Annotated in this window: 59 protein-coding genes and 1 riboswitch (2 of these 60 only partly in view); of the genes, 27 read left to right on the top strand and 32 right to left on the bottom strand. The window is 73.5% G+C overall.

Annotated elements, in window-relative coordinates:
• On the bottom strand, window positions 1-242 hold the 5' portion of the coding sequence (gene hemW / locus JOF41_RS02215; RefSeq protein WP_209615738.1) for a radical SAM family heme chaperone HemW. The gene continues 973 nt to the left of window position 1, outside the view; only the first 242 of its 1,215 coding nucleotides appear in the window; its start codon is at window positions 240-242; its stop codon lies beyond the left edge, outside the window.
• A gap of 291 nt (window positions 243-533) precedes the next feature.
• On the opposite strand from hemW, the gene JOF41_RS02210 reads away from it, so the two are divergent.
• The 11 genes from JOF41_RS02210 to JOF41_RS02160 all read left to right on the top strand — a co-directional run bounded on the left by JOF41_RS02210 (window position 534) and on the right by JOF41_RS02160 (window position 10,325).
• Entirely contained in the window at window positions 534-2,216 is a 1,683-nt protein-coding gene (locus tag JOF41_RS02210; RefSeq protein ID WP_189222066.1) for a nitrite/sulfite reductase, read from the top strand.
• Complete coding sequence (locus JOF41_RS02205; RefSeq protein ID WP_189222067.1) at window positions 2,213-2,371, top strand: Insertion element protein; 159 nt, start codon at window positions 2,213-2,215, stop codon at window positions 2,369-2,371. Before JOF41_RS02210 ends, JOF41_RS02205 begins: the two co-directional genes overlap by 4 nt.
• Window positions 2,368-3,069, top strand: a complete 702-nt coding sequence (locus tag JOF41_RS02200; protein ID WP_189222068.1) for a phosphoadenylyl-sulfate reductase — start codon at window positions 2,368-2,370, stop codon at window positions 3,067-3,069. The genes JOF41_RS02205 and JOF41_RS02200 overlap by 4 nt, the downstream gene beginning before the upstream one ends.
• On the top strand, window positions 3,066-3,965 hold the full coding sequence (gene cysD / locus JOF41_RS02195; RefSeq protein WP_189222069.1) for a sulfate adenylyltransferase subunit CysD: 900 nt from the start codon (window positions 3,066-3,068) through the stop codon (window positions 3,963-3,965). Before JOF41_RS02200 ends, cysD begins: the two co-directional genes overlap by 4 nt.
• Window positions 3,966-5,285 carry a sulfate adenylyltransferase subunit 1 gene (locus JOF41_RS02190; protein ID WP_209615736.1) on the top strand — a complete coding sequence of 440 codons (1,320 nt, stop codon included), beginning with the start codon at window positions 3,966-3,968 and terminating at the stop codon, window positions 5,283-5,285. It begins immediately after the preceding gene.
• 11 nt (window positions 5,286-5,296) lie between these two features.
• Complete coding sequence (locus JOF41_RS02185) at window positions 5,297-6,367, top strand: ABC transporter substrate-binding protein (protein WP_189222071.1); 1,071 nt, start codon at window positions 5,297-5,299, stop codon at window positions 6,365-6,367.
• Between the two features lie 55 nt (window positions 6,368-6,422).
• Window positions 6,423-7,223, top strand: a complete 801-nt coding sequence (locus JOF41_RS02180; RefSeq protein WP_209615734.1) for an ABC transporter ATP-binding protein — start codon at window positions 6,423-6,425, stop codon at window positions 7,221-7,223.
• Window positions 7,210-8,094, top strand: a complete 885-nt coding sequence (locus JOF41_RS02175; RefSeq protein WP_189222073.1) for an ABC transporter permease — start codon at window positions 7,210-7,212, stop codon at window positions 8,092-8,094. Before JOF41_RS02180 ends, JOF41_RS02175 begins: the two co-directional genes overlap by 14 nt.
• Entirely contained in the window at window positions 8,091-8,825 is a 735-nt protein-coding gene (locus JOF41_RS02170; protein ID WP_209615732.1) for a sirohydrochlorin chelatase, read from the top strand. Before JOF41_RS02175 ends, JOF41_RS02170 begins: the two co-directional genes overlap by 4 nt.
• A gap of 61 nt (window positions 8,826-8,886) precedes the next feature.
• Complete coding sequence (locus JOF41_RS02165; protein ID WP_209615729.1) at window positions 8,887-9,396, top strand: hypothetical protein; 510 nt, start codon at window positions 8,887-8,889, stop codon at window positions 9,394-9,396.
• Between the two features lie 155 nt (window positions 9,397-9,551).
• A complete protein-coding gene (locus JOF41_RS02160; protein ID WP_209615726.1) occupies window positions 9,552-10,325 on the top strand; it encodes an enoyl-CoA hydratase-related protein in 774 nt (257 codons plus the stop codon).
• Between the two features lie 13 nt (window positions 10,326-10,338).
• Here the strand turns inward: JOF41_RS02160 and JOF41_RS02155 are convergent, their stop codons facing one another.
• Genes JOF41_RS02155 through JOF41_RS02145 form a run of 3 tightly spaced genes read right to left on the bottom strand, consistent with a single transcriptional unit; the run spans window position 10,339 to window position 11,312 of the window.
• Window positions 10,339-10,596 (bottom strand): barstar family protein, encoded by a 258-nt coding sequence (locus JOF41_RS02155; RefSeq protein WP_229795280.1) that lies wholly within the window; start codon window positions 10,594-10,596, stop codon window positions 10,339-10,341.
• An 11-nt stretch (window positions 10,597-10,607) separates the two neighbouring features.
• The gene (locus JOF41_RS02150) at window positions 10,608-11,051 is read right to left on the bottom strand and encodes a guanyl-specific ribonuclease (RefSeq protein WP_189222078.1); all 444 of its coding nucleotides are present in this window, start codon (window positions 11,049-11,051) and stop codon (window positions 10,608-10,610) included.
• 9 nt (window positions 11,052-11,060) lie between these two features.
• Window positions 11,061-11,312, bottom strand: coding sequence for a hypothetical protein (locus JOF41_RS02145; protein WP_189222079.1), 252 nt, complete (start codon window positions 11,310-11,312; stop codon window positions 11,061-11,063).
• A 67-nt stretch (window positions 11,313-11,379) separates the two neighbouring features.
• Here JOF41_RS02145 and JOF41_RS02140 point away from each other — a divergent pair, with 67 nt between their 5' ends.
• Window positions 11,380-12,345, top strand: a complete 966-nt coding sequence (locus tag JOF41_RS02140; RefSeq protein WP_189222080.1) for a zinc-binding dehydrogenase — start codon at window positions 11,380-11,382, stop codon at window positions 12,343-12,345.
• A 111-nt stretch (window positions 12,346-12,456) separates the two neighbouring features.
• Complete coding sequence (locus tag JOF41_RS02135; RefSeq protein WP_209615724.1) at window positions 12,457-13,905, top strand: amino acid permease; 1,449 nt, start codon at window positions 12,457-12,459, stop codon at window positions 13,903-13,905.
• Here the strand turns inward: JOF41_RS02135 and JOF41_RS02130 are convergent.
• On the bottom strand, window positions 13,894-15,522 hold the full coding sequence (locus JOF41_RS02130; protein ID WP_189222082.1) for a DUF885 domain-containing protein: 1,629 nt from the start codon (window positions 15,520-15,522) through the stop codon (window positions 13,894-13,896). The genes JOF41_RS02135 and JOF41_RS02130 overlap by 12 nt on opposite strands.
• Window positions 15,523-15,550: 28 nt before the next feature.
• A complete protein-coding gene (locus JOF41_RS02125; protein WP_189222083.1) occupies window positions 15,551-16,588 on the bottom strand; it encodes an NAD(P)H-dependent flavin oxidoreductase in 1,038 nt (345 codons plus the stop codon).
• A 67-nt stretch (window positions 16,589-16,655) separates the two neighbouring features.
• Here JOF41_RS02125 and JOF41_RS02120 point away from each other — a divergent pair, with 67 nt between their 5' ends.
• Window positions 16,656-17,087 (top strand): HD domain-containing protein, encoded by a 432-nt coding sequence (locus JOF41_RS02120; RefSeq protein ID WP_189222084.1) that lies wholly within the window; start codon window positions 16,656-16,658, stop codon window positions 17,085-17,087.
• Window positions 17,088-17,186: 99 nt separating this feature from the next.
• Complete coding sequence (locus JOF41_RS02115) at window positions 17,187-17,408, top strand: hypothetical protein (RefSeq protein ID WP_189222085.1); 222 nt, start codon at window positions 17,187-17,189, stop codon at window positions 17,406-17,408.
• Window positions 17,409-17,465: 57 nt separating this feature from the next.
• Here JOF41_RS02115 and JOF41_RS02110 read toward each other — a convergent pair whose 3' ends face one another.
• On the bottom strand, window positions 17,466-17,981 hold the full coding sequence (locus JOF41_RS02110) for a winged helix-turn-helix transcriptional regulator (protein ID WP_209615721.1): 516 nt from the start codon (window positions 17,979-17,981) through the stop codon (window positions 17,466-17,468).
• 49 nt (window positions 17,982-18,030) lie between these two features.
• Between JOF41_RS02110 and JOF41_RS02105 the strand changes: the two genes are divergently transcribed.
• Window positions 18,031-18,876: a ketopantoate reductase family protein gene (locus JOF41_RS02105; protein WP_209615718.1), complete on the top strand. Its 846-nt coding sequence runs from the start codon at window positions 18,031-18,033 to the stop codon at window positions 18,874-18,876.
• Between the two features lies 1 nt (window position 18,877).
• Here the strand turns inward: JOF41_RS02105 and lepA are convergent, their stop codons facing one another.
• Entirely contained in the window at window positions 18,878-20,722 is a 1,845-nt protein-coding gene (gene lepA, locus JOF41_RS02100) for a translation elongation factor 4 (protein ID WP_209615715.1), read from the bottom strand.
• Between the two features lie 90 nt (window positions 20,723-20,812).
• Between lepA and JOF41_RS02095 the strand changes: the two genes are divergently transcribed.
• The gene (locus tag JOF41_RS02095; protein ID WP_189222087.1) at window positions 20,813-21,250 is read left to right on the top strand and encodes a type II toxin-antitoxin system PemK/MazF family toxin; all 438 of its coding nucleotides are present in this window, start codon (window positions 20,813-20,815) and stop codon (window positions 21,248-21,250) included.
• Window positions 21,251-21,316: 66 nt separating this feature from the next.
• Window positions 21,317-21,907 carry a class I SAM-dependent methyltransferase gene (locus JOF41_RS02090; protein WP_209615712.1) on the top strand — a complete coding sequence of 197 codons (591 nt, stop codon included), beginning with the start codon at window positions 21,317-21,319 and terminating at the stop codon, window positions 21,905-21,907.
• A gap of 22 nt (window positions 21,908-21,929) precedes the next feature.
• Here the strand turns inward: JOF41_RS02090 and JOF41_RS02085 are convergent, their stop codons facing one another.
• A complete protein-coding gene (locus JOF41_RS02085; RefSeq protein ID WP_189222091.1) occupies window positions 21,930-22,391 on the bottom strand; it encodes a GNAT family N-acetyltransferase in 462 nt (153 codons plus the stop codon).
• A gap of 121 nt (window positions 22,392-22,512) precedes the next feature.
• Here JOF41_RS02085 and JOF41_RS02080 point away from each other — a divergent pair, with 121 nt between their 5' ends.
• From JOF41_RS02080 to JOF41_RS02070, 3 genes are read left to right on the top strand one after another with little or no spacing between them, the layout of a single operon-like run.
• Window positions 22,513-23,439, top strand: a complete 927-nt coding sequence (locus JOF41_RS02080; RefSeq protein ID WP_209615709.1) for an SPFH domain-containing protein — start codon at window positions 22,513-22,515, stop codon at window positions 23,437-23,439.
• Between the two features lies 1 nt (window position 23,440).
• Window positions 23,441-23,758, top strand: a complete 318-nt coding sequence (locus JOF41_RS38490) for a type II toxin-antitoxin system antitoxin (RefSeq protein ID WP_244992877.1) — start codon at window positions 23,441-23,443, stop codon at window positions 23,756-23,758.
• Window positions 23,755-24,534: a VOC family protein gene (locus JOF41_RS02070; protein ID WP_209615706.1), complete on the top strand. Its 780-nt coding sequence runs from the start codon at window positions 23,755-23,757 to the stop codon at window positions 24,532-24,534. Before JOF41_RS38490 ends, JOF41_RS02070 begins: the two co-directional genes overlap by 4 nt.
• On the opposite strand, the gene JOF41_RS02065 is transcribed toward JOF41_RS02070, so the two are convergent.
• Window positions 24,503-25,303, bottom strand: coding sequence for a sulfite exporter TauE/SafE family protein (locus JOF41_RS02065; RefSeq protein WP_209615702.1), 801 nt, complete (start codon window positions 25,301-25,303; stop codon window positions 24,503-24,505). The genes JOF41_RS02070 and JOF41_RS02065 overlap by 32 nt on opposite strands.
• A 139-nt stretch (window positions 25,304-25,442) precedes the next feature.
• Here JOF41_RS02065 and JOF41_RS02060 point away from each other — a divergent pair, with 139 nt between their 5' ends.
• Together JOF41_RS02060 and rpsT are read left to right on the top strand one after the other, a co-directional pair.
• Window positions 25,443-27,725 (top strand): glycoside hydrolase family 3 N-terminal domain-containing protein, encoded by a 2,283-nt coding sequence (locus tag JOF41_RS02060; protein WP_209615699.1) that lies wholly within the window; start codon window positions 25,443-25,445, stop codon window positions 27,723-27,725.
• Between the two features lie 126 nt (window positions 27,726-27,851).
• The gene (gene rpsT / locus JOF41_RS02055) at window positions 27,852-28,112 is read left to right on the top strand and encodes a 30S ribosomal protein S20 (RefSeq protein ID WP_189222096.1); all 261 of its coding nucleotides are present in this window, start codon (window positions 27,852-27,854) and stop codon (window positions 28,110-28,112) included.
• 471 nt (window positions 28,113-28,583) lie between these two features.
• On the opposite strand, the gene holA is transcribed toward rpsT, so the two are convergent.
• Window positions 28,584-29,564, bottom strand: a complete 981-nt coding sequence (holA, locus tag JOF41_RS02050; protein WP_307867179.1) for a DNA polymerase III subunit delta — start codon at window positions 29,562-29,564, stop codon at window positions 28,584-28,586.
• A gap of 85 nt (window positions 29,565-29,649) precedes the next feature.
• A riboswitch (SAM riboswitch) is annotated at window positions 29,650-29,765 on the top strand.
• 10 nt (window positions 29,766-29,775) lie between these two features.
• Between holA and thrC the strand changes: the two genes are divergently transcribed.
• A complete protein-coding gene (thrC, locus tag JOF41_RS02045; RefSeq protein ID WP_209615693.1) occupies window positions 29,776-31,038 on the top strand; it encodes a threonine synthase in 1,263 nt (420 codons plus the stop codon).
• Window positions 31,039-31,104: 66 nt separating this feature from the next.
• On the opposite strand, the gene JOF41_RS02040 is transcribed toward thrC, so the two are convergent.
• The 12 genes from JOF41_RS02040 to JOF41_RS01985 all read right to left on the bottom strand — a co-directional run bounded on the left by JOF41_RS02040 (window position 31,105) and on the right by JOF41_RS01985 (window position 41,445).
• Window positions 31,105-31,560 (bottom strand): hypothetical protein, encoded by a 456-nt coding sequence (locus tag JOF41_RS02040; RefSeq protein WP_229795153.1) that lies wholly within the window; start codon window positions 31,558-31,560, stop codon window positions 31,105-31,107.
• 14 nt (window positions 31,561-31,574) lie between these two features.
• Window positions 31,575-33,866, bottom strand: a complete 2,292-nt coding sequence (locus tag JOF41_RS02035) for a DNA internalization-related competence protein ComEC/Rec2 (protein ID WP_209615690.1) — start codon at window positions 33,864-33,866, stop codon at window positions 31,575-31,577.
• 42 nt (window positions 33,867-33,908) lie between these two features.
• Window positions 33,909-34,637, bottom strand: coding sequence for a ComEA family DNA-binding protein (locus JOF41_RS02030; protein WP_244989488.1), 729 nt, complete (start codon window positions 34,635-34,637; stop codon window positions 33,909-33,911).
• Between the two features lie 117 nt (window positions 34,638-34,754).
• A complete protein-coding gene (locus tag JOF41_RS02025) occupies window positions 34,755-35,609 on the bottom strand; it encodes a DegV family protein (protein WP_209615687.1) in 855 nt (284 codons plus the stop codon).
• 11 nt (window positions 35,610-35,620) lie between these two features.
• Complete coding sequence (gene octT, locus JOF41_RS02020) at window positions 35,621-36,352, bottom strand: diglucosylglycerate octanoyltransferase (protein ID WP_189222101.1); 732 nt, start codon at window positions 36,350-36,352, stop codon at window positions 35,621-35,623.
• Window positions 36,349-36,963: a histidine phosphatase family protein gene (locus tag JOF41_RS02015; RefSeq protein ID WP_189222102.1), complete on the bottom strand. Its 615-nt coding sequence runs from the start codon at window positions 36,961-36,963 to the stop codon at window positions 36,349-36,351. The genes octT and JOF41_RS02015 overlap by 4 nt, the downstream gene beginning before the upstream one ends.
• Entirely contained in the window at window positions 36,960-37,346 is a 387-nt protein-coding gene (rsfS, locus tag JOF41_RS02010; RefSeq protein ID WP_189222103.1) for a ribosome silencing factor, read from the bottom strand. Before rsfS ends, JOF41_RS02015 begins: the two co-directional genes overlap by 4 nt.
• Window positions 37,347-37,417: 71 nt before the next feature.
• Window positions 37,418-38,011 (bottom strand): nicotinate-nucleotide adenylyltransferase, encoded by a 594-nt coding sequence (nadD, locus tag JOF41_RS02005; RefSeq protein WP_189222104.1) that lies wholly within the window; start codon window positions 38,009-38,011, stop codon window positions 37,418-37,420.
• 100 nt (window positions 38,012-38,111) lie between these two features.
• Complete coding sequence (locus JOF41_RS02000) at window positions 38,112-38,333, bottom strand: ferredoxin (RefSeq protein ID WP_189222105.1); 222 nt, start codon at window positions 38,331-38,333, stop codon at window positions 38,112-38,114.
• Between the two features lie 5 nt (window positions 38,334-38,338).
• A complete protein-coding gene (locus JOF41_RS01995; RefSeq protein ID WP_209615684.1) occupies window positions 38,339-39,523 on the bottom strand; it encodes a cytochrome P450 in 1,185 nt (394 codons plus the stop codon).
• A 57-nt stretch (window positions 39,524-39,580) separates the two neighbouring features.
• On the bottom strand, window positions 39,581-40,141 hold the full coding sequence (locus tag JOF41_RS01990) for a TetR/AcrR family transcriptional regulator (protein ID WP_189222106.1): 561 nt from the start codon (window positions 40,139-40,141) through the stop codon (window positions 39,581-39,583).
• Window positions 40,138-41,445 (bottom strand): glutamate-5-semialdehyde dehydrogenase, encoded by a 1,308-nt coding sequence (locus tag JOF41_RS01985; RefSeq protein ID WP_189222107.1) that lies wholly within the window; start codon window positions 41,443-41,445, stop codon window positions 40,138-40,140. Before JOF41_RS01985 ends, JOF41_RS01990 begins: the two co-directional genes overlap by 4 nt.
• 49 nt (window positions 41,446-41,494) lie before the next feature.
• Here JOF41_RS01985 and JOF41_RS01980 point away from each other — a divergent pair, with 49 nt between their 5' ends.
• Window positions 41,495-43,582: a RecQ family ATP-dependent DNA helicase gene (locus JOF41_RS01980; protein ID WP_209615682.1), complete on the top strand. Its 2,088-nt coding sequence runs from the start codon at window positions 41,495-41,497 to the stop codon at window positions 43,580-43,582.
• Window positions 43,583-43,595: 13 nt separating this feature from the next.
• Entirely contained in the window at window positions 43,596-44,129 is a 534-nt protein-coding gene (locus JOF41_RS01975) for a GNAT family N-acetyltransferase (RefSeq protein ID WP_189222108.1), read from the top strand.
• Window positions 44,130-44,167: 38 nt separating this feature from the next.
• Here the strand turns inward: JOF41_RS01975 and proB are convergent, their stop codons facing one another.
• From proB to JOF41_RS01945, 6 genes are all read right to left on the bottom strand, one after another.
• Window positions 44,168-45,298 (bottom strand): glutamate 5-kinase, encoded by a 1,131-nt coding sequence (proB, locus tag JOF41_RS01970; RefSeq protein ID WP_189222109.1) that lies wholly within the window; start codon window positions 45,296-45,298, stop codon window positions 44,168-44,170.
• Complete coding sequence (obgE, locus tag JOF41_RS01965; protein ID WP_189222110.1) at window positions 45,295-46,758, bottom strand: GTPase ObgE; 1,464 nt, start codon at window positions 46,756-46,758, stop codon at window positions 45,295-45,297. The genes proB and obgE overlap by 4 nt, the downstream gene beginning before the upstream one ends.
• A 98-nt stretch (window positions 46,759-46,856) precedes the next feature.
• On the bottom strand, window positions 46,857-47,117 hold the full coding sequence (gene rpmA, locus JOF41_RS01960) for a 50S ribosomal protein L27 (protein ID WP_189222111.1): 261 nt from the start codon (window positions 47,115-47,117) through the stop codon (window positions 46,857-46,859).
• Between the two features lie 14 nt (window positions 47,118-47,131).
• Window positions 47,132-47,446, bottom strand: a complete 315-nt coding sequence (rplU, locus tag JOF41_RS01955; RefSeq protein WP_189222112.1) for a 50S ribosomal protein L21 — start codon at window positions 47,444-47,446, stop codon at window positions 47,132-47,134.
• 227 nt (window positions 47,447-47,673) lie between these two features.
• Window positions 47,674-50,478, bottom strand: a complete 2,805-nt coding sequence (locus JOF41_RS01950; RefSeq protein WP_209615679.1) for a translation initiation factor IF-2 N-terminal domain-containing protein — start codon at window positions 50,476-50,478, stop codon at window positions 47,674-47,676.
• Window positions 50,479-50,610: 132 nt separating this feature from the next.
• Entirely contained in the window at window positions 50,611-51,402 is a 792-nt protein-coding gene (locus JOF41_RS01945; protein ID WP_189222114.1) for a TIGR03936 family radical SAM-associated protein, read from the bottom strand.
• A gap of 236 nt (window positions 51,403-51,638) precedes the next feature.
• Here JOF41_RS01945 and JOF41_RS01940 point away from each other — a divergent pair, with 236 nt between their 5' ends.
• Window positions 51,639-53,111 (top strand): S8 family peptidase, encoded by a 1,473-nt coding sequence (locus tag JOF41_RS01940; RefSeq protein WP_189222115.1) that lies wholly within the window; start codon window positions 51,639-51,641, stop codon window positions 53,109-53,111.
• A gap of 90 nt (window positions 53,112-53,201) precedes the next feature.
• On the opposite strand, the gene JOF41_RS01935 is transcribed toward JOF41_RS01940, so the two are convergent.
• The 3 genes from JOF41_RS01935 to JOF41_RS01925 form a co-directional block, all read right to left on the bottom strand.
• The gene (locus JOF41_RS01935) at window positions 53,202-53,483 is read right to left on the bottom strand and encodes a sigma factor-like helix-turn-helix DNA-binding protein (RefSeq protein WP_229795160.1); all 282 of its coding nucleotides are present in this window, start codon (window positions 53,481-53,483) and stop codon (window positions 53,202-53,204) included.
• 243 nt (window positions 53,484-53,726) lie between these two features.
• Window positions 53,727-55,691 carry a TIGR03960 family B12-binding radical SAM protein gene (locus tag JOF41_RS01930; protein WP_189222116.1) on the bottom strand — a complete coding sequence of 655 codons (1,965 nt, stop codon included), beginning with the start codon at window positions 55,689-55,691 and terminating at the stop codon, window positions 53,727-53,729.
• 33 nt (window positions 55,692-55,724) lie between these two features.
• Window positions 55,725-56,210: the 3' portion of an ABC transporter permease gene (locus tag JOF41_RS01925; RefSeq protein WP_189222117.1), read on the bottom strand. Its footprint extends 321 nt past the window's final position; only the last 486 of its 807 coding nucleotides appear in the window; the start codon falls outside the window, past its right edge — the gene reads right to left on this strand; the stop codon is at window positions 55,725-55,727.

Genomic DNA, 56,210 nt, shown 5'->3' with positions numbered 1-56,210 from the left:
CCCAGCACCCGCGCGGCCAGGTCCAGCTCGCGCCGCAGACCTTCCAGCCAGGACTGCGGCGAGGCGGAAGTGCCCAGCTCACCGGCGGTGTAGGTGTTGAAGTCGCAGTAGCCGCAGCGGGTCGCGCAGAACGGCACGTGCACGTAGACGCCGAACGGGCGCGCGCCCAGACCGGTCAGCGCGGCCGGGGGCAGCGAGCCGTCGGGGGGCGCGGGATCACCCGCGGGCAGAGCGGAGGGCATGGCCGCCATTGTCCCATCTACCAGGCGCGGCGAGTCCGTCCCACCATTCGGATGGCGGTGGACCACGCAGTGGGCGCGTGGCACGCTGACTGGCATGACGTCGAACGGAGTGCGCCTGGTGGTCCGCCGCCACGTGGACTTCCGGCGCGTCTCCAGCGCGATGTGCCGCCGCTCGGCATAACCCGCGCCACCTTCTGTTCCCGTCGGCGCCGGGTGCGCTGACGAGACCCCACCACGGTTCCACCGGGACTCGCACGCGCGCCGGCGCCCCGAAATCCCGGAGGACGACACATGGTCCCCCCGACGACGACGCCCCAGCGCGCCAGGCAGCGCCGAGGCGAGGGGCAGTGGGCGCTGGGCTACCGCGAGCCGCTCAACCCCAACGAGCGGAGCAAGAAGGACGACAACCCGCTCAACGTCCGGGCGCGGATCGAGAACATCTACGCCCGCGGCGGCTTCGACTCCATCGACCCGGCCGACCTGCGCGGCCGTTTCCGCTGGTACGGCCTCTACACCCAGCGCAAGCCCGGTATCGACGGCGGCCGCACGGCCACGTTGGAGCCGGAGGAGCTCGACGACGAGTACTTCATGCTGCGGGTGCGCATCGACGGCGGCGGGCTGACCACCGCCCAGCTGGCGCTGATCGGCGAGCTGTCCCAGACCTACGCGCGCGACACCGCCGACATCACCGACCGGCAGAACATCCAGTACCACTGGATCCGCATCGAGGACGTGCCGACGATCTGGCAGCGGCTGGAGGCGGCGGGGCTGACCACGATGGAGGCGTGCGGCGACAGCCCGCGCGTCATCCTCGGCTCGCCGGTGGCGGGCATCGCCGAGGACGAGGTGCTCGACGGCACCCCGGCCATCGACGAGATCCTGCGCCGCTACATCGGCGACCCCCGCTTCGCCAACCTGCCGCGCAAGTTCAAGACCGCGATCTCCGGGCTGCCCGACGTGGCGCACGAGGTGCACGACGTGGCCTTCGTCGGCGTGGTGCACCCCGAGCACGGCCCCGGCTTCGACCTGTGGGTCGGCGGCGGCCTGTCCACCAACCCGATGATCGGCAAGCGGCTGGGCGCGTGGGTGCCGCTGGACGAGGTGCCCGACGTGTGGGAGGGCGTGATCAGCGTCTTCCGCGACTACGGCTACCGCCGCCTGCGCAACCGGGCGCGGCTGAAGTTCCTGGTGGCCGACTGGGGCGCGGAGAAGTTCCGCGAGGTGCTGGAGACCGAGTACCTCAAGCGCCCGCTGGTCGACGGCCCCGCGCCGGAGGTGCCCGACGTGCCGCGCGACCACATCGGCGTGCACCGCCAGAAGGACGGCCTGCACTACGTGGGCGCGGCGCCCGTCGCGGGCCGGGTGTCGGGTTCGACGCTGGTCGAGGTGGCCAAGGCCGCCGAGCGGGCGGGGTCGGGGCGGGTCCGGCTGACCCCGCAGCAGAAGCTGGTCGTGCTCGACGTGCCCGAGGCCGAGGTTCCCGCCTTGCAGGCGGACCTGGCCGAGCTGGGTCTGCAGACCGAGCCCTCGCCGTGGCGGCGCGGGGTGATGGCCTGCACCGGCATCGAGTTCTGCAAGCTGGCCATCGTCGAGACCAAGGCCCGCGCGGTGGAGCTGGTCGCCGCGCTGGAGGCCAGGCTGGCCGACGTGGTGGCCGGGGTCACCGCGCCGATCTCGGTGCACATCAACGGCTGCCCCAACTCCTGCGCCCGCATCCAGACCGCGGACATCGGGCTCAAGGGGCAGATCGTCACCGACGCCGAGGGCAGGCAGGTCGAGGGGTTCCAGGTGCACCTGGGCGGCGGGCTGGGCCTGGACGCCGGGTTCGGCCGCAAGCTGCGCGGCCACAAGGTCACCGCGGCCGAGCTGCCCGACTACGTGGAGCGCGTGGTGCGCAACTTCCTGGCCCAGCGCGAACCGGACGAGCGCTTCGCGCGGTGGGTGGCCCGAGCGGAAGAGGGTGCGTTGCGGTGAGCGAGCGGGCGACCCCGTTCTACTGCCCGTACTGCGGCGACGAGGACCTGCGTCCTCAGGAGGAGCCCGGCCACGCCTGGCTGTGCGCCTCCTGCCGCCGGGTGTTCAGCGTCAAGTTCGTGGGTCTCAACCTTCCCCAGGAGGTGCAGCGATGACCGCCCCGACGAGGGCCGACGAGCTCAGGGTGATCGCGGAGGCCGCGTCGGCCGAACTGGCCGAGGCCACCGCGCTGGAAGCGCTGGAGTGGACCGCGCGCACGTTCGGCGAGAGCTGGATCGTCGCGTCGAACATGCAGGACGCCGTGCTGATCGACCTGGCCACCAAGGTCAAGCCGGACGTGGACGTGCTGTTCCTGGAGACCGGCTACCACTTCGCCGAGACCATCGGCACCCGTGACGCGGTGGACCTGGTCTACCCCGAGGTGCGCATCGTCAACGCCGCGGCCGAGCGGTCGGTGGCCGAGCAGGAGGCCGAGTTCGGGCTGCTGCACCGGACCGACCCCAACCGCTGCTGCCAGCTGCGCAAGGTGATCCCGCTGCGGCGCACGCTGTCCGACTACGACGCCTGGGTCACCGGCGTGCGGCGCACGGACGCGCCGACGCGGGCAGGCACCCCGATCGTGCAGTGGGACGAGCGCAACGGGCTGGTGAAGGTCAACCCGATCGCGGCGTGGACCGACGACGAGTTCAACGCCTACATCGCCGAGCACGGAATCCTGGAGAACCCCCTGGTGCAGGCGGGTTATCCCTCGATCGGCTGCGCGCCGTGCACCGCCAAGCCGCTGCCGGGCGCCGACCCGCGCAGCGGCCGGTGGGCAGGCCTGGCCAAGACCGAATGCGGGTTGCACGGATGACCACCGCACTGGACACCCTGGACCGCCTGGAATCCGAGGCGATCCACATCTTCCGCGAGGTGGCGGGCGAGTTCGACCGGCCGGTGATCCTGTTCTCCGGCGGCAAGGACTCCACGCTGCTGGTGCACCTGGCGATCAAGGCGTTCTGGCCCGCGCCGGTGCCCTTCCCGCTGCTGCACGTGGACACCGGGCACAACTTCGACGAGGTCATCGAGTTCCGCGACCGGGTGGTGGCCCGGCACGGGCTGCGCCTGGAGGTGGCCCGCGTGCAGGACTACCTCGACGACGGCAGGCTCACCGAGCGGCCCGACGGCACGCGCAACCCGCTGCAGACCGTGCCGCTGCTGGACGCGATCACCGAGCACCGGTTCGACGCGGTCTTCGGCGGCGGCCGCCGCGACGAGGAGCGGGCGCGGGCCAAGGAGCGGATCTTCAGCCTGCGCAACGCCTTCGGCCAGTGGGAGCCGCGCAGGCAGCGCCCGGAGCTGTGGAACCTCTACAACGGCAGGCACCGCGCGGGCGAGCACGTGCGGGTGTTCCCGCTGTCGAACTGGACCGAGCTGGACGTGTGGCGCTACATCGCCCGCGAGCGCATCGAGCTGCCCTCGATCTACTACGCCCACCGGCGCGAGGTCTACCTGCGCGACGGCATGTGGCTGGCCGAGGGCCCGTGGGGCGGGCCGCGCGAGGGCGAGGCGCTGGTGGAGAAGACGGTGCGCTACCGCACCGTGGGCGACGGCTCGTGCACCGGCGCGGTGGAGTCCGACGCCGCGGACATCGAGGCCGTCATCGCCGAGGTCTCGGCGTCGCGGCTGACCGAGCGCGGCGCCACGCGCGCCGACGACCGGCTGTCCGAGGCCGCCATGGAGGACCGCAAGCGGGAGGGCTACTTCTAGATGAGCGACCTGTTGAGGCTGGCCACCGCGGGCAGCGTGGACGACGGCAAGTCCACGCTGGTCGGGCGGTTGCTCTACGACACCAAGTCGGTGCTGGCCGACACCCTGGACGCGGTGCACCGGGCCAGCGCCGACCGCGGCCTGACCACCCCGGACCTGTCGCTGCTGGTGGACGGGCTGCGCTCGGAGCGCGAGCAGGGCATCACCATCGACGTGGCCTACCGCTACTTCGCCACGCCGCGCCGCTCCTTCGTGCTCGCCGATACGCCGGGCCACGTGCAGTACACCCGCAACACGGTCACCGGTGCGTCCACCGCGCAGCTGGGCGTGCTGCTGGTCGACGCGCGCAAGGGCGTGGTCGAGCAGACCCGCAGGCACGCCGCGGTGCTGGCGCTGCTGGGCGTGCCGCGGCTGGTGCTGGCGGTGAACAAGATCGACCTGGTCGACTACGACCAGGTCACCTTCTCCCGCATCGCCAAGGAGTTCACCGCGCACGCCACCGCGCTGGGCTTCCCCGAGGACGCCGTGCTGGAGATCCCGGTCTCCGCGCTGGCGGGCGACAACGTGGTGGAGCGCTCGGCCAACACCCCCTGGTACTCCGGCCCGACGCTGCTGGAGCACCTGGAGACCGTGCCGGTCGAGCCGGACCCGCACGACGCGCCGTTCCGCTTCCCGGTGCAGTACGTGATCCGTCCGCGCACGCCCGAGCACCCGGACTACCGGGGCTACGCGGGCCAGGTCGCCTCCGGCACCGTGCGGGTGGGCGACGAGATCGCCGTGCTGCCCGGCGGGCTGCGCAGCACCGTGGAGCGGATCGACACCGCCGACGGCCCGCTGGCCGAGGCCGTCGCGGGCCAGTCGGTGACCCTGCTGCTGGCGCACGAGCTGGACATCTCCCGCGGCGACCTGATCGCCACCTCGGCCAACCCGCCGCGGGTGACCGACGAGTTCGACGCCACCGTGTGCTGGCTGTCGGACAAGCCGCTGCGGCCGGGCGCGCGGGTGCTGGTCAAGCACGGCACGCGCACCGTCCAGGCCATCGTCACCCAGCTGCGCACCCGCTTCGACGAGCAGCGGCTGGCCAGCACCGAGAACCCGGAGTCGTTGCGGCTCAACGAGATCGGCCAGGTCGCGGTGCGCACCGCCGAACCGGTCCCGGTGGACGACTACACCCGCGACCGGCGCACCGGCGCGTTCCTGGTCATCGACGCCGCCGACGGCGGCACGCTCGCGGCGGGCCTGGTCGGCGCGCCGCTGCCCGAGCTGGACGGGGCGGCCGACGACACCGACAGCCACGCCCTGGTCTCCCCCGGCCCCTGAAAGAGGTCACCTTGATCACCAGACGTCGCCTCCTCGCCGCCTCCCTGGTCGCGCTGGCCGCACTGTCCGGGTGCTCCCGCATCGATCGCGGGGAGGACGCCGCGGGCGCGCGGGACCAGGGCGCCGCCGCCGAGCTGCGGCTGGGGTACTTCCCCAACGTCACCCACGCCTCCGCGCTGATCGGCGTGGACAAGGGCTTCTTCGCCGAGGAGCTGGGCGGGACCAAGCTGACCACGCAGACGTTCAACGCGGGCCCCGACGCGGTCAACGCGCTGCTGGGCGGGTCGCTGGACGCGACGTTCATCGGCTCCGGCCCGGCGATCAACGCCTACGCCAAGTCCGGCGGCGAGGCCGTGCGGCTGGTGGCGGGCGCCACCTCCGGCGGCGCGCAGCTGGTGGTCAAGCCGGAGATCACCGCGCCCGCCGACCTCAAGGGCAAGGTCGTCACCACCCCGCAGCTGGGCAACACCCAGGACGTGGCGCTGAAGAAGTGGCTGGCCGACCAGCAGCTCACCGCGGGCGAGGGCGCGGACGCGGTGACCGTCACCAACATCGAGAACTCGCAGAGCCTGGACCTGTTCCGCAGGGGCGACGTGCACGGCGCGTGGGCGCCCGAGCCGTGGTCCTCCCGGCTGGTGGTCGACGCGGGGGCCAAGGTGCTGGTGGACGAGAAGTCGCTGTGGGAGGGCGGCAGGTTCCCGACCACCGTGCTGCTGGTGCGCACCGAGTTCCTGCGGCAGCACCCGCAGACCGTGGAAGCCCTGCTGCGCGGGCACGTCGCCGCGATCGACTACGCGGGGACCAACGCCGAGGAGGCCAAGCGGGTGGTCAACACCGCGCTGGAGAAGCTGACCGGCAAGGCGCTGGGCGCGGCGGTGCTCGACCGCGCCTTCGGCAACATCGAGCTGACCGCGGACCCGCAGGCCGCCAGCTTCCCCCGGCTGGCGCAGGACGCGGTGACCGCGGGCGTGTCCGGCAAGGCCGCCGACGTGGCCGGGCTCGCGGACTTCACGCTGCTCAACAAGGTGCTGGCGGCGGCGGGCAAGCCCGCCGTGGACACCGCCGGACTGGACAAGAAGTAACTCGGGTCCAAGTGACTCAGGCCCAAGTGACTCGGCGCAGGAAGGCAGGCACACCATGACCGCCACGCTCGACACCCCGACCGCCCAGTCCGACACCGCGGCCGCGGTGACCCTGTCGGGGGTGCGCAAGAGCTTCGGCCACGGCGCGCACGCGGTGACCGCGCTCGACGGCGTCGACCTGCGGGTCGCCCCCGGCGAGTTCGTGTGCCTGCTGGGCGCGTCCGGCTGCGGCAAGAGCACCCTGCTCAACCTCGTCGCGGGCCTGGACCAGCCCACCGCGGGCAGCATCGAGCTGACCACCTCGCGCCCGGCGGTGATGTTCCAGGAGGCCGCGCTGATGCCGTGGCTGACCGCCGCGCGCAACGTGGAGCTGCCGCTGCGGCTGGCCGGGCTCAAGCGCGGCCCGCGCCGGGCCAAGGCCAGCGAGCTGCTGTCGCTGGTGCGGCTGGCCGAGGCGGGCGGCAAGCGCCCGCACGAGCTGTCCGGCGGGATGCGCCAGCGGGTGGCGCTGGCCCGCGCCCTGGCCTCCACCCTGGGCAGCGCCGAGGACGGCACGCCCGGCCTGCTGCTGATGGACGAGCCGTTCGCCGCGCTGGACGCGATCACCCGCGACGTGCTGCAGGCCGAACTGGTCCGGGTGTGGCGGGAGACCTCCACGGCGATCCTGTTCGTCACCCACGACGTGCGCGAGGCGGTGCGGTTGGGGCAGCGCGTGGTGCTGCTGTCCTCACGACCGGGCCGCGTGGTGCGCGAGTGGTCCACCGCGGGCGTCACCGGGGCAGCCGACGAGGCCGAGCTGATCTCCGACGTGACGGCCCACCTGCGCGAGGTGATCAGCGGTCATGCCGCAGCCTGACACCGTGGACAACGACCTCGCCGCGGTCGGGGCGGGGCTGGACGCGCTGGACGCGCCGCCGGGCGAGCAGCGCGCGTCGCCGGGCAAGCGGTTCCTGCGCACCGCGCTGCCGCCGATCATCGCGTTCGCGCTGCTGATCGGCGTGTGGCAGGCGCTGTGGGCGCTGGCGTTCTGGCCGGAGTACCAGCTGCCCGCGCCCGCCGCGGTGTGGGCGGCGGTGACCGAGGCGGTGCGCAGCGGCCGGGCGTTCGAGGTGCTGTGGACCTCGGTGCACCGGGCGGTGCTCGGCTTCCTGACCGCGGTGGTGATCGCCACCCCGCTAGGGCTGCTGATCGCCAAGGTGCGGGTGGTCCGCGCGGCCATCGGGTCGCTGCTGACCGGCCTGCAGTCGCTGCCGTCGGTGGCCTGGGTGCCCGCGGGCATCCTGTGGTTCGGCGCCACCCCCGCCACGATCTACTTCGTGGTGCTGATGGGCTCGGTGCCCTCGATCGCCAACGGCCTGGTCTCGGGCGTGGACCAGATCCCGCCGCTGCTGCCGAGGGTGGGCCAGGCGCTGGGCGCGGGCAAGCTCGCGGCGGCCAGGCACATCCTGCTGCCCGCCGCGCTGCCGGGCTACCTGGCGGGGCTGAAGCAGGGGTGGGCGTTCTCGTGGCGCTCGCTGATGGCCGCGGAGATCATCGCCACCTCGCCGCAGCTGGGCGAGGGCCTGGGCCAGTACCTGCACAACGGCGCGTCGCTCAACGACATCTCGATGGTGATCGCGGCGATCTTCCTGATCCTGCTGGTGGGCGTGGGCATCGAGCTGCTGGTGTTCCGGCCGCTGGAGCGGGCCGTGCTGCGGGCGCGCGGGCTGACCGGGGCGCTGCAGTGACCGCCCTGGTGGCCGTGGCGCACGGCAGCCGCGACCCGCGTTCGGCGGCGACGGTGCACGAGCTGCTCGACGTGGTGCGGGCGCTGCGGCCCGCGCTGGACGTGCGCGGGTCGTTCCTGGACCTGTCCGCGCCCCGGCTGGGTGACGTGCTGCGGGCGGTGCGCGGCGACGGGCACCGGTCGGCGGTGGTGGTGCCGCTGCTGCTGGGTGAGGCGTACCACGCGCGGGTGGACGTGCCGGGCGCGGTGGCCGAGGCCCGGCTGCCCGCGCTGGAGGTGACCATCGCCGACGTGCTCGGGCCGGACCCCCGGCTGGAGTCGGCGGCGCTGCGGCGGCTGGCCGCGCGGGGCGTCCGGTTCGGGGACCGCGACCTGGGCGTGGTGCTGGCCGGGGCGGGGTCCTCGCACGCACCGGCCAACGCCGCGGTGGCCGCCATCGCGGCGCGCTGGACGGCCGGGTCGGGGTGGGCCGGGGTGGAACCCGCGTTCGCCGCGTCGGCCGCGCCGGACGTGCCCTCGGCGGTGGCGCGGCTGCGGGAGCGGGGGGCACGGCGGATCGCGGTCGCCTCGTGGTTCTTGGCGCCGGGGCGGCTGCCGGACCGGGTCGCCGCGCTGGCCGGGCCGGAGGCGGTGGTGGCCGAGCCGCTGGGGGCCGACCCGGAGGTGGCGGAGCTGGTGCTGCACCGGTACGCGGCGGCGCTGACCGGGGAGCGGCACACCAGGTCGGCTTGACGGTGAGTGCACGACCGGTTACGAGCAGTGCAGGCGCAGGTGCGATCCTTTGTGGATGCACATGTTCGTCGACGAGTCCGAGCGCAACGGCTACCGCCTGGTGGGCACCTTGTTGGAGCCTTTCGCACTGCATTCCACGAGGACGTTGATGCGCGGACTCCTGCTGCCGGGCGAACGCCGGGTGCACTTCAAATCCGAAAAGGATTCACGACGTAAGGTCGTGGTTTCCCAACTGGTGCGAGCGGGTTTCCGCGTTCGCCTGTACACGCGACCGGGGCGGGGTGAGGCGGTGCGCGCGGAGGTGCTGGAACACCTGGTCACCGATGCCATCGCGCTGGGCGTGACCCGCTTGGTGCTGGACTCGCGAGATGTCGCGAGCAACAAGCGGGACCGGGTGGCGATCGCCAATCGGACCAAGGCCAGGGAAGCCGGACTGGTCTACGAGCACATCCAGGCTTCCGCCGAACCCGCCTTGTGGATCAGCGACGCGGTGGCCTGGTGCCACGGAGCGGGAAGCGATTGGCGGCGACGGGTGAACCCGCTCATCGCGGAAGTGGTTGAAGTCGGCTGAGAAAGCGCGAAGCCCAGGCAGCAACCGTCCGGAAGCGCACCTGGGCTCACTTCCTCCCCCTACTGGGGAAGGCTGACACGAGCTTACCCCATGATCCGCCTCGAAGGGGATGCACGGGCGGGTGAACTGATCGTGCGCCTCGTAGAGTGCGGCCCATGGCAGACGAGCTGGTCCACTACGAGGTGCGGCGCGGCGTCGCGACGATCACGCTGGACTCCCCGCACAACCGCAACGCCCTGTCCGCGCGGCTGCGCCGGGAGCTGACCTCCTGCCTGCGGACCGCGATCGACGACGACGCCGTGCGCGTGGTCGTGCTGACCCACACCGGGCCGGTGTTCTGCTCCGGCATGGACCTCAAGGAGGCCGCGGGCGCGGACGCCGAGCGGCAGGGCGTCAACGAGTTCCCGGCCATCCTGGAGCGGCTGTGGACCAGCCCGAAGCCGGTGGTGGCGAAGCTGGCGGGCCCTGCCCGCGCGGGCGGCGTGGGACTGGTGGCCGCGTGCGACATCGCGGTGGCCGCCGACACGGCCACCTTCGCGTTCAGCGAGGTGCGCATCGGCGTGGTGCCCGCGATCATCTCGGTGACCGTGCTGCCCCGCCTGCTGCCCCGCGCCGCGCACGAGCTGTTCCTCACCGGCGAGACCTTCGCCGCCGACCGCGCCGCGGCCATCGGCCTGATCAACTCCGCGGTGCCCGCCGACCGGCTCGACGCCGAGGTCGACCGGTACACCGGCATGCTCGCGCTGGGCGCGCCCGGCGCGCTGGCGGCGACCAAGCGGATGCTCCAGCAGCCCCGGCCCGCCGAGCTGGGCCCGGCCTTCGCCGACATGCTGGAGCTGTCGGCCAGGCACTTCGGCGGCCCCGAGGGGCAGGAGGGCATCGCGGCCTTCGTCGCCAAGCGCAAGCCCTCATGGGTGCCCGCGGACTGATCCGGGCGAGAGGTCAGCGGTCGGCCACGGTCAGCGTGCGCTTGGCCGCCACCTCGGCGAGGCGGTGCCGGGCCTCCTCCAGCACCGCCCGCACGGCCGGGTCGCCGCCCCGCTCCCAGACCAGCACGTGCTCGCCCTCGGGCAGCCAGGACAGGTCGGTCAGGCAGTCGTAGAGCGCGTCCAGGTTGTGCCCGTACCAGTCGGGGAACTCCAGCGCCTCCCCGATCGCGGCCAGCGCCTCGGCCCGGCCCAGCGCGCCCCGCCGCACCACGTGCCGGTGGATCACCGCGTCACGTCCACGACGACGAACGACTCGTAGTGGTCACCGGTGTAGTACACCTCGTCCCGCTCGCCGGTGACCAGCCGCCGCGCTCCCCGGTCGGGGCTGCCGGGCGTGGGCACGGTGTACTCGCGGTAGTACTCACCCGACTTGGCGGGCAGCCGCCGCTCCCGGTTGTGGAACCGCGCGCCGTCGTGCTCCGGGTGCGGGAACGGGCCGCCCCGGCCGATCAGCTGCCAGGTCCGCGCGGCCTCGGCGGGCAGCCGCGACAGCGGCTCGACCGGCAGCCCGGAGTCGGCGCCGGGCACCCCGGATGCCGGGGCGGAAGTGGCGGGGGCGGAGGTCGGGGCGGTGCTGCCGCCGCCCACGTCCCTGGCGAAGTACCCGACCACGACCAGGGCGATCAGGCCGACGAGGGCGACGGTGAGGCGGCGAGCGGGAGTCACCCGGTCAGCCTACGAACGGCTCCCGGCGTCGGCCTGGCGGGGCTCCCGCACGTCCTCCGGCGAGGCGCCCACCGGCGGCTCGGCCTGCGGGTCGCCGCTGATCCGCGCCGAAGCGTCGTCGACCACCCGGTCGATGAACCGCGCCACGCCCAGGCACGCGGGCAGCAGCACGGCCATGACCAGCGCGAACTGGAAGGGGAACGCGAGCTGGGCGAGCCACAGCTCCACCCCGTCCCACCACTGCGCGATCCCGTCCAGCACACCCCGAGCCTAGTCCCGTGGCGCGGCTCACCGCGCGAGGCCGCCCGGCACCGGTAGGTTCGGCCGCATGTTCGCCGTCTACGCAGCCGAGCCGAGCCCGCAGGACCCACTGGCAGCACTGCGCGTGGGTGAGCGCCCCGACCCGGAGGTCCCCGAGGGCTGGGTGCGGGTCCGGATCAGCGCGGCCAGCCTGAACATGCACGACCTGTGGACGCTGCGCGGGGTGGGCATCAAGGCCGAGCGGTTCCCGATGATCCTGGGCTGCGACGGCGCGGGCGTGCTCGACGACGGCACCGAGGTGGTGCTGCACTCGGTCATCGGCGACCCGGCGTGGACCGGCGACGAGACCCTGGACCCCAAGCGCACCCTGCTGACCGAGAAGTACCAGGGCACCTTCGCCGACTACGCGGTCGTGCCCGCGCGCAACGCGCTGCCCAAGCCCGCGGGCCTGAGCTTCGCCGAGGCCGCGTGCATGGGCACCGCCTGGCTGACCGCGTACCGGATGCTGTTCGTGAAGTCGGGGCTGCGCCCTGGGCAGACGATGCTGGTGCAGGGCGCCTCCGGCGGGGTGGCCACGGCGCTGGTGCAGCTGGGCCGGGCGGCGGGTTTCCGGGTGTGGGCCACCGGCCGCACCGAGCGGAAGCGGGCGCTGGCCGAGTCGCTGGGCGCGCACGCGACCTTCGAGTCCGGCGCGCGGCTGCCCGAGCGGGTGGACGCGGTGTTCGAGACGGTCGGCAAGGCCACCTGGTCGCACTCGATGAAGTCGCTCAAGCCCGGCGGCGTCGTGGTGATCTCCGGGGCGACCAGCGGCGACGCCACCGCCGCCGAGCTGCAGCGGCTGTTCTTCCTGCAGCTGCGCGTGGTCGGCTCCACCATGGGCACCCGCGAGGAGCTGGCGGACCTGCTGTCCTTCTGCGACCTCAACGGGCTGCGCCCGAGGATCGGCCGCGAGCTGCCGCTGGAGCGGGCCGAGGAGGGCCTGCGGGCCATGCTGGACGGCGACACCGCGGGGAAGATCGTCTTCACCCGCTGATCTTCGGCTGATCGGACAACGAACGCCCCGCCGGGTGGTCCAACCGCACAAACACGGTGAGAATCCGCACGCGTACGGTTCGCCGCACACCACTTCACCGAGGAGCGGGCTATGACCTCCGTGCAGGGCGGCTTCGGCCGGGGCAGTGGCGTGTTCCGCCGCAAGCCCATCGAGCAGATCGGCGACGAGGCCGCGGGTTCCGAGTCGCTGAGCAGGACGCTGGGGCTGTGGCAGCTGACGGCCATCGGCATCGGCGGCATCATCGGCGCGGGCATCTTCTCCCTCGCGGGCGCGGTGGCCAACAAGACCGCCGGGCCCGCGGTGCTCATCTCGTTCCTGGTCGCGGGCATCGCCAGCGCCGCCGCGGCCTTCTCCTACGCCGAGTTCGCGGGCCTGATCCCCAAGGCGGGCAGCGCCTACACCTACGGCTACGCGGTGCTCGGCGAGATCGTCGGCTGGTTCATCGGCTGGGACCTGCTGCTGGAGTACACCGCCATCGTGGCCGTGGTGGCCATCGGCATCAGCGGCTACTTCAACGAGCTGCTCGACCTGCTCGGGCTGCACCTGCCCACCTGGATGATGGGCGCCCCCGGCACCGAACCGGACGGGGTCGCCTCGGGCAGCTACAAGGTCGACCTGTTCGCCGCGCTGCTGTGCCTGCTGATCGCGTTCGTGCTCAACACGGGCATGAAGAACGCCGCCCGCTTCGAGACCACGCTGGTCTACCTGAAGGTCGCCGTGGTGCTCCTGGTGATCGTGGTCGGCGCGTTCCACATCAACACCGACAACTACGACCCGTTCTTCCCCTTCGGCGTCTCGGGCGCGCTCACCGGCGCGGCCACGGTCTTCTTCGCCGTCTTCGGCTACGACGCGATGAGCACCGCGGCCGAGGAGTCCAAGGACTCCCAGCGGCACATGCCCAAGGCGATCATCTACTCGCTGGCCATCTCCATGGTGCTGTACGTGCTGGCCTGCCTGGTGCTCACCGGCATGGTCAACTACACCGACGTGGACAGCGAGAGCGCCTTCGCCTCCGCGTTCGCCGACGTCGGCCTGCCCGCGCTGGGCATCGTCATCTCCGTGGGCGCCATCCTGGGCATCACCACCGTGCTGTTCACCTTCCTCATGGGCGCCGCGCGGGTCGGCTACTCGATGAGCCGCGACGGGCTGCTGCCGCGCTGGTTCGCCAGGACCCACCCGGTCAAGCACGTGCCCACCCGCACCACGTGGGCGCTGGGCGTGGCGTCGGCGGTCATCGCGGGCTTCCTGCCCATCGCCGAGGCGGCCGAGCTGACCAACATCGGCATCCTGCTGGCGTTCGTGGTGGTCTGCGTCGCGGTGATCGTGCTGCGCTACCGCAGGCCCGACCTGCCGCGCACCTTCAAGACGCCGGGCATGCCGGTGGTGCCGGTCATCGGCGTGGTGTTCTCGCTGTGGCTGATCACCTTCCTCGCGCCGGAGACGTGGCTGCGGTTCGCGGTCTGGTTCGCCATCGGCCTGGTGGTCTACTTCGCCTACGGCAAGCGGCACTCGCTGCTGGAGCGGTCGTCACGGGACTGACCGGCACCACTGGTCGACCACGTCGGCCAGCACGCCCAGCGGCAGCGGGCCGCCGCCGAGCACCACGTCGTGGAAGGCCCTGATGTCGAAGCGGTCGCCCAGCCGCCGCTGGGCGTCCCCGCGCAGGCGCTGCAGCTCCAGCCGCCCCACCATGTACGACAGCGCCTGCGCGGGGGCTTCGATGTAGCGGTCCACTTCGGACCGGATGTCCACCTCCGGCATCACCGCGTTGGCGCGCAGGTACTCCACGGCCCGCTGCCGCGACCAGCCCAGCGCGTGCAGCCCGGTGTCCACCACCAGCCGGGCCGCGCGCAGCGAGTCCGCCGACAGCATCCCCAGCCGCGCCACGTCGTCGCTGTACAGGCCCATCTCGTCGGCCAGCCGCTCGGCGTAGAGCGCCCAGCCCTCCAGGTAGGCCTCGAAGGCCGCGAACCGGCGCAGCAGCGGCAGCTCGGTGAGCTGCTGGGCCAGCGAGATCTGGAAGTGGTGGCCGGGCACGCCCTCGTGGAACGCGGTCGCCTCGGCGCTGAACCGGTCGCGCAGCTCGGCCTGGTGGGTGTTGACGAAGTAGGTGCCCGGCCGGCTGCCGTCCAGCGCCGGGTCGACGTAGTAGGCCAGCGGGGCGTTGGGCGCGTCGTCCTCGGGCACCGCCGCCACCGCGCAGCGGGCGCCGGGCACCCGGCCGAACCAGTCCACCGCCACCAGCTCGGCGCGCGCGATGGCCCGCTCGGCCAGCGCCAGCATCTCCGCCGCGTCCGCCCAGCGCAGCGCCGGGTCGGCCAGCAGCCGCGCCCGCACCCGCGCCGCGGGCACCGGGCCGAACACCCGCGCCCCGATCTGCTCGTACTCCCGGTCCAGCGCGGCGAGCAGCTCCAGCCCGGTGCGGTGCAGCTGCTCGGGGGTGTGCTCGGTGGTGGTGCGCACGCGGACCAGCTCGGCGTAGCGCTCGCGGCCGTCGGGCAGCCAGCACAGGCCCGGCTGGTCCTCGCCCCGGCCGCGCGGCGCGATCTCGGTGACCAGCAGCTCGCGGTAGCGGGCGAACGCGGGCCGCACCGCGCCCGCCAGCAGCTCGTCCCGCTCGCGCGCCGAGCCCTCGTCCAGCTCCGGCTTGCGCAGCGGGTCGCCACCGGGGTCGGCGAGGTAGCGGTCCAAGCGGGCGACGGCGGCGGCGACCAGGTGCGCCAGCGGCCGCCGGTCGGACGCGCGCTGCCTGCGGCCCAGCGCGTCCAGGTAGTCCGGGATCGCGGCCAGCCTGGTCAGGTAGTCGCGCCTGGCCCGCTCGTGCCGCGGCCGCACCAGCGACATGCCCGTTAACAGCAGCGGCACCGGCGCGTTGAGGCCCTCGGCGTAGGTGTGCTCGATCAGCCGCGCGTCCAGCTCGCCCACCACGCCGCGCGCCTGCTGCGCCACCACGGCGCGGGTGACCGGGTCGTCGTCACCCGCCTCGGCGAGCCGGGCCAGTTCCAGGGCCCTGCGCCTGCTCGACGCCGCCGCTTCGGCGCCGGGGTCGGGCAGGCGGTCGTCCCAGCCGGGCACGCCGATCAGCGTGGCCATGATCGGGTTGTCGTCCAGCACCAGCGTGAACAGGTCGTCGGCGAGCTCGCGCGCTGTGGTCATCCCGACATTCTGACCACAGGAACCGTTGCTACAGCGGTGAAATCCGCGTGATTGCATCGGAAACGGCTTGGCGCGCCTCAAGGTGCAGCCGTTGTACGACTTCTGCGGCGGGCGCCGGGCGGGCCAGGGAGTAGGTCTGCCCGGCCCACAGCGACATCAGCTCGGGGTCGCCGGTGGCCCGCACGGGCTTGGTGAGGTGGTGCACCTCCGGGTAGGCGGCGGGCGCCTGCCCGGTGTGCCTGGTCAGGAACCGGTTCACCAGCCCGCGCGCGGGACGGCCGCTGAAGGCCCTGGTCAGCGCGGTGGGGCGGGTGCCGTCGACGAGGGCCCTGCGGTGCGGCGGGGAGGTGCCCGCCTCCGGGCAGAGCAGGAAGGCGGTGCCCAGCTGGGCGGCCACCGCGCCCGCGGTGACCACCGCGGCCACGTCCGCGCCGTGCACCAGGCCACCGGCCGCCACCAGCGGCAGGTCCACCGCGGCGCGGACCAGGCGCAGCGCGGCGAGCACGCCGAGCAGCTCGCCGCCGCCGGGCGAGACGCCGTCGTCGGCCAGCGTGCCTCGGTGCCCGCCCGCGTCCGCGCCCTGCACGCACAGCACGTCCGCGCCGATCCGCGCGGCCTGCGCGGCCTCGGCGGCGGTGGTGACCGTGACCACGACCAGGGAGCCCGCCGCCTTGAGCCTGGCCACCTCCCGCACCAGCGGCAGGCCGAAGGTGAACGAGACCACCGGGACGCGCAGCGCGGTCACCAGCTCCAGCTTGGCCGGGTACTCGTCGTCGTCCCAGTGCGGCGTGCCCGGTTCGGTGCCCGCAGTCTCGCGCACCCGCTCGCGGTAGCCGCTCAGGTCCGCGCCCGACGCGGTGCCGGGCACGAACAGGTTGACCCCGAAGGGCCCGGAGGTCAACGCGGTGGTGGCGGCGATCTGGTCGGCGAGCGCCTCGGCGGTGAGCAGGCCGCCCGCCAGGAAGCCGAACGCGCCCGCGCGGGTGACCTCCGCGACCAGTTCCGGGGTGGACGCGCCGCCCGCCATCGGCGCGGCGATGACCGGCACCCTCAGTTGGTCCAGCATGGCCAGACGATAACCGGAACCGGGCGGTCCCGCCCCCACCCGCGCAGCGGGTGTGACCATGGTCGGCATGGCTTTCACCGTGGCGGACGCGGTCCGCATCGCCCGAGCGGCGCACGAGGGACAGGTGGACAAGTCCGGACGCCCCTACATCGGCCACCCGCTGCGCGTGATGGAGCGGGTGACCGGCGACCACGCCCGGATGGCCGCCGTGCTGCACGACGTCGTGGAGGACACCGGGGTCAGCGCCGCCGACCTGCTCGCCGCGGGCTGCCCGAGGCCGGTGGTCGACACCGTCGTGGCGCTGACCCACCTGCCCGGCGAGTCGCAGGAGGACTACCTGTCCCGCGTGGCCGCCGACCCGGTGGCCGTCGTGGTGAAGCGCGCGGACATCGCCGACAACACCTCCCCGGAGCGCATGGCGCGGCTCGACGCGGCGACTCGGACACGCCTGCGCGACAAGTACGCACGTGCGCTTCAACTGCTCGACACCTGCTCGTGACCTTTGCGGCGGAAGTCACGTCCGAGATCGCCACCCAAGCCCCTGAAGTGCGGCATCATGGAGGTGAACCGATCCAGATAGATCGACCCGAAAGGCGACATGACCACGGCTCTCAAGACCGTTCGCACGTACTTCGCCACGCGACGGGCACTCCGCAGGCGTCACGCGGAGCTGGCCCGCGAGCTGGCCGCCTACGACACCCCCAGCGCCCGGATGGACCTGGAAGCCATCCTCGCCCGCCACTCGGCGCACGAGGCGCGGGAGCTCGAAGCGATCCTCCGCCGCCAGGCTCAGGACCGGCTGATCCGCGACCACAGCTGATCGCCGCACTTGTGAGGGCCTTCAGGACAGGGACGTCCTGAGGGCCCTTTCGCATGTTCAGGCGGGGGCGGGCGGCAGCCGGTCCCGCTTGGCGGGGTGCGCCCGCTCCGTGGCCGCGTAGCGGAACTCGTCCGGGGTGATCGGCTTGCCGGTGCGGCGGTCGACCAGCACCGGGTCGGCCACCTGCCCGGTGGCCGCGTCCACCAGCCGCACGGCGCCCTGACGGTCCGCGTGCCGCCGCCCCCAGGCGGCCATGGCCTCCACCACCGGTTGCAGGTCGCGCCCCCGGTCGGTCAGCACGTACTCGTCGCGCGGTGGGCGCTCCTGGTAGCGGCGGCGGACCAGCAGGCCCGCGTCGACCAGCTCGGTGAGCCTGCGGGTCAGCGAGTTCGGGGAGATGCCCAGGCTGCGCTGGAACTCGTCGAAGCGGGTCAGCCCGTGCAGGGCATCGCGCACCACCAGCAGGCTCCACCACTCGCCGACCTGGTCCAGCGCCTGCGCGGTGGGGCAGTCCATGTCCCCGAAGCTCTTGTGCCGCACGGCGAACCCCTCGACTTCCGTTGTGGAAGCCACTGTACCGCGCTAAGGTCACTTCCACAGTGGAAGCGACTGGGAGGCGACTGTGGCGAAGATCGGCGTGCTCGGACCGGGCGGAGTCGGCGGGGTGCTGGCGGCACGGCTGGGCACCGCGGGCCACGAGGTGACCGTGGTGGCCACCGACCGCACGGCGGCCGAGATCACCGCGCGCGGGCTGGTGCTCCGCGCGCCCGACGGCGAGTCGGTGACCCGGCCCTCGGCGCGGCCCTGGTTGGCCGAGCCGGTGGACGTGCTGTTCGTGGCGGTCAAGGCGACCGACCTGCTGCCCGCGCTGCAGCGGGTGCCCGCCGCGGTGCTCGGCGGCGCGACGCTGGTGCCGCTGCTCAACGGCGTGGACCACCCGAAGCTGTTGCGCGCCCTCTACCCGGCGGCGCGGGTGGTCGCGGCCAGCATCGCGGTGGAGGCCGTGCGGCACCGGCCGGGCGTGGTCGAGCAGCTGTCCGGGATGGCCGACATCGGGGTGGCCGACCCCGATGTCGCCCGCCTGCTGCGGGCCGCCGGGCTCACCGTGGCCGAGCACCCGGACGAGGTGACCGTGCTGTGGCGCAAGCTGACCTTCCTCGCCCCGCTGGCCCTGGCCACCACCAGCGCGAACGCGCCCATCGGCGAGGTCAGGGAGAGCGGCGCGCTGCGCGCCCTGGTCGACGAGACGGCGGCAGCCGCCGCGACGCGGTCCGTCGTGGTGGACGCGGACGCCGTGGAAGCCCGGCTGCACGCCATGCCGGACACCATGCAGTCGTCGATGCTGCGGGACTTCCGCTCCGGCCGCCCGCTGGAGCTGGACGCGATCGCCGGACCGGTGCTGCGCGCGCTCGGCGTCGACAAGGCCACCGCCACCGCCGCCGCCGTGCGCGCGATCCTCGACGCCTGAACTACTTCTTGCCCTTGTCCTTGCCGGAGTCCTCGGTCGACAGCGCGGCGACGAAGGCCTCCTGGGGCACCTCGACGCGCCCCACCATCTTCATCCGCTTCTTGCCTTCCTTCTGCTTCTCCAGCAGCTTGCGCTTGCGGGTGATGTCACCGCCGTAGCACTTGGCCAGCACGTCCTTGCGGATCGCGCGGATCGTCTCGCGGGCGATGACCCGCGAGCCGATCGCGGCCTGGATGGGCACCTCGAACTGCTGCCGGGGGATCAGCTCGCGCAGCTTGGTGGCCATCTTCGTGCCGTAGCCGTAGGCGTGGTCCTTGTGCACGATGGCGCTGAAGGCGTCCACCGCCTCGCCCTGCAGCAGGATGTCGACCTTGACCAGCTCCGCGCTCTGCTCGCCCGCCTCCTCGTAGTCCAGCGAGGCGTAGCCGCGGGTGCGGGACTTCAGCGCGTCGAAGAAGTCGAAGATGATCTCGCCCAGCGGCATCGTGTAGCGCAGCTCGACCCGGTCCTCGGAGAGGTAGTCCATGCCGCCGAGCTGGCCGCGCTTGGACTGGCACAGCTCCATGATCGCGCCGATGTAGTCGCTGGGCGCGATGATGGTGCACTTGGTGACCGGCTCGTAGACCTCGGCCCGCTTGCCCTCCGGCCAGTCCGACGGGTTGGTCACCACGTGCTCGGAGCCGTCCTCCATGACCACCCGGTAGACCACGTTCGGCGCGGTGGAGATCAGGTCAAGGCCGAACTCGCGCTCCAGCCGGTCGCGGGTGATCTCCAGGTGCAGCAGGCCCAGGAAGCCGCAGCGGAAGCCGAAGCCCAGCGCCGCGGAGGTCTCCGGCTCGAAGGTCAGCGCGGCGTCGTTGAGCTGCAGCTTCTCCAGCGCCTCGCGCAGCTCGGGGTAGTCCGAGCCGTCCACCGGGTACAGGCCCGAGTAGACCATCGGCTTGGGCTCGCGGTAGCCGGCCAGCGGCTCGGTCGCGCCCTTGCGCTCCGCGGTCACCGTGTCGCCGACCTTGGACTGGCGGACGTCCTTCACGCCGGTGATCAGGTAGCCCACCTCGCCGACGCCCAGGCCCGCGCTGGGCTTGGGCTCCGGGGAGATGATGCCCACCTCCAGCAGCTCGTGGGTGGCGTTGGTGGACATCATCCGGATGCGCTCGCGCGGGGTGATCCGGCCGTCCACCACGCGGATGTAGGTGACCACGCCGCGGTAGGTGTCGTAGACCGAGTCGAAGATCATCGCGCGGGCGGGCGCGTCGGCCTGCCCGACCGGCGCGGGCACCCGCCGCACCACCTCGTCCAGCAGCGCCTCCACGCCCAGACCGGTCTTGGCGGAGACCCGCAGCACCTCCTCCGGTTCGCACCCGACGATGTGCGCCAGCTCCTTGGCGTACTTGTCCGGGTCGGCGGCGGGCAGGTCGATCTTGTTGAGCACCGGGATGATGGTGAGGTCGTTCTCCATCGCCAGGTACAGGTTGGCCAGCGTCTGCGCCTCGATCCCCTGCGCCGCGTCGACCAGCAGGATCGTGCCCTCGCACGCCTCCAGCGCGCGGGAGACCTCGTAGGTGAAGTCGACGTGGCCCGGCGTGTCGATCATGTGCAGCACGTGGTCCTGCCCGTCCAGCTGCCAGGGCAGGCGCACGTTCTGCGCCTTGATCGTGATGCCGCGCTCGCGCTCGATGTCCATGCGGTCGAGGTACTGCGCGCGCATGGCCCGTGCCTCGACCACGCCGGTGAGCTGCAGCATCCGGTCGGCCAGGGTCGACTTGCCGTGGTCGATGTGCGCGATGATGCAGAAGTTCCGGATCAGCTCCGGAGGCGTGAACGTCTGGTCGGCGAACGTGCTCACTCAGGTTCCTCGCACAAGAAGGACGGGGGATCGCCTCATCATCTCACGTCGCGCGGGGTGGAGGTCCCGCGTGGCCCTTAAGCTGCGCGGGTGCACGCCAACGGTGAGGACCCCCGCCCCGCGAAGGGCGCGGTCCGCGAGATCCACTCGGCCGCCGCCGCGGCGACCCTGGAGTACTCCCCCGACCTGGACGGCCTGGCCGATCCTGGCGAGGTCGTGTGGGCGTGGGTGCCCTACGAGGAGGACCCGAGCCGGGGCAAGGACCGCCCCCTGCTGGTGGTCGGCAGGCGCCGCCGGGCGCTGCTGGCCCTCATGCTGACCAGCAGGGCGCCCGACCGGTGGGAGGCGGGCGACAGCCTGGACCTGGGCGTGGGCCGGTGGGACCGCGACGGCAGGCGCTCCTACCTGCGGCTGGACCGGGTGTTCGAACTGGCCGAGGACGACATCCGGCGGGAGGGCTCGGTGCTGGAGCCGGAGCGGTTCTCGCTGGTGGTGGACGCGCTGCGGGAGCGCCACGGCTGGCGCTGAGCGGTCGGGGGAGATCTCCGGGGCATCCCCGATGCGGCGCGCGGCCCGCGGTGGTGCCCTGGAGCCATGACGAGCAAGCTGGGCAGGGCGTTGGACCTGGCGTTCGGGCACCCCCGCGGCAAGGTGGGCGAGCTGGGCGGCCGGGTCATGGCCAAGGTGAACGCGAAGGTCGAGCAGCACGTCGTGGATGTGCTGCGACCGACCCCGCAGGAGGTCGTCCTGGTGGTCGGCCCCGGTCCCGGCGTGGGACTGCGGCTGGTGGGCGAGCGCGCGCTCAAGGCGATCGGCGTGGACCCCTCGCAGGTGATGCTGACCGAGGCCGGGCAGCGCTGCGCCGACCTGGTGGCCTCGGGCCGGGTGGAGCTGCGCGAGGGCACCGCCGCGCGCACCGGGCAGGCCGAGGACTCGGTGGACGCGGTGGTGTCGGTGGACAACCTCCAGCTGTGGGACAACCGGCCCGCCTCGTTCCACGAGCTGCGGCGGGTGCTGCGGCCGGGCGGGCGGCTGCTGGTGTCGGTGCAGCGCTGGCAGCTCGACGTGTCCGAGTACGCCCTGATCCAGGAGGCGGAGCAGGCCGGGTTCGGCGACGTGCGGACCTCGCTGCAGCAGCACGGCGGTCTGACCCCGCCCTCGGTGCAGCTGTTCGGCACGGCCTGATCGCAGCGGGCGCGCCTGCCCGTCACAACGCGAGCGCCATGCGCACGTGCACCGGCTCGCCGTCGGAGAGGCCGACCTCGCGCCAGCCGCGCCGCCGGTAGAACTCGCGGGCGCGGGTGTTGGGCTCGAACACGTCCAGGTGCGCCGTGCTCACCCCGCGCCCGCGCCACGCCTCGACGCACGCGCGGTGCAGCGCGTCGCCGACGCCGTGCTCCCAGCGCGCCGGGTCGACCTGGAGCTGCAGCAGCTCCCCGGCGTCCGTGGCCAGGGCGAAGCCCGCGATCCGGCCGTCCAGCTCCGCGCACAGCCAGATCAGGTCGGCACCGGCGAAGGTGTAGCCCCTGGACCGCGCCGCGGCCTCCCACTCCGCCAGCTCCGACTCCGGCAGGTGGCCCTCGTAGTAGCTGCGCCGGGCGCGGACGTGCACCTCGACGACCTCCGGCGAGTCGGCCGCCGTGGGCGGCCTGATGTCGATGTTCCCCATTACCCGTGGACGCGCGAGGGCGGTCGGCGTTGCCTCGTGCGGCTTGCCCCGACGCCTAGCAAAGTGATATCACTTTGCTAGGCGGCCACGGCGGCCGCCGGGACTTCGACAGGGGTGGGACATGAGCGCGACGACGACCGAGGCCGTTGTGCGGATGCCGTCTCCCGCGGTGCGGGAGCGCGAGGCGACCGGGTTGCCGGGGGTCACCGGCTTCCTGATCGGGATCGGGGTGATCGCCCTGGGCGTGGCGGCGCTCCTGCTCGCCCTGCTCCCCGAGCCCTCCGACCCGTCGGTGCCGCTGCTCGTGGTCAGCGCGCTGCTGCTGGCCGCGGGCTCGGTCTGGCTGGGCGGGCTGTTCACCGTCGCGCCCGGTGAAGCGCGGGTGCTGCAGTTCCTCGGCCGCTACACCGGCACGGTGCGCCAGGACGGCCTGCGCTGGGCCAACCCGTTCACCACCAAGGACAAGGTCTCCACGCGCATCCGCAACCACGAGACCGCCACGCTGAAGGTCAACGACGCCGACGGCAACCCGATCGAGATCGCCGCGGTCGTGGTGTGGCAGGTGGACGACACCGCGCGGGCCAAGTTCGAGGTGGACGACTTCGTGCGGTTCGTGGGCATCCAGACCGAGACCGCGGTGCGGCACATCGCCACCAGCTACCCGTACGACAACCACGACGAGGCGGGCCTGTCGCTGCGCGAGAACGCCGACGAGATCACCGAGACGCTGTCGATCGAGATCGCCGCGCGGGTGCAGTCGGCCGGGGTGAGGGTGATCGAATCGCGGCTGACCCACCTGGCCTACGCTCCGGAGATCGCGCAGGCGATGCTCCAGCGGCAGCAGGCGGGCGCCATGGTCGCGGCCCGGCAGCGGATCGTGGAGGGCGCGGTCGGCATGGTGGAGCTGGCGCTGGCCAGGCTGGCCGCGCACGACGTGGTGGAACTGGACGAGGAGCGCAAGGCGGCGATGGTGTCCAACCTGCTGGTCGTGCTGTGCGGCGATCGGGCCACACAGCCCGTGGTCAACGCCGGGTCGCTGTACCACTGACGTGGTCGAGCGCAAGAGCGTCCTGCTCCGCTTGGACCCGGCCGTGCACGACGCGCTGACCAGGTGGGCCAACGACGAGCTGCGCAGCACGAACGCCCAGATCGAGTTCCTGCTGCGCCGCGCGCTCGCCGAGGCCGGTCGGCTGCCCTCCGGGGCGGCCGACCAGCCGCGCCGGGGCAGGCCGCGCAAGAGCGCGAACGGCGACCGGGACAGCGGTTCGAGTGGCGGGACCGCCGAGCGGGTGACACGGTCTTCCGCGAAGTCCGCCGAGGAGTCCGCCGGGAGATCCACCGAGGAGCCCGCCGAGGAGGCGCCGTGACCGAGCTGACCGAGCCGTACCCGCAGGGCGCCCCGTGCTGGGTCGACATGATGAGCACCGACCACCGGGTCACCGCCGAGTTCTACGCGGGCCTGCTCGGCTGGGAGTTCGAGGTCGGCGGCGCGGAGTCCGGGCACTACGCGATGGCGCTGGTGCGCGGCAAGCCGGTGGCGGGCGTCGCGCGGATGCCCCCGGACGCCCGGTTCCCCGTGGTGTGGACCTCCTACCTGGCCACCGACGACCTGGACGAGTCGCTGGCTCGGGTGGCCGCGCACGGCGGCCAGGAGCTGGTGCCGGTGTTCGACACCGGCGGCCCCGGCCGCGGCGCGGTCGCGGTCGACCCGACCGGCGCGTCGTTCGGGCTGTGGGAGGCGGGCACGCACATCGGCGCGTACCTGGTGCGCGAGCCTGGCGCGCTGTGGTGGAACGAGCTGGCCACCAGGGACCTGGCGGGCGCGTCGGCGTTCTACCGGGACGTGTTCGGCCTGGAACCCCAGCCGGAGCCGGGGATGCGGTACAGCAGGCTGGCGCTGGGCGGGCACCCGGTGGCCGGGGTGTTCGGCATGGACGCGGAGATCCCGCCGGAGATCCCGCCGCACTGGATGACCTACTTCGCGGTCCCCGACGCCGAAGCGGCCGCGGCGCGGGCCGCCGAGCTGGGCGGGGTGGTGGTGCACGAGGTGGTGCGCTCGCCGTTCGGCTGGTTCACCACGCTGGGCGACCCGCTGGGCGCGACGTTCCGGGTCATCCAGCCGCCACCTTCCAGCCGAGGCTGACCACCAGCGCCACCACGACGGTGAGGAACACCCGGCGCACGAACCTCGACCCGCGACGCACCGCCAGCCGGGCGCCGAACACCGCGCCGGTCGTGTTGCACACGGCCAGCAGCAGGCCCAGGCCCCACAGCACCTTGCCCGCCGGGATGAAGTACATCAGCGCGCCGAGGTTGGTGGCGACGTTGACCACCTTGGCCGTGGCCGAGGCGCGCAGGAACGCGAACCCGACCAGGCCGACCAGCAGGAACACCAGGAACGCCCCGGTGCCCGGCCCGGCGAGGCCGTCGTAGAAGCCGATCACCGCGCCACCCAGCGCCATGACGGCGACCTGCGCGGACCGCGCGAACCGCAGTACCTCGCCCACGCCCAGCCGCGGCTTGCGCCACGTGTACAGGCCCACGCCGACCAGCGCGACGAGCACCACCGCGTTGAGCACGTCGGGCGCCAGCGAACCCGCGAACGCCGCACCCCCCACCGCCCCGCCGAAAGCCGCCAGCGCCATCGGCAGCGCGGACCACCAGTCCACGGAGGTCTGCGCGGTGTAGGTGCGCACCGCCGCGGTGGTGCCGACGACCGCGGCCACCTTGCTGGTGGCCAGCGAGTACAGCGGCTGACCGCCCGGTCCGACCAGCAGCATGGCGGGGAGCTGGATCAACCCGCCCCCGCCGACCACGGCGTCCACCGCCCCGGCGAGCGCGGCGGCCAGGCAGAGGAACAGCAGTCCGGCGAGGCTGACGTGGCCGAACCCCGGCCAGTCGAGGGCTGTCATCACTCGAACAGCCTAATAGGACATCCGTATTGCTATTCCTTCTGGGAGCGCTACCGGAATCGGCCGTTCAGGTCTGGCGTGAGGCCGCTCACCTGGTCAGGGTGGAGGACCTGGGCGCACCCGATCGCAGGAGGTTGCAGTGTGGCACTCGCGAAAGCGCACGCTGGGCGGCGCGCTGGCGGCACTGGCGTTGGTCAGCACCCTCGCGCAGGCCAGCAGCACGGCCGAACCCGATGACCGGCGGCAGGTCTACCTGGACGCGAGCGCCCCGACCGACCGGCGCGTGGACGACCTCCTGCGGCGGATGACGCTGGAGGAGAAGGCCGGGCAGATGACCCAGATCCGGGTCGGCAAGCTGCGCGGCGACTGCCAGTGGACCAACGGCCCGCTGCGCGAGGACTGCATGAAGGCCGTCCTGGTCGACGCCAAGGTCGGCTCGATCCTGTCCGGCGGCGGCGACGCCCCGATCACCAACACCCCGCGGGCGTGGGCCGAGATGACCAACGCCGTGCAGAAGTACGCGCTGGACAACAACCGGCTCAAGATCCCGGTGCTCTACGGCGCCGACGGCGTGCACGGGCACAACAACGTGCTCACCGCCACCATGTTCCCGCACCAGATCGGCGTGGGCGCCACCTGGAACCCGGCGCTGGCCGAGCAGGTGGGCGCTTCCACCGCCAAGGCGATGCGCGCCACCGGCGCGTTCTGGAACTTCGCACCGGTCTCCGACATCGCCCGCGACACCCGCTGGGGCCGCTACTACGAGACCTACGGCGAGGACCCGGTGCTGGCCGGAATGCTGGCCGCGGCGAACGTGCGGGGCCAGCAGGGCGCCCCGGACGGGACCGCGCGGCTGACCGCCACCGCCAAGCACTTCGCCGGGTACTCCGAGCCCGCCAACGGGCACGACCGGGTGCCCGCCCACCTGCCCGTGCGCTACCTCCAGGACACCGTGCTGCCCGCCTTCCAACCCCAGTTCGACGCGGGCGTGGGCACCGTGATGATCAACTCCGGCGCGGTGAACGGCGTGCCCGTGCACGCCTCCAAGCACATGCTCACCACCCAGCTGCGCGACCGGATGGGCTTCCGCGGCGTCGCGGTCACCGACTGGGAGGACATCCGCTACCTGGTCACCCGCTACCGCGTCGCGGCCGACTACCCCGAAGCCGTCGCGATGGCGGTCAACGCGGGCGTGGACGTGGCCATGGAGCCCTCGGAGGCGGGCGAGTTCACCAAGGGCGTGGTCGACGGCGTGCGCCGCGGCGCGATCAGCGGCAAGCGGGTCGACCAGGCCGTGCGGCGCGTGCTGAAGCTGAAGTTCGACCTCGGCCTGTTCGACAAGCCGTTCGTGGACCCCGCCAAGGCCGACGCGATCGTCAACGGCGCCGACCGCGACCTGGCCCGCCGCGCCGCCGCCGAGGGGGCCGTGCTGCTGCGCAACGAAGGCGTGCTGCCGCTGTCCACCGGGGCGCGCAAGCTCGTGGTGACCGGCGACACCGCCGACTCGGTGCCGCGCCAGCTGGGCGGGTGGACGGTGGGCTGGCAGGGCGTTCCCAACGGTTCGCCGCTGCCGCCCGCGACCACCGTGCTGCAGGGCGTCCGCGCCGCCGCGCCCACCGCCGACGTGGTGAGCGCCCCGACCGCCGCCGACGCGGTGGCCCAGGCGGGCGACGCGGACGCCGTGATCGTCGTGCTGGGCGAGGCCCCCGCCGCCGAGGGCGTCGCCGACACCGAGAACCCCGCGCTGACCGGCGAGCAGCAGGCGCTGGTGGACGCGGTGCGGGGCACCGGCAAGCCGGTGGTCGTGGTGCTGCTCACCGGCAGGCCCCTGGTGCTGGGCGCGGCCGCCGACGCGGGCGCGCTGGTGGCGGGCTGGCTGCCGGGCAGCGAGGGCGGCCACGGCATCGCCGACGTGCTGTTCGGCAAGGTCAACCCCAGCGGCAGGCTGCCCGTGTCGTGGCCGAAGACCGTCGGCGACCAGCCCTTCTCCTACGACCAGCTGCCCGGCCCGAACGGCGGGGAGAGCTCCTCCTACGACCCGGCCTACCCGTTCGGCCACGGCCTGTCCTACACCACCTTCACCACCTCCGCGCCCAGGCTGAAAGCCACCGAGGTGCGCCGCGACGGCCGCGTCGAGGTCACCGTGACCGCGGCCAACACCGGCTCGCGGGCGGGCGAGCTGGTCGTGCCGGTGTACGTGCACCAGCCGGTGAGCAAGGTGCTCGTGCCCGACCAGCGGCTGGTCGGGTTCACCAAGGTCGCCCTGGCCGCGGGCGAGCAGCGCGCGGTGACCGTGGCCTTCGACGTGCGGCGGCTCGCGGTGACGCCGGGGGACGTGGACGCCTCCGGGTCGCGGGAGGTCGCCACTGGTCGCTACGAGGTCGTGGTGGGCGGGGCGCGGGCCGGTTTCACGGTGCGGTGAACTGGCCTGATACTCTTGTCCGCCGTACCGCGCGGCATTCCGCTGTGGAGGAAACCGCCCCTGACCGGGCGGCGCCGACGAGAAGGCGCGGTACGACTCCGAACCGAGGAAAAGGGTGGCTTTCGCGTGGCGAACATCAAGTCCCAGCTCAAGCGGATCAAGACGGCGGAGAAGGCGCGGCTGCGCAACAAGGCCGTCAAGTCCTCGCTGAAGACCGCGATCCGCAAGTTCCGTGAGGCCGCCGAGGCCGGTGACAAGGAGAAGGCCATCGCGCTGGCGCAGGAGGCCTCCCGCAAGCTCGACAAGGCCGCCTCCAAGGGCGTCATCCACGCCAACCAGGCCGCCAACAAGAAGTCGGCCCTGGCCAAGCGCGCCAACCAGCTCTGAGCACCGGCTGCCCAGCAGCCTCCGCGAGCGCCGCTTCCCCACGCGGGAGGCGGCGCTCGCCGCGTTCGGCCCCACCCTCGTCCCGCGAGTCGAACCCTCAGAACCCCCGAGTTCAACGCTCAGAACGGCCACGCCCGTCCCCGGTGTCACCCACCTATGGGCGTGTTGGGCGTGTCGCCCCCGCGAGTCGCGCGTTCCGACACCACGAACTGAGCGTTCGCGCACCCCGACCCGCGCTTTCGCGCCCTGCCCCGCGCTTCCGCGCACCTCGGGTAGTAGTTACCGATCTCCGGACGCCCCTCGGGTAGTACTTGCCCACGCACCAGGGGCGCGCGCGGAGCGCGCGCAGCGGGGGGCCCGCGAGCGCCATCCTTGGCGACCTGTCGCGCGGCGAGCGCCGCTTTAAAACCCCCAACGCTCAGTTCGCGGTGCCCGAACGCTCAAGTCAGGATGTGGGCGGGCGCTGGTGGTCTAGCGGCCGTGGGCGGCGACGATGGCCAGGACGGCGCGCTCCAGCGCGTAACCCGAGTCCGCCGCGACGCCCTTGACGTCGGCGTTCAGCCCGGCCACCACCGACATCGCCCTGGCCAGCCCGTCGCCGTCCCAGCCGCGCGCCTGCCCCTGGGCCTTCTTGACCTTCCACGGCGGCATCCCCAGCTCGCCCGCCAGCTTGAACGGGTCGCCCCGGCCCACCGCGGACACCCGCGCGACCGTGCGCACCGCGTCGGCCAGCGCGTCGGCGACCAGCACGTGCGGCACGCCCAGCTGCATCGCCCAGCGCAGCGCCTCCAGCGCCCCGCCCCGGTCGCCCATGACGGCCTTCTCCGCCACCGCGAACCCGGTCACCTCGGCCCGGCCGCGGTGGTAGCGGCGCACCGCCTCCGCGTCGACCTTCCCGCCGGTGTCCGCGACCAGCTGCGACGCCGCGGCGGCCAGCTCCCGCAGGTCCGACCCGACCGCTTCGATCAGCGCGGCCACCGCCTCCGGGTCGGCCTTGCCGCCCGCCGAGCGGATCTCGTTGCGCACGAACGCTTCCCGCTCCGCGGCCTTGGTGATCTTCGGGCACTCGACCACCCGCGCCCCGGCTTTGCGCAGCGCCGCGGGCAGCTCCTTGGCCGCCTTGCTGCGCCCGCCGCCGGTGTGCACGACGACCAGGGTCACTCCGTCCGCAGGCGCCTTGGCGTAGGCCAGCACCGCGTCGGCGATCTCCTTGCTCACCTCCTGCGCGGCCTCCAGGGCGATCACCCGCCCTTCGGCGAACAGCGACGGGCTGACCAGCTCCGCCAGCTCCGGCGGGGTGAGGTCGGTCACCCGAACGCGGGTGAGGTCCGCCTGCGGGTCGGCCGCCCGCGCGGTCTCCAGCGCCGACCGCACCGCGCGTTCGACCAGCAACTCCTCCTCGCCGACGACCAGGTGCACGGCATCGGGCTGGCTGGCTGCGGTCGCGCTCACGGTCCGATCCTGCCACGTCCGCATGGTGGACTTCGCTGGCCACGGCTCGGGATCGTGTCGTAGCGTGAACGCCACAACCGAATACCGCTCATCCAGAGGGGCAGAGGGATCGGCCCGAAGAAGCCCCGGCAACCCGTCACCAGCGCTCGCGCTGGGCGACCACGGTGCCAATTCCGACCCGCGCAGCGGGAAAGATGAGGAGAACCTCGCGATGACTGCTGTCAGTGCGCCTTCGCCCACCACCTCCTTCGACCTCGGTCCCGCTCGGGCTCTGTCGTGTCGTGAGTGCGGCCACCAGACCCCTCTCGCCGCCGAGTACGCGTGCCTGGAGTGTTTCGGGCCGCTGGAAGTGGCCTACGACTTCGGTCGGATCCGCCGCGAGGACATCGAGGCGGGTCCCCGGTCGATCTGGCGCTACCGCGGCCTGCTCCCCGTGCCCTCCACCGTGACGTCCCACCCCAACACCGAGCCCGGCGGCACCCGCCTGGTCGAGGCCGACCGCCTGGCCAAGGCGCTGGGCGTGCGCAAGGTGTGGGTCAAGGACGACACCGGCAACCCCACCCACTCCTTCAAGGACCGCGTGGTCGGCGTGGCCCTGGCCGCGGCCAGGGAACTCGGCTTCAAGGTGCTGGCCTGCCCCTCCACCGGCAACCTGGCCAACGCCGTGGCCGCCGCGGCGGCCCGCGCGGGCTGGCGGTCGGTCGTGCTCGTGCCCTCCTCCCTGGAACGCGCCAAGATCCTCATGACCGCCGTCTACGACGGCGCGCTGATCACCGTCGACGGCAACTACGACGACGTCAACCGCCTCGCCCAGGAGCTGGCCGCCGAGCACGAGGACTGGGCGTTCGTCAACGTCAACGTCCGGCCCTACTACGCCGAGGGCTCCAAGACCCTCGGCTTCGAGGTGGCCGAGCAGCTGGGCTGGCGCCTGCCCGAGCAGATCGTCATCCCCATCGCCTCGGGCTCCCAGCTGACCAAGGTGGACAAGGCCTTCCGCGAGTTCGCCTCGCTCGGCCTGGTCGAGGACACCCCCTACCGCGTGTTCGGCGCACAGGCGACCGGTTGCTCCCCGGTGGCCACCGCGTACAAGGCGGGCCACGACACGGTCACCCCGGTGCGCCCGGACACCATCGCCCGCTCGCTGGCGATCGGCGCCCCCGCCGACGGCCCCTACGCCCTGGACTCGGTCCGCCGCACCGGCGGGGCCATCGAGGACGTCACCGACGAGGAAGTGGTCGAGGGCATCCGGCTGCTGGCCCGCACCGAGGGCATCTTCGCCGAGACCGCGGGCGGGGTCACCGTGGCGACGGCCAAGAAGCTCATCGAGACCGGGCAGCTCGACCCCGACGCCGAGACCGTCCTGCTGATCACCGGCGACGGCCTCAAGACCCTGGACGCCCTGGGCGACCGGGTCGGCCCCCGCGCCACCGTGCCGCCCAGCGCCGACGCCGTGATCAAGGCCCTCGCCGACTGATCCACCCCCTCACGGCTTGCGCACCGCTGGAGGTGGTGCGCAAGCCCGCAGGGTTGCCCACCGCGATCACAGGGCGATGCTGGACGAGCGCAGCCACCCGCTGCGCGGGAACCTCGCCAGCTCCGGCAGCACGTACGGCCCGACCTGCTCGGTGGTGATGCGCCAGGCGATCACCCGTTGCGGCCACGGCGCGTCCGCCTTGATCTTGTTGTAGGCGCGGGCGCGCCAGTCCTCGACCGGGATGGTCAGCTCGTCGTCGAACAGCCGGTCGGCGACCACGCGGTACGCCTCCTCGGGCGAAGCGACCTGGGTGGGGCTCAGCACGTCGGTCACGGTCGCCCGCGCGATGATGCCCCGGCCGCCCGCTCTGAGGTGCTCGCACACGTAGTAGGCGAACCCCGGTCGCAGTTGCGGCGGCCACGGCTCCGGCTTGTAGCCCAGTTGCCACAGCACCCACGCCACGGCCTGGTGGTCGTCGTTGGGCGCCCATCCGGTGTGCAGCCGGATCCAGACGTCGTTCACGGTTCCTCCCCTTGTCAGTTCCTCCCCGGCGGGTCGCCCCTGCGGGCGATCCGCGGCCCCTCCGGGCCCAGCAGGACGGCGGTGTCGCCGTCCTGATCAGTGCGCAGCACCAGCGCCCCCCGGCTAGCCAGCGCGTCGAGCAGCACCCCGCTGGGGTGTCCGTAGCGGTTGCCCGCTCCGACGCTGATCAACGCCACTTTCGGCCGAACCGCCTCCAGGAACGCCGCGGACGAGTACCTCGAGCCGTGGTGCGGCACCTTGAGCACGTCGGCCCGCAGGTCGGCGTGCCGCCCGAGCAGACCGGCCTGCGCGGCCAGCTCGATGTCGCCGGTCAGCAGCACCCGGCCTGCCCCGGTCGAAGCCCGCAGCACCACCGAGGCGTCGTTGACCGCCGTGTTCGCGTCCTCCACCGGGCCCGCGCGGGGGCCCAGCACGTCCAGCTCCAGCCCCGGCCAGCTCAGCCGCTGCCCGGACACCAGCTCCACCACGCGGACACCGGCCGCCCGCGCCCGTTCGCGCACCTCCTCCCAAGCCCATCGCGGACGTCGCGACGGCCCCACCGCCACCGCGCCGACGCCCACTTCCGCCAGCACCGCCGCCAGCCCGCCGATGTGGTCGGCGTGCAGGTGGCTGAGCACCACCAGCGGCACCCGCCGCACGCCCAGCCCGCGCAGGCAGGCCAGCACCGGCACCGGGTCCGGCCCGGTGTCGACCAGCACCGCCCGGTCCCGCTCCGCGGTGGCCAGCACCACCGCGTCGCCCTGCCCCACGTCGCAGGCCACCACCGACCAGCCCGGCACCGGCCAGCGCGGCGCGGCCACCTCCAGCGGCACCAGGACCAGGCCCGCGCCGACCAGCGCGGCCACCGCCAGCACGCGCAGCCGCTTCAGCCGCAGCACCGCCCAGGCCAGCAGGAGCACCCCGATCAGCAGTGCCCCGCCGCCCCAGCCGCCGGGCCAGCGCACCGCCGCGCCGGGCACCGCCGCGGCGGTGCGGGCGACCAGCACCAGCCACTCGATCTCCGGCCCGGCCACCGCCGCCGCGACGCGGGCGGCCCCCGCGTGCACCGGGGCCAGCACCGCGGCCGCCACGCCCAGCACCGTCGCGGGCGCGACCACCGGCCCGGTGACCAGGTTCGCGGGCACCGCCACCAAGCTCACCTGGCCCGAGATCCCCGCCACCAGCGGGGCCGTCGCCAGGCTCGCGGCCATGGGCACGGCCAGCGCCTCGGCCACGCCCACCGGTACGCCATGGTCCCGCATCGCGGCTGCCCAGCGCGGGGCCAACAGGACCAATGCGGCCGTCGCGACCACCGACAGGCCGAACCCCGGCGCGACGGCCAGCGCGGGGTCGTAGAGCACCAGCACGACCACGGCCGCCGCGAGCGCCGGGAGTGCCGAGCGCTCCCGGCCCAGGACCAGTGCCAGCAGCGCCACCGCGCCCATCACCGCCGCCCGCAGGACGCTCGGCTCCGGACCGGCCAGCACCACGAACCCGACCAGGGCGGCCATCGCGCCCGCCGCGCAGCCGCGCGGACCGGCCCGCAGCAGCCGCAGCACCAGCAGGACCGCGCCGCACAGGATGGCCAGGTTCGCCCCGCTGACCGCCAGCAGGTGCGACAGGCCCGCAGTGCGGAACTCCTCGACCACCCTGGTCGACACGCCGTCGGTGTCGCCCACCACCAGTGCGGGCAGCAACCCGGCGGCGTCCGGGCCGAGCGGCTCGCTGGCCCGGCGCAGCCCCGCGCGCAGCGACTCGGCGGCGCGCTGCCACACCGGCGCCCGCCCGACTTCCAGCGGCGGGCCGCGAACCCGCAGCACCGCGACGGTCAGCTCGGCGCGCAGGGGCGGTGCCAAGGTGCCGCTCGCGGCGACCCGTTGTCCCGGCAGGAGTTCCCGCCACGCCGCGGTGGGCGCCAGCACGGCGATCTCGGCGCCGTCGGACAGTTCCGCTCGCACCACCACCGAGTCGACACCGCCGGGACGGGAGCCGAATCCGGTCGTCCGCAAGGGGTGCGGGCGGTCGACGAGTTCGAAGTGGACGGTTGTCGACGCACCGCGCTCGGCCTGCGCGCGCAGCGGGTGGTGGGTGGACTGGTGCACCTGGAAGCCGATCCAGCAGGCGGCGACCGGGCCGGTGACCATCACCGCGACCGCCGCGGGCGCGCACCGGCGGTGCGCCGCGGCACCGAGCAGTCCCGCCAGGACACCCAGTGCCGCGGCGGCCCACCACGTCCACAGCAGCCCGACCAGTGCGGTCGACCAGACCACCAACGCGGCCGGGACCAGGTGCAGGCGGGAGCGCACGTCTTCCTCCTTCCGGGTTCACGGGTGCGGACCGGACGCCGGTCAGACGCGGACCAGCTCGGCGAGGCGGGCGAGCTTCGCACCGCCGATGCCCTCGATCTCGCCCAGCTGCTCGACCGAGGTGAACGGGCCGCGCTTGAGGCGGCGGTCGATGATGCGCTGCGCGGTCACCGGGCCCACGCCGGGCAGGTCGTCCAACTGCTGCTCGGTGGCCGTGTTGAGGTTGACCGGGCCGGTCTCGTCGGCGGGCGCGGGCACGCCGACCGCGACCTGCTCGCCGTCGGCGAGCTTGCGGGCGAGGTTGAGGCCGTGCAGCGGGGCGCCCGGTTTCAGGCCGCCCGCCTGCCGCACGGCATCGGCCACGCGGGCTCCGCTGGGCACGGTGACCAGCCCAGGGTTGGCCACCTCGCCGACCACGTTGACCACCACGGTCTCGGGCGGCTTGCTCACCGCCGCGGCTTCGGCCACGGCGAGGTCCGGCGGCGGTGCTTCGGCTGCCGGGCCGCGCTGGTGCAGCGCGAAGACCGCTGCCAGCACCGCTCCGGCGCCCACCCCGGCCAGCAGTGCCAGCCTTCGGCGCGCGACGGGCGACGCGGGCAGCCAGCGGGCGGGCAGCCAGCGGCGGAGCAGCGGGCGCGCTCTGCCGGGCGGATCGGCGCCCCCTTCGGCGGAGGCGAACACGACGAGCGGGCCGTCGTCGGAGGGCCGTTCGCCTTGCGACATCAGGGCTTTGAGCCGGGCGGTCGGGTCCTCGGGCTGGTGATCGGACATGGCAACGACGCTAGGCCGAATGGCCCACGCCCACCAGCTCATGATCGACACCTGTGGACAACCGGGAGGGCTGTGGACAACTCCGCGCTGTCGGAGTGGAGTTGTCGGTGGCGTGTGCTACTGGAGCCCGCCCGGCAGCACCACCACACCGAGCACACCGGGGCCGGTGTGCGCCCCGATCACCGCGCCCACCTCGGAGATCAGGCACCCCGTCGACCCCGGCACGCGGTCGTCCAGCCTGCTCGCCAGCTCCGCCGCCCGCTCCGGCGCGGCCAGGTGGTGCACGGCCAGGCCCACCGGCCCGCGCCCCGCCGCCTCGGCGGCCAGGTCGACGAGCCTGCCCACCGCGCGCCCCATCGTGCGCACCTTCTCCAGCGGCACGATCCGCCCGTCGTCCACGTGCAGCAGGGGCTTGACCGCCAGCGCCGTGCCCACCAGCGCCGCCGCCGCGCCGATCCGGCCGCCGCGGCGCAGGTGGTCCAGGGTCTCCACGCAGAAGAAGACGCGCACCCGCGACGCCGCCTCCACCGCCGCCCGCTCCGCGCGTTCCGGGTCGTCGGCCGCCGCGCAGGCGGCCAGGACCGCGAAGCCCAGCCCCATGCCCGCGGACCGCGAGTCGACCACCCGCACCCGCCCGGCGCCCACCTCGGCGTCCACCTCGGCGGCGGCCAGCCGGGCCGCCTCCCAGGTGCCCGACAGCTCGCGCGACAGGTGCACCGACACGACGCCGTCGGCTCCGCCTTCCAGCGCCGACCGGTAGACCTCGGCCAGCTCCTGCGGGGTGGGGCGGGACGTGGTCACCCTGCGGTGCTCCCCCAGCGCGCCCGCCAGCTCGGCGGGGCCGAAGTCCGCGCCGTCGAGCCCGCCGCGGCCCTCCACGGACACGTGCAGCGGGACCACCCGGACGCCGTGCCGCTCGGCGAACCCCTCCGGCAGGTAGGCCGTGGAGTCGGTGACGATCGTGGTGGACACGGGTGCCGAGACTACGTCCCCGCCGGACCGGGATCGTCGACCGCCGCGGAGCTGACCAGCCGCGCCACGGCGGTCCCCACCAGCCGGTGCCCCTCCCAGCCCCAGTGCATCCCGTCCGGGTTGCCGCGCCGCGCCCGCACGTGCTCGCCCACCAGGGCGGGCACGTCGACCAGCGGCACGCCCGCCCGGTCGGCCCACGCGCGCACCGCCCGCTCCCCCGCCGCGCGGCCGGTGTGCACGCCCGCGTACAGCGGCGAGCAGTGCACCGACGGCAGCATCCCGATCGCCCGCACGCCCGGCTGGAACTGCCGCACGGCGTGCAGCGAATCGGTCAGGTAGCGCTCGGTCAGGTGCGGCGGCAGCGCCACCGGCCTGCCGCCCAGCAGCCGCGACAGCACCGGCTGGGCGGCCCGGTACGCCGCCCGCGCCCGCCTGCGCAGCCCGTCCGGCCGCAGGTGGCGCAGACCGTGGCGCAGGTAGGTGGGCAGCGGTGACGGCAGCGTGTCCATGTGCCCCACCGCGAAGACCAGCACGTCGGTGCGGGGCAGCAGCGACCACACCCGCGGGTCGCCGGTCAGCGCCCACCAGGCGTCCCGCGCGGTCCAGCCGAAACCCGCCGCCAGCTCCGCGTGGCCGCCCAGCTCGGCGGCGGCGATGTTGGGCCACAGCCGAGGGTGGTCGGCGGGCAGCGGCCCCTGGGGACCGTGGAAGGTCAGCGAGTCGCCGAGGACGAGCAGCCTCACCGCGTGGTGCCAGCGTTGTACGACGACAGGCGCCAGCGCCCGTCGCCGCCGGGTCTGCGGGTGAACACCGTCCAGTGGCAGTTGCCGATGCCGCCGAGCAGGCCCCAGCGGTCCACCGGCAGGTCCAGCAGCCACCCGGTCAGCGCGCTGATCAGGCCGCCGTGTGCGCACAGCAGCACGGTGCCGGAGAACTCCCGGTCCACGTCGGTCACCACGGCGGCGGCGCGCTGGGCGACCTCCACCCTGGTCTCGCCGTCGGGCGGGGGCACCGTGCCGTCGCTGCGCCACCGCTGGAGCATCCCCGGCCACTCGGCCTCGATCTCGGCGGTGGTCAGGCCCTGCCACTTGCCCAGGTTGGTCTCCCGCAACCGCTGGTCCACGCGCAGCGGCACGCCGATGACGCTGGTGAACACCGTCGCGGTGTCCCGCGCGCGGCGCAGGTCGGAGGCCACCACCAGCTCGGGCGCGAACCCGGCGAGCACCGGTACCGCGAACCGCGCCTGGTTCCACCCGGTCTCGGTCAGCGCCGAGTCGTAGTGGCCCTGCATCCGGCCGGTCGCGTTGTAGTCGGTCTCACCGTGCCGCCACAGCACGAGCCGGTTCAGGGTCATGCCTCGGCGCCCTCCGCGGCCACCGGCCCGGCGTCGAACTCGATGCGCGGGCAGTCCTTCCACAGCCGTTCCAGGCCGTAGAAGCTGCGCTCCTCCACGTGCTGGACGTGCACGACCACGTCCACGAAGTCGAGCAGGACCCAGCGGCCCTCGCGCGCGCCCTCGCGGCGGACCGGCTTGCGGCCGGCCTCGCGCAGCTTCTCCTCGATGTTGTCCACGATCGCGCCGACCTGCCGCTCGTTGGGAGCGGACGCGATCACGAACACGTCCGTGATCACCAGCTGGTCGGACACGTCGAGCACGATCACGTCGTGCGCCTTCTTGTCCGCCGCCGCGTTCGCGGCGACCAGCGCCAACCGTCGTGCCTCGTCGGTGGCTGCCACGTTTCTCCTCATCACCTCGGCGGACGCCGCGTTACGCCCGCACGAGTCAATGAGGGTACCGGCGTCCGCCGTCAATCCGGCACGGAGTAAAGCCTCCGCTTGGAGATGTACTGCACGACACCGTCCGGCACGAGGTACCAGATGGGCAGGCCGGCGGCCGTGCGGGCGCGCACCGCGGTGGACGAGATGGCCATCGCGGGCACCTCCACCAGCGACACCGCGCCGGGTGGCAGGTGGGCTCCGTTGAGCTCGTAGCCGGGTCGGGTGACGCCGATGAAGTGCGCGAGGTCGAACACGCGCTCGGCGCGCCGCCAGGACAGGATCTGCTCCAGCGCGTCCGCGCCGGTGATGAAGAACAGGTCCGCGTCCGGGTGCAGCGCCTTGAGGTCGGTCAGCGTGTCCACGGTGTAGGTCGGCCCGTCGCGGTCGACGTCGACCCGGCTGACCGAGAACCGCGGGTTGGAAGCGGTGGCGATGACGGTCATCAGGTACCGGTCCTCGGCCGCGCTGACCTCGCGCTCGCTCTTCTGCCACGGCTGCCCGGTGGGCACGAAGACGACCTCTTCGAGGTCGAACCTGGCCTGGACCTCACTGGCCGCCACGAGGTGGCCGTGGTGCACCGGGTCGAAGGTGCCGCCCATGACGCCGATCCGCCGGTTGGTCATAGGACGTGAGCGTAGTTCGGGTGGCCGTCCGGTCCCCGGACGGCCACCCGTGTCGCTACCCCTATTCCGCGGTCCTGCCCGGCGGTCCTGCCCGGCGGCGCTACTCGGTGGGGGCCACCACCGCGCCGTCCTGGTCGCGGACCAGGATCGCCTCCATCGGGCACGAGTCGGCGGCGTCGACCACCGCCTGGGCGGGCTCGACGGTGGCGTTGACCGGCACCGCGGTCGCGCCGTCGAGCCGGAAGTGGTCCGGCGCGCTCGCGGCGCACATCCCGCTGCCGATGCACGTGCCGCCGTCCACCTCGACGGTCCACTTGCCCATGACCTTCACCACCTCACCGGGAGCTTCTCCAGGCCGCGCAGCAGCCTGCCCTTCTTGAACTCCACCTCGCCCGCCAGCTCCAGCGCCGGGAAGCGGCGCAGCAGGGTGCCCAGCGCCACCTGCAGCTCCATCCGGGCCAGCGACGCGCCGAGGCAGTGGTGCGCGCCGTGACCGAAGGCGATGTGCGGGTTGGCCGACCGGTGGAAGTCGATCACGTCCGGGTGCTCGAACACCTCCGGGTCGCGGTTGGCCACCCCGGACTCCATGAACACCGCCTCGCCCGCCCGGATGGTCACGCCGCTGAGCTCGACGTCCGCGGTGGCGATGCGGGGGAAGCCCGCGGAGGCGCTCAACGGGGTGATCCGCAGCAGCTCCTCGATCGCCACGGGCACCAGCGACGGGTCCTGCCGCAGCTCGGCCAGCCGGTCCGGGTGGGTGAGCAGGGTGTAGGTGAAGTTGCCGATCTGGTTGGCGGTGGTCTCGTGCCCCGCCACCAGCAGCGCCACGCCGAAGCCGATCAGCTCGTCCTCGGTGAGCCGGTCCCCCTCGTCGTGCGCGGCCACCAGGTCGGTGAGCATGTCGTCGGTGGGGTGGGCGCGCTTGGCCGCGACCAGGCTCGCGATGTAGCCGGCCAGCGCCTGACCGCCCGCGACGATCTCCTCCGGGGTGAACGCCGTGATCGCCAGCGCCTGGTCGGACCAGGCGCGGAACTGGTCGCGGTCCTCGACCGGGACGCCCAGCATCTCGCAGATGACGGTGATGGGCAGGGGCAGCGCCAGCGCCTCGACGAGGTTGGCGGGCGGCCCCTGCGCCTCCATGTCGTCGAGCAGCCCGTCGACGACCCGCTGCGCCCGCTCGCGCAGCAGTTCGGTGCGCCGCGCGGTGAACCCCTTGGCCACCAGCTTGCGCAGCCGGGTGTGGTCGGGCGGGTCCATGCTCAGGATGTTGGTCTGGGTCTGCCGGTGCGGCACCGCCCTGGGCACCTCCCGGCTCTGGTCCAGCACCGCGGCGCGGCTGAACCGCGGGTCCGCGAGCACCGTCTTGATGTCGCGGTACTTCGTCACCAGCCAGGCGTCGCCGCCGAAGGGCAGGCGGACCCGCGACACGGGCTCCTCGCGCTGCAGCCGCAGGATGGTCGGGTCGGGCCGCAGCTCCACGGCCTCGCCGAACGGGTAAGAACGGACTTCCACGGGTCCCCCTGGGTAAGCGTTTGCTTACACAGACAGTAGAGAGATCGTTACCCGAGGTCAAACCCGGTCGACGCGCTCCAGCAGCACCGAGGTGGCCTTGAGCACGAGCTCGGCCACGGCGCGGTTGTCGGCGCTGGCCAGCGGTTCCTTGGCGAACATCGAGCGCAGCACGCCGATGCCGACCACCCAGGCCAGCACCAGGTCGGCGCGCAGCTCCGCGTCCGGCGCGTCGGTCAGCGACCGCAGCACCCGCGCGAAGTCCTCGCCCAGCTGCTGGTTGACCACCGCCGCGGCGGTGTCGTGGTGGGCCGAGCGCAGCGCCGCGTAGAGCGGGTGGTCCTCGGGACGCGCCGTCTTCCCGGTCAGCCGCAGCAGCATCCGGCACAGCAGCTGCTCGGCGGGCGACTCCTCGATCAGCTCCCGCCCCCTGGAGGCCAGCACGGTCGCGAACAGCGCGTCCTTGCTGCCGAAGTAGCGGAACAGCAGCGCCTGGTTCACCCCGGCCACCGCCGCGATGTCGCGGACCGTGGTCCGGTCGAACCCGCGTTCGGCGAACAGCCGCGCTGCGGCGTCCAGCAGCGCGGCCTTGGTCGCCGCCGCGTCCCCGCGCCTGCTCACGACGAGGGCCGGACGTGCCCCTCGCCCCAGACCACCCACTTGGACGAAGTCAGCTCGGACAGGCCCATCGGTCCGCGCGCGTGCAGCTTCTGGGTGGAGATGCCGATCTCCGCGCCCATGCCGAACTCGCCGCCGTCGGTGAACGCGGTCGAGGCGTTGACCACGACCGCCGCCGCGTCCACGCGGGTGGTGAACCGGCGCGCGGCCCGCACGTCGTTGGTGACGATGGCCTCGGTGTGCCCGGAGCCGTGCGCGGCGATGTGCGCGATGGCCTCGTCCAGCGACCCCACCACGCGGGCGGCGATGTCCAGCGACAGGTACTCGGTGTCCCAGTCGTCGTCCGTGGCCGCGACGACGCCCTCGGCGCGGGCGAACCGGTCGTCGCCGTGGACGGTCACCTCCGCCTTCTGCAGCGCCGCGGTGACGCGGGGAACGAACTCGTCCGCGATGTCGGCGTGCACCAGCAGCGACTCGGCCGCGTTGCACACGCTGCTGCGACGGGTCTTGGAGTTGAGCACGATGCGCTCGGCCATGTCCAGGTCGGCGGTGGCGTCGACGTACACGTGGCAGTTGCCCACGCCGGTCTCGATGGTGGGCACCGTGGCCTGCTGCACGACCGCGTTGATCAGGCCCGCGCCGCCGCGCGGGATCACCAGGTCGACCAGGCCGCGCGCGGTGATCAGGTGGGTGACCGAGGCGCGGTCGTGGCAGGGCAGCAGCTGCACCGCGTCGGCGGGCAGGCCCGCGGCCTCCAGCGCGTCGCGCAGGATCGCCACCAGCGCGGTGTTGGAGTGCTCGGCGGTGGACGAGCCGCGCAGCAGCGCCGCGTTGCCGGACTTCAGCGCCAGGCCCGCGGCGTCGACGGTGACGTTGGGGCGCGCCTCGTAGACCATGCCGACCACGCCCATCGGAACGCGGACCTGCCGCAGCTCCAGCCCGTTGGGCAGGATCGAGCCGCGCAGCACCTCGCCGATCGGGTCGGGCAGGCCCGCCACGACCTCCAGCCCCGCCGCGACGCCCTCGACGCGCCCCTGGGTGAGCGCGAGGCGGTCCAGCAGGTTCTCGGCCAGGCCGGCGGCCCGGCCCGCCTCGATGTCCTTGGCGTTGGCCTCCAGGACCTCGTGGGCTCGGGCGCGCAGGGCGGCGGCCATCTCGTGCAGCGCGGCGTCCTTGCGCTCGCGGGTGGCCAGGACGAGTTCGTCGGCGGCGACGCGGGCGCGCCGAGCCGCCGCGTGCACCTGTTCGCGCAGGTCGTCAGTCACGGGGGCAAGCCTACGGTCAGCCGCCTGCCGTGTCGTGGCCATATCAGGGGCTGGAAGCGCGGTGTCGGACCCACCTGCCATGGTGGTCGGCGTGGACGACAACGCACTGCGGGAACTGGCCGAGGAACGGCTGCGGGCGCTCGCCGGTCCGGGGGCGGTGCTGCGGGAGGACCAGTGGACGGCCATCCACGCCCTGGTGGCGCGGCGGCGCCGCGCGCTGGTCGTGCAGCGCACGGGGTGGGGCAAGTCGGCGGTGTACTTCATCGCCACGGCCCTGCTGCGGCAGCTCGGCGAGGGGCCCACGGTCATCGTCTCGCCGCTGCTGGCGCTGATGCGCAACCAGGTCGATGCGGCGGCGCGGGCGGGCGTGCACGCGGCGACGATCAACTCCGCCAACACCGACCAGTGGCAGGAGGTGCAGGACCGCGTCGCCGCAGGCGAGGTCGACGTGCTCCTCGTCTCACCTGAAAGGCTGAACAACCCGGATTTCCGGGACTCGGTGCTGCCCTCGCTGACCGCGTCGGCGGGACTGCTGGTGGTCGACGAGGCGCACTGCATCTCCGACTGGGGCCACGACTTCCGGCCGGACTACCGGCGGCTGCGCACGCTGCTGACCGAGCTGCCCCCCGGCGTGCCGGTGCTGGCGACCACCGCGACCGCCAACGACCGGGTGGTGCGCGACGTGGCCGAGCAGCTCGGCCTGGGCGCCGGGGCGGACGCGGGATCGGACACGCTGGTGCTGCGCGGCCCGCTGGACCGCGAGAGCCTGCGGCTGTCCGTGGTGCGGCTGCCCACCGCCGAAGCCCGGCTGGGCTGGCTGGCCGAGCGGCTGGAGCGGCTGCCCGGCTCGGGCATCATCTACGCGCTGACCGTGGCCTCGGCCGACGACGTGGCGGCGTTCCTGCGCGAGCGCGGGTTCGAGGTGGCGGCCTACTCGGGCCGCACCGACCCCGCCGAGCGGCAGCGCGCCGAGGAGGACCTGCTGGCCAACCGGGTCAAGGCGCTGGTGGCCACCTCCGCGCTGGGCATGGGCTTCGACAAGCCGGACCTGGGCTTCGTGGTGCACCTGGGGGCGCCGCCGTCGCCGATCGCCTACTACCAGCAGATCGGCCGCGCGGGGCGCGGCGTGGAGCGGGCCGAGGTGCTGCTGCTGCCCGGCCCGGAGGACCGCGACATCTGGGCCTACTTCGCGTCGCTGGCGTTCCCGCCGGAACGGGTGGTGCGCCAGGTGCTCGACGCGCTCGGCGACCGCCCGCTGTCCACCGCCGCGCTGGAGCCGCTGGTCGAGCTGTCGCGCACCCGGCTGGAGGTGGTGCTCAAGGTGCTCGACGTGGACGGCGCGGTGCGGCGGGTGCGGGGCGGCTGGGAGGCCACCGGGCAGCCGTGGTCCTACGACGCCGAGCGGTACCGGCGCATCGAGCAGGCGCGCCGGGTGGAGCAGCAGGCGGTCCTGGACTACCTGTCCACCGACGGGTGCCGGATGGAGTTCCTGCTGCGGCAGCTGGACGACCCCCACGCGGCGCCGTGCGGGCGGTGCGACAACTGCACCGGGCAGCGGCCGTCGGCCGAGGTGTCCGACAGCGCGGCGGCCGCGGCGCGGGAGCGGCTGCTGCGGCCCGGCGTCGAGATCGCGCCGCGCAAGCAGTGGCCGACCGGCATGGCGGCGGTCGGCGTGCCGCTGTCCGGGCGCATCCCGGCGGGCGAGGCGGCCGAACCGGGGCGGGCGCTGGGCAGGCTCACCGACATCGGCTGGGGCAACCGGTTGCGCGCCCTGTTCGCCGAGGACGACCGGGAGATCCCCGACGAGGTGTTCGCGGCGTGCGTGAAGGTGCTGTCCGCCTGGGACTGGGCGCAGCGCCCGGTCGGCGTGGTCACGGTCGGCTCGCGCACCCGCCCGGCCCTGGTGGGCAGCTTCGGCCAGCGGATCTCGCAGGTGGGGCGGCTGCCACTGCTCGGCCAGGTGTGGCTGGGCGAGGCGCCGCGCCGGGCCAACAGCGCGCAGCGGCTGGCCGGGCTGGTGCGCGCGGAGCAGGCGCCGGACCTGTCCGCCGTGGACGGTCCGGTGCTGCTGGTGGACGACCAGGTCGACACGGGGTGGACCATGACGGTCGCGGCCCGGCTGCTGCGGCGCGGCGGGGCGCGGGCGGTGCTGCCGTTCGCGCTGGCCGTGACGGCGTGAGGCGGGTGAGGGCGTGAGGCTGGTGACGCGCCGCCTGGTGCTGCGGCGCTTCCAGGACTCGGACGCGGAGGCGCTGGCCGCCTACCGGTCCGACCCCGAGGTGGCGCGGTACCAGGGGTGGGACCCGCCGCTGCCGGTGCGGCGAGCGGTGGAGTTCGTCCGCGAGCTCGCCGACCTGGACCCGGCGGCGCCGGGGTGGTTCCAGTACGCGGTGGAGCTGCGCGGCGAGCTGATCGGCGACATCGGCGTCAACCTGCACGAGAACCTCCAGCAGGCCGAGATCGGGTACACCTTCGCGCGCGCCCACCAGGGCCGGGGGTACGCCACCGAGGCGGTCGGACGGGTGCTGGAGCACCTGTTCGCCGAGCGGGGGCTGCACCGCGTGGCCGCGGAGTGCGACGCCCGCAACGAGCGGTCGGCGCGGCTGCTGGAGCGGTTGGGGTTCCGGCTGGAGGGCCACCGGGTGGCCAGCACGCTGCACAGGGGCGAGTGGACCGACGACCTGCTGTTCGGGCTGCTGGCCTCGGAGTGGCGCGCGGGCCGGTGAACACCGCCCGGTTCCCGAACGCTCGGTTCGCGGGTGGGTCAGGTGCGGAGGGGGACCAGGTCGTCGGCGTGCACGACCTCGCGCCGCTGCTCGGCGGGCAGGTCGTGGCTGGAGCGGCCGATCAGGCCGGGCAACTCGGCGGCGTCGAAGGCCACCACGCCGCGCGCCACGACCGCGCCCGCGGGGTCCACCAGCTCCACCACGTCACCGGCCTCGAAGGCCCCGTCCACCGCCGTCACGCCCGCGGCCAGCAGGGACCGCCTGCGGTCGACCACCGCGGCCACCGCCCCGTCGTCCAGCCACAGCTTGCCGGTGGCGTCGGCGGCGTGGCCGAGCCAGAACCGCCGCGCCGACAGGCGGGGGCCGGTGGTGGCGAACGCGGTGCCCACGTCCGCCGGTCCCAGCGCGCGCACCGCGTCGGCCGCGCCCGCCAGCAGCACGGGGATGCCCGCCGAGGCGGCCAGCCGGGCGGCGGCCAGCTTGGAGGCCATGCCGCCGGTGCCCAGGCCCGAGGCCCCGACCGCGCCCGCCCGCACCCCGGCCACGTCGGCAGCCCCGGCCACCTCGGTGATCCGCCGCGCCCCGGCCCGGCGCGGGTCGCCGTCGTAGAGGGCATCCACGTCGGAGAGCAGGAACAGCGCGTCCGCGCCGACCAGGTGCGCCACCAGCGCGGCCAGCCGGTCGTTGTCGCCGAACCGGATCTCCTCGGTGGCCACGGTGTCGTTCTCGTTGACCACCGGCACCGCGCCCAGCGCCAGCAGCCGGGAGAACGTGCGCTGGGCGTTGCGGTAGTGCGCCCGCCGCACCACGTCGTCCGCGGTCAGCAGCACCTGCCCCACGGTCAGCGAGTAGCGGCCGAAGGAGTTGGCGTAGGCGTGCGCCAGCGCCAGCTGCCCGACGCTGGCGGCGGCCTGCTGGGTGGCCAGGTCGCGCGGGCGGCGGGTGACGCCCAGCGGGGCCAGGCCCGCCGCGATCGCGCCGGAGGAGACCAGCACCACCTGGCTGCCCGCCGCACACCGCGCCGCGACCGCGTCGACCAGCGCGTCCAGCCGCGCCGGGTCCAGCCCGCCCTCGGCCGTGGTCAGCGACGACGAACCGACCTTCACCACGACCCGGCCCGCCGCCGACACCGCCCGCCGGGCCTGCGAGACCGCCACCGGAGCGCTCACTCGTCCTCTTCGAAGTCCTCGTCGTCCTCGTACACGCCGGGCAGCCTGCGGGCCTTCTTGGCGGCCAGGCGCTCGGCCGCGCCCACCCGGTTGTTGGGCTCCAGCCGCACGTCGGTGCCGCGCCCGGTCAGCGCGGTCGCCGCGATGCCCGCGGGCGTGGACGGCTCCCAGTCGAACACCAGGTCGCCGATGGTGACCTGGCATCCGGGCACCGCGCCCATCTTGACCAGCACGTCCTCCACGCCCAGGCGGGCCAGCCGGTCGGCCAGGTAGCCCACCGCCTCGTCGTTGCTGAAGTCGGTCTGCCTGATCCACCGCTCGGGCCGCGCGCCGCGCACGATGAAGCCGCCGGGCGTGTTCGGGTCCTCCACCACGGTGAAGCCCTGGTCGTCCACCGCGGTGGGCCGCAGCACGATCCGGGTGGCCTCCTGCACCGGCCGCGCCGCGCGGTACTCCTCGACCACCTTGGCCAGGGCGAAGGTCAGCTCCCGCAGGCCCTCCCGGCTGGCCGTGGACACCTCGAACACGGGCAGGCCGCGCGCCTCGACGTCCGGGCGGACGATCTCGGCCAGGTCCCTGGCCTCGGGGACGTCGATCTTGTTCAGCACCACCACGCGCGGCCGCTCGGCCAGGTCGTCGGCCAGCGACGGGGTGTACTTGGCCAGCTCGGCTTCCAGCGCGTCGATGTCGGACAGCGGGTCGCGGCCGGACTCGTAGGTGGCGCAGTCGACCACGTGCACCAGCACCGCGCAGCGCTCGATGTGGCGCAGGAAGTCCAGGCCCAGGCCCTTGCCCTCGGACGCGCCGGGGATCAGGCCGGGCACGTCGGCCATGGTGAACACCGTCTCGCCCGCGGTGATCACCCCCAGGTTGGGCACCAGCGTGGTGAACGGGTAGTCGGCGATCTTCGGCTTGGCCGCGGACAGCACCGAGATCAGCGACGACTTGCCCGCCGAGGGGAAGCCAAGCAGGCCCACGTCGGCGACGGACTTCAGCTCCAGCACCAGGTCGTGCGCCTCGCCCGGCTCGCCCAGCAGGGCGAAGCCGGGGGCCTTGCGCGCCTTGGACGCCAGCGCCGCGTTGCCCAGGCCGCCGCGCCCGCCCCTGGCGGCGACCAGCCGGGTGCCCTCGCCCACCAGGTCGGCGACCAGCTCGCCGTCCGGGGTGAGCACCACGGTGCCGTCCGGCACGCGCAGCTCCAGGTCGGCGCCGTTGGCGCCGTCGCGGTTGCCGCCCTGGCCGCCCTTGCCGTTGCCCGCGCTGGCGTGCGGGCGGAAGTGGAAGTCCAGCAGGGTGTGCACCTGCGAGTCGACCACCAGGACGACGTCGCCGCCCTTGCCGCCGTTGCCGCCGTCCGGACCACCCAGCGGCTTGAACTTCTCGCGGTGCACGGAGGCCACCCCGTTGCCGCCGTCACCGGCCGCGACGTGGATGACCACCCGGTCGACGAAACGGGACACGGAAACCACTTCCTCACTCGATGGGGTTAACCCCGGAAAACGCCACTGGGCGCCGTGCTCCGCGTTTCAGCGGACCACGGCGCCCAGGGGTCGGAAACTCAGGCAGCCTCGGCCGGAACGATGTTCACGGTCTTGCGGCCGCGCTTCACGCCGAACTGGACCGCGCCGGGAGCCAGCGCGAACAGCGTGTCGTCCTTGCCGCGGCCGACGTTCACACCGGGGTGGAACTTGGTGCCGCGCTGGCGGATCAGGATCTCGCCAGCCTTGACGACCTGACCACCGAACCGCTTGACCCCGAGGTACTGGGGGTTCGAGTCACGGCCGTTGCGGGAGCTGGACGCGCCCTTCTTGTGTGCCATGGCTAGTCAGATCCTCACTTACCGGTGATGCCGGTGACCTCGACGCGGGTCAGCTTCTGGCGGTGACCCTGACGCTTGTGGTAGCCGGTCTTGTTCTTGAACTTGTGGATGCGGATCTTGGGACCCTTGGTCTGCTCGACGACCTTGCCGGTCACCGAAAACTTACCCAGGGCGTCGGCGTCGGCCGTGACGTCAGAGCCGTCCACGACGAGAAGCGGCGCCGGGAAGGTGATTTCGGTGCCCGGCTCGCCCTCGAGCTTCTCGACCTCGACGACGTCGCCGACAGCCACCTTGTACTGCTTGCCGCCGGTCTTGACGATCGCGTACATCGGGACGGAAGTCTCCTGCTACTCGACGGGACTGGGCCACGCGCGCCTCAGCTCCACTGGTTTGCGCGTGGACTGGGCTTCGCACGACAGGGCCCACCGGACGGCGGGCCGCTTATCAGGTTACGTTGCGGCGGTCAGCGGGGTCAAACCGGGGTGGTCCTGTGCGGAAGTCCCAGCTCACCGCGGGTGCGGCTCCGACGTGACGACGGAGCCGCACCCCGTGCGGATCAGCTCTCCTTGACCCCGCCCAGCGGCGGGCCCGCGGGGCGGGAGGCGGCGCGGCGGGCCGGGCGGCGACGGGTGGTCACCACCGGCTCGGCGGGCGCCTGGGCCCCGGACGGCTCGACGCCGCCCGCGCCGACCGGCACGGGCTCGGGCTGCTGCGCGGGCTGCTGCACCGCCTGCGGGACCGGCTGGCGGACCGCGGACTCCACCGAGTCCACGGCGGGCGCGGGGACCTGGATCACCGGACCGGGCGACTCGGACTCCTTGACCGCCGCCCCCGCCTCGCGACGCGCCCTGCGGCGCTGGCGGCGCTCCCGCTTGCCGGTGTCCGCGGCGGCGGTGTCGACAGCGGTGTCGGCGGTGGTGTCAGCGGTGTCGGCAGCGGCCTCCGAAGCGGTCTCCGACGCCGCGACGGACTCCGCCACGGGCTCCGCGGCGGGTTCCGCGACGGCCTGCGGGGTCGGCTCGGGGACCGGCTCCGGGGTGGGCGCGGCGGTCTCCTCGGCGGGCCGCGGAGCCGGGGGCTCCTCGGCGCGCGCGGGCTCCTCCACGACCGCCACCGGCTCCGCGGCCGCCTCGGCGGCCTTGCGCCGGGACTTGCGCCCGCCGCCCTGCTGCTGGTTCTGCTGCTGGCCGTTGGAGCCGCCGGACGGGCCGTGCGAGTGCACCGGCTCGGTGGACACGATCAGGCCGCGCCCCCGGCAGTGCTCGCAGGTGGTGCTGAACGCCTCCAGCAGGCCGGTGCCGACCCGCTTGCGGGTCATCTGCACCAGGCCCAGCGAGGTGACCTCGGCCACCTGGTGCCGGGTGCGGTCGCGCCCGAGGCACTCGGTGAGCCTGCGCAGCACCAGGTCCCGGTTGGACTCCAGCACCATGTCGATGAAGTCGATGACGATGATGCCGCCGATGTCGCGCAGCCGCAGCTGGCGGACGATCTCCTCGGCCGCCTCCAGGTTGTTGCGGGTGACGGTCTCCTCGAGGTTGCCACCCGAACCGGTGAACTTGCCGGTGTTGACGTCGATGACCGTCATCGCCTCGGTGCGGTCGATGACCAGGTAGCCGCCCGAGGGCAGCCACACCTTGCGGTCCAGCGCCTTGAGCAGCTGCTCGTCGATGCGGTGCTCGACGAACACGTCGTTGTTGCCCACGTGGCGGCGCAGCCGCTCCTGCAGGTCCGGGGCGACGTGGCGGACGTAGCCGTCGATGGTGTCCCAGGCGTCCGCGCCCTGCACGATCAGCGCCGAGAAGTCCTCGGTGAACAGGTCGCGGACGACCTTCACCAGCAGGTCCGGCTCCTCGTAGAGCAGCTGCGGGGCCTGCGCCTTGGGGGTGCTCGCCTTGTCCTTGATGACCTGCCACTGCGCCTGCAGGCGGGACACGTCGCGGGCCAGCTCCTCCTCGGCGATGCCCTCCGAGGCGGTGCGGATGATCACGCCCGCGTCCTCGGGGACCACGCGCTTGAGGATGTCCTTGAGGCGCTTGCGCTCGTTGTCGGGCAGCTTGCGGCTGATGCCGGTGGCGCCGCCGCCGGGCACGTAGACCAGGAAGCGGCCGGGCAGGCTGATCTGGGTGGTCAGCCGGGCGCCCTTGTGCCCGACCGGGTCCTTGGTGACCTGCACCAGCACGCTGTCGCCGCTGGAGAGGGCCTGCTCGATCTTGCGCGCCTTGCCCTCGAGGCCGGCCGCGTCCCAGTCGACCTCGCCCGCGTAGAGCACCGCGTTGCGGCCCCGGCCGATGTCGATGAACGCCGCCTCCATGCTGGGCAGCACGTTCTGCACCCGGCCGAGGTAGACGTTGCCGACCAGGGAGCCGGTGCCGGAGGAGGTCACGAAGTGCTCCACGAGCACGCCGTCCTCCAGCACGCCGATCTGGGTGCGGTCGCCGCGCTCGCGCACGACCATGGTGCGCTCGACGGCCTCGCGGCGGGCCAGGAACTCGGCCTCGGACAGCACCGGGGCGCGGCGGCGGCCCGCCTCGCGGCCGTCCCGGCGGCGCTGGCGCTTGGCCTCCAGCCGGGTCGAGCCGCGAACGCTGCGGACCTCGTTCTGCGCGGCTTCGGAGTCGGCCTTGTCGTCGCGCGCGTCGCGGACGTCGCGGACGTGCACGACCGTGTTCGGCGGGTCGTCCTCGCTCGGCGCGGCCTCGTCGTCGGCGCCCGCCTTGCGGCGACGGCGACGACGCCTGCGGCGGCTGCCGCCACCGTCCTCCTCGTCGGTCGCGCCCGGCTCCTCCGCGGCCTCCGGCTCCCCGGCCTCGGCCTCGGCGTGTTCCTCGGCGTGCGCCTCGTCGCCCGCGGCCTCGTCACCCATGCCCTTGCCGCGACCCCGGCCCCGGCGGCCCCGGCGGCGGCGACGGCGGCCGTCGGCCTCGTCGCCGGACTCGTCGTCGGCGACGTGCTCGTCGGCCTCGTCCTCGACCTCCGGTTCGACCTCCGGCTCGGCGACCACCGGCGACGGCGGCAGGAACACCGCGGACGGCGGGGCGAACAGCGGGGTGAGCGCGGCGGCCTCCCTGGCGGGCACCGCCTCCGGCTCGGTCTGCTCGTCCACCTCGCCGGTGACGATGTCGTCCCAGGCCAGCAGGCTCTCGGCGACCTTGACCGCCAGGTCGCGGGTGACGCTGGACTGCGCGCTGCGCACCGGCTCGCCCAGGTCGGCCAGCGCGGCGATGACGTCCTTGCTGCTGGCTCCCAGCAGCTTCGCCAGCGCGTGCACCCGCAGCTTCTCGGGCAGGTCCGCCAGCGCGGGGTGCACGGGTGTGGCGCTACCCCCGCCGGCGGGACCGGCGGGCTTTTCCGTGTTCGACATGCAGCTCCTCCGCCCCCGGGCGCGTCCACTGGGGACGCGGCCGCGCAGGGGCCTCTCTTGTCCACTCTCCGCCGCGGCTGGCGGCGGGAATCCTTGCCTCTGCCTGCGCACGGGCACGAACCCGCGGCAGGATCAGGTCCTGTCTCCGACGACGCCGTCAGCGCCGCTCCCGGAGCCCGGTCCGATCTCCGCCGCCCTGTCCGGGGCGAACGGGTCGACCAGGCGGCCTTCGTCGTCGAGCCGCCCCTGCGCCATCCGGGTCGCCTTCGCGGGCACCGGCGGAACCAGGTCGGCGACGGCTCGGAGCGCGCTCAGCACGTCGTCGGGCCGCACAGTAGGGGTTGACTGCCGTACGACCGTCATGAGTATCCCACATGGTCGTGACAAATCAGGCGCATCGTGTTCCGCGTCGCTCGAAGCGCTGGTGACCTGCGCGGACACCTCGGCGGAGAGCACGGCGGGCCGCACGTCGACGATCCGCTTGCCGTCCTTGGTCAGCCGCTCCACCTCGACGGACTCGGCGGCCAGCAGCGCGGCCACCGCCTCGCTGAGCCGATCGGGTGAGACACCGGGCAGCTCGATCCGCCAGGCGCTGGCCTCGACGCGCTCGGGCAGGTTGCCGCCCGCCGCCTGCACGACCTCCAGCACGTCCAGCCCCGGCGGCAGGGCCTGGTCCAGCGCGACCCGCAGCGCCTCCGGGTCGACCGCCTCGACCACCTGCACCTCCACGTACTCGGCCTCGCTGGCCACGCCGGTGGGTGCGGCGCCGACCCAGGAGACCTTCGGGTGCGGGCTGAATCCCTGCGAGTAGGCCATCGGCACGCCCGCTCTGCGCAGCGCGCGTTCGAAGGTCCTGGCCACGTCGCGGTGCGAGGTGAACCTCAGCCTGCCGCGCTTGGCGTAGCGCAGCCGGAGCTTCTGCACCGGTGCGGCCGACGGGTTGGGCTGCTGCTGGCGGCTCAGTGCTACTCCCCTCGGGTAATAGGGCGACCACGATGGGGTGAGAGCCCCCCAACGGTCCACTTCCCTGCTCCAGCAGGACGGTACCTTGGTGACGTTCGGCACCGTTGAGCTTGTCTGGTTCGTCCCTCCTGGTTACCGTCCGGCGACAGCGGTCAACCCCCGTGGACAGAAGGACAGCCCAGCACTGGAGGTCCCCCGTGCCTCTGCTCCGCCGCGCCCGAGCGGTCGCGGTCAGCGCCGCGCTGCTCGCCACGGGCTGCGCCGCGGTGACCACGCCCGCCTGGGCGGCCCCGGACGACGTCACCACCTCCTCCGACTGCATCCAGCCCGGTCCGGTGCTGCGCTACCTGGTCGTGCTGGAGCCGGGCACCAGCGAGCCGCTGGCGGGTGCCGAGGTGGCCGCGGCGTGCGGCGAGGTGGCGGCCTACCACCCCGAGATCGCGGTGGCCGTGGTGACCTCGGCCGATCCCGGTTTCGGCCGCAAGTTCGGCCTGGACCGGGCCTACAGCGCGCAGGCCGAGGCGCTGGCCGCGCCCCCGCCCGCGCGCAGGGACGAGGTCGCCTCCTCCCGCGCGAGCGGGACCGGGGGCGGCGCGGTGGACCGCACGGCCGAGCAGTGGGACATGGACCTGATCCGGGCCGCCGAGGCGCACGCGATCAGCACCGGCAGCCGGGACGTGGTGGTCGGCGTGCTCGACTCGGGCATCGACCCGACGCACCCCGACCTGGTCGGGGCGCTGGACCCGGAGCTGTCCGCGGGCTGCACCACCGGCGTGGCCGACCCGACCCCGGCGGCGTGGTCGCCGACCAGGTCGGCGCACGGCACGCACGTGGCGGGCACCATCGCGGCGGCCGACGACGGCCGGGGCACCACCGGCGTGGCGCCGGGCGTGCGGATCGCGTCGGTGAAGGTCGTGGACGACGACGGGTACATCTACCCCGAGTACGCGGTGTGCGGGTTCATGTGGGCGGCCACCCGCGGCATGACCATCACCAACAACAGCTACTTCATCGACCCGTGGGTGTTCACCTGCCAGAACAAGGTGGGCCAGTCGGTGGTCTACGAGGCGGTGCGCCGGGCGGTCGACCACGCGGCGGGCCGGGGCGTGCTCACCGTGGCCGCGGCGGGCAACGGCGCCGTGGACCTGTCCAAGCCGGGCCGGGACGCGCAGAGCCCCACCAACGCCGACGCCAAGCCGCGGGCGGTGGACAGCACCTGCCTGGTGCTGCCCGCGCAGTTGCGCAACGTGGTGGCGGTGTCGTCGGTGGGCGCGGCGAAGGTCAAGGCCGGGTACAGCTCCTACGGCCTGGGCGCGGTGGACGTGACCGCGCCCGGTGGCGACCGCAAGCAGGAGCCCGCCAACGACGAGGAGCAGCAGCAGCCCTGCGTGCTGTCGACGGTGCCGTCGGGCTACGGCTACTCGTGCGGCACGTCGATGGCGGCGCCGCACGTGTCCGGCGTGGCGGCGCTGCTGGCGTCCACCCACCCGGAGGCGACGCCGAACGAGCTGAGCCGGATGCTCAACGCGCAGGCCGAGACGCTGCCCTGCCCGGCCGACTACGACCTCAACGGCACCGGTGTGCAGGACGCCTACTGCACCGGCTACTCGGAGTACAACGGCTTCTACGGGCACGGCATGGTCGACGCCGCGGCGGCGGTCCAGGAGTAGTCGCGCCGATTTACCGGAAATACCCTCGGCGGGACCGGGCGTGCGAATTCTCCGAATTCACACGCCTGCGGGCAAATCGCGCCCGCCCGCTCAGCCCCACTCCCGCAGGGCCCGGCACAGGATCTTCATGCCGTGGTAGACGCGGGACTTCACGGTGGCTTCGGGAATGCCCAGCGCGGCGGCGGCCTCGCGCACGGTCCGGCCGCGCAGGTAGGTCTCGCAGATCGCCTCGCGGTACTCCTCGCCGAGCTTGCCGACCGCCTCGCGCAGCGCCATCGCGGACAGCCCGCGCTCGATCCCGTCGGCGGCGGGTGCGGAGTCCTGGCTGGTCAGCGCGACCTCCTGGGGTGCGGTCCACCGACCGCGCGACACCCCCGGCCAACGCCCGCCCACATCCCGCCCAGCGCACCCATGCGTACCGGACCTCCTGGAGTTCGTGCGGCGGGGAAGGTGCGCCGACCCGGTCGAACGCACCCGCAGAACAAAAGAGTCAGCGTGAACGTACTACACGACCGGGCGGCGATCCATATCCCCTACGCCGTTCCCGAACACTCGCCCAGGTTATCGACCCACAATGCGTGTGATACGCATCACACATACGCTGGGTGCGTGGGTTCAGCCCTTGACCAGGGTGGGGTTGCGCACCGGTGAGCCCTTGCCGACCGGCGAGATGGGCAGCAGCTTGCGCCCCGTCGGACCCACCTCGATGTCGGTGCCCATGGCCGGGCACACGCCGCAGTCGAAGCAGGGCGTCCAGCGGCAGTCGTCCTGCTCCCGCTCGTCCAGGGCGTCCTGCCAGTCCGCCCACAGCCACTCCTTGTCCAGCCCGGAGTCCAGGTGGTCCCAGGGCAGGACCTCCAGCTCCTCGCGCTCGCGGGTGGTGAACCAGTCCAGGTCCACGCCCAGCGGCTCCAGCTCGACCCGCGCGGCGTCCACCCAGCGCTCGTAGGAGAAGTGCTCGGACCAGCCGTCGAACCGGCCGCCCTCGCGCCACACCCGCTCGACGACCAGCCCGACGCGGCGGTCGCCGCGCGAGAGCAGGCCCTCGATCAGCGACGGCTTGCCGTCGTGGTAGCGCATCCCGATGTTGCGGCCCAGGCTCCGGTCGGAGTTGACCGCCTCGCGCAGCTTGCGCAGCCTGCTGTCCACGGTGTCCGGGTCGCACTGCCCGGCCCACTGGAACGGCGTGTGCGGCTTGGGCACGAACCCGCCGATGGAGATGGTGCAGCGGATGTCCTTGCGCCCGCTGACCTCCCGGCCCGCGCGGATGACGTTCTTGGCCATCTCGGCGATCTGCAGCACGTCGTCGTCGGTCTCGGTGGGCAGGCCGCACATGAAGTACAGCTTCACCTGCCGCCAGCCCGCGGCGAACGCGGCGCTGACCGTCCGGATCAGGTCCTCCTCGGACACCATCTTGTTGATCACGCGCCGGATGCGCTCGCTGCCGCCCTCGGGCGCGAAGGTCAGGCCGGAGCGGCGGCCGTTGCGCGACAGCTCGTTGGCCAGGTCGATGTTGAACGCGTCGACCCGCGTGCTGGGCAGCGACAGGCTGGTGTTGGTGCCCTCGTAGCGGTCGGCCAGGCCCTTGGTGATCTCGGCGATCTCCGAGTGGTCCGCGCTGGACAGCGACAGCAGGCCGACCTCCTCGAAACCGGTCGCCTCCAGGCCGCGCTGCACCATCGCGCCGATGCCCTCGATGGAGCGCTCCCGCACCGGGCGGGTGATCATGCCCGCCTGGCAGAACCGGCAGCCCCTGGTGCAGCCGCGGAAGATCTCCACGCTCATCCGCTCGTGCACGCTCTCGGCCAGCGGCACCAGCGGCTGCTTCGGGTACGGCCAGGCGTCCAGGTCCATCGTGGTGCGCTTGAACACCCGGTAGGGCACCCGCTCGCGGTTGGGCACCACGCGCTGGATGCGGCCGTCGGGCAGGTACTCCACGTCGTAGAAGCGCGGCACGTACACGCCGCCGGTCTCGGCCAGGCGGGTCAGCAGCTCGTCGCGCCCGCCGGGGCGGCCCTCGGCCTTCCAGGCGCGGACGATGTCGGTGATCTCCAGGACGGCTTCCTCGCCGTCGCCCAGCACCGCGGCGTCGATGAACGGCGCGATCGGTTCCGGGTTGAACGCGGCGTGCCCACCGGCCACCACCACCGGGTGGTCGTCGGTGCGGTCGGCGGCGTGGATCGGGATGCCGCCCAGGTCCAGCGCGGTGAGCAGGTTGGTGTAGCCCAGCTCGGTGGCGAAGCTGACGCCGAGCAGGTCGAACGCGCCCACCGGCCGGTGCGCGTCCACGGTGAACTGCGGGACGCCGTGCTCGCGCATCAGCGCTTCCAGGTCCGGCCAGACCGCGTAGGTCCGCTCGGCCAGCACGTCCGGCTGCTCGTTGAGGACCTCGTACAGGATCATGACGCCCTGGTTGGGCAGCCCGACCTCGTAGGCGTCCGGGTACATCAGGGCCCACCGCACGTTGGCGGAGTCCCAGTCCTTGACGGTCGCGTTCAGCTCCCCGCCGACGTACTGCACGGGCTTGGACACCCTCGGCAGCAGGGGTTCCAACGCGGGGAAGACGGACTCGACGCTCACGGCTCCAGGGTAACGACTCCCCCGGTGGTCGGCTCAGGCGGTGAGCAGGCGGCCCAGCCTGCGCGCCGCCACGGCCACGCCGAGCGCCGCCATCACCGCGAAGTAGCCGACGTGGCCGAGCAGCCCCCACCCGACGTGCCCGGTGGTCAGCGCCCTGGTCAGCTCGATCGCGTGGTACAGCGGGGTCCACTGGACCACCGCCCGCAGCCACGCCGGGTACACCGACAGCGGGTAGAAGGTGGTCGAGAACAGGAACAGCGGCAGCACCAGCAACTGGACCAGGTCGAAGTCCTGCCACGAGCGCATGAAGGTGGTCGCCGCCATGCCGACCGCGGCGAAGGCCAGCGCGACCAGCAGGCACGCGGGCAGCACCAGCACCGCCCACGGCGACCACACCAGTCCGAACCCGAGCATCACGGCCAGGAAACCCGCCGAGTACAGGCCGCCGCGCAGCAGCGCCCAGCACGCCTCGCCGACCGCGATGTCCACCGGTCCCATCGGCGTGGCCAGCACCGCCTC

Source organism: Saccharothrix coeruleofusca (genome assembly GCF_017876325.1).
GTDB classification, from domain to species: domain Bacteria; phylum Actinomycetota; class Actinomycetes; order Mycobacteriales; family Pseudonocardiaceae; genus Actinosynnema; species Actinosynnema coeruleofuscum.
The sequence above is the reverse complement of the archived record's forward strand: the minus strand, read 5'-3'. Positions and strand labels throughout refer to the sequence as shown.

Coding starts and splice junctions, on each gene's coding strand:
- JOF41_RS02210 (WP_189222066.1), top strand. CDS start 534: ATGGTCCCCCCGACGACGACGCCCCAGCGCGCCAGGCAGCGCCGAGGC.
- JOF41_RS02200 (WP_189222068.1), top strand. CDS start 2,368: ATGACCGCCCCGACGAGGGCCGACGAGCTCAGGGTGATCGCGGAGGCC.
- cysD (WP_189222069.1), top strand. CDS start 3,066: ATGACCACCGCACTGGACACCCTGGACCGCCTGGAATCCGAGGCGATC.
- JOF41_RS02190 (WP_209615736.1), top strand. CDS start 3,966: ATGAGCGACCTGTTGAGGCTGGCCACCGCGGGCAGCGTGGACGACGGC.
- JOF41_RS02180 (WP_209615734.1), top strand. CDS start 6,423: ATGACCGCCACGCTCGACACCCCGACCGCCCAGTCCGACACCGCGGCC.
- JOF41_RS02175 (WP_189222073.1), top strand. CDS start 7,210: ATGCCGCAGCCTGACACCGTGGACAACGACCTCGCCGCGGTCGGGGCG.
- JOF41_RS02165 (WP_209615729.1), top strand. CDS start 8,887: ATGTTCGTCGACGAGTCCGAGCGCAACGGCTACCGCCTGGTGGGCACC.
- JOF41_RS02160 (WP_209615726.1), top strand. CDS start 9,552: ATGGCAGACGAGCTGGTCCACTACGAGGTGCGGCGCGGCGTCGCGACG.
- JOF41_RS02140 (WP_189222080.1), top strand. CDS start 11,380: ATGTTCGCCGTCTACGCAGCCGAGCCGAGCCCGCAGGACCCACTGGCA.
- JOF41_RS02135 (WP_209615724.1), top strand. CDS start 12,457: ATGACCTCCGTGCAGGGCGGCTTCGGCCGGGGCAGTGGCGTGTTCCGC.
- JOF41_RS02130 (WP_189222082.1), bottom strand. CDS start 15,522: ATGACCACAGCGCGCGAGCTCGCCGACGACCTGTTCACGCTGGTGCTG.
- JOF41_RS02125 (WP_189222083.1), bottom strand. CDS start 16,588: ATGCTGGACCAACTGAGGGTGCCGGTCATCGCCGCGCCGATGGCGGGC.
- JOF41_RS02120 (WP_189222084.1), top strand. CDS start 16,656: ATGGCTTTCACCGTGGCGGACGCGGTCCGCATCGCCCGAGCGGCGCAC.
- JOF41_RS02115 (WP_189222085.1), top strand. CDS start 17,187: ATGACCACGGCTCTCAAGACCGTTCGCACGTACTTCGCCACGCGACGG.
- JOF41_RS02090 (WP_209615712.1), top strand. CDS start 21,317: ATGACGAGCAAGCTGGGCAGGGCGTTGGACCTGGCGTTCGGGCACCCC.
- JOF41_RS02085 (WP_189222091.1), bottom strand. CDS start 22,391: ATGGGGAACATCGACATCAGGCCGCCCACGGCGGCCGACTCGCCGGAG.
- JOF41_RS02080 (WP_209615709.1), top strand. CDS start 22,513: ATGAGCGCGACGACGACCGAGGCCGTTGTGCGGATGCCGTCTCCCGCG.
- JOF41_RS02065 (WP_209615702.1), bottom strand. CDS start 25,303: ATGACAGCCCTCGACTGGCCGGGGTTCGGCCACGTCAGCCTCGCCGGA.
- thrC (WP_209615693.1), top strand. CDS start 29,776: ATGACTGCTGTCAGTGCGCCTTCGCCCACCACCTCCTTCGACCTCGGT.
- JOF41_RS02030 (WP_244989488.1), bottom strand. CDS start 34,637: ATGTCCGATCACCAGCCCGAGGACCCGACCGCCCGGCTCAAAGCCCTG.
- JOF41_RS02015 (WP_189222102.1), bottom strand. CDS start 36,963: ATGACCCTGAACCGGCTCGTGCTGTGGCGGCACGGTGAGACCGACTAC.
- nadD (WP_189222104.1), bottom strand. CDS start 38,011: ATGACCAACCGGCGGATCGGCGTCATGGGCGGCACCTTCGACCCGGTG.
- JOF41_RS02000 (WP_189222105.1), bottom strand. CDS start 38,333: ATGGGCAAGTGGACCGTCGAGGTGGACGGCGGCACGTGCATCGGCAGC.
- JOF41_RS01985 (WP_189222107.1), bottom strand. CDS start 41,445: ATGGCCACGACACGGCAGGCGGCTGACCGTAGGCTTGCCCCCGTGACT.
- rpmA (WP_189222111.1), bottom strand. CDS start 47,117: ATGGCACACAAGAAGGGCGCGTCCAGCTCCCGCAACGGCCGTGACTCG.
- rplU (WP_189222112.1), bottom strand. CDS start 47,446: ATGTACGCGATCGTCAAGACCGGCGGCAAGCAGTACAAGGTGGCTGTC.
- JOF41_RS01950 (WP_209615679.1), bottom strand. CDS start 50,478: ATGTCGAACACGGAAAAGCCCGCCGGTCCCGCCGGCGGGGGTAGCGCC.